The sequence below is a fragment of the Colwellia sp. RE-S-Sl-9 genome (genome assembly GCF_048296855.1).
In the GTDB taxonomy this organism is placed as follows: Bacteria; Pseudomonadota; Gammaproteobacteria; order Enterobacterales; family Alteromonadaceae; genus Pseudocolwellia.
On record NZ_CP182631.1, the window covers coordinates 1,211,100 to 1,268,770 of the forward strand.

Annotated in this window: 53 protein-coding genes and 2 pseudogenes (1 of these 55 only partly in view); 23 read left to right on the forward strand and 32 right to left on the reverse strand. The window is 35.7% G+C overall.

The features are described 5' to 3' along the window. Nucleotides 1-275 precede the first annotated feature (275 nt). On the forward strand, nt 276-857 hold the full coding sequence (gene sodB / locus ACM9HF_RS05220) for a superoxide dismutase [Fe] (protein ID WP_473615145.1): 582 nt from the start codon (nt 276-278) through the stop codon (nt 855-857). 127 nt (nt 858-984) lie between these two features. Here sodB and ACM9HF_RS05225 read toward each other — a convergent pair whose 3' ends face one another. Beyond that, nucleotides 985-1,500 (reverse strand): type II secretion system protein, encoded by a 516-nt coding sequence (locus tag ACM9HF_RS05225; RefSeq protein ID WP_473615148.1) that lies wholly within the window; start codon nt 1,498-1,500, stop codon nt 985-987. Nucleotides 1,501-1,617: 117 nt separating this feature from the next. After that, complete coding sequence (locus ACM9HF_RS05230) at nt 1,618-2,748, reverse strand: HDOD domain-containing protein (protein WP_473615151.1); 1,131 nt, start codon at nt 2,746-2,748, stop codon at nt 1,618-1,620. 442 nt (nt 2,749-3,190) lie between these two features. On the opposite strand from ACM9HF_RS05230, the gene argJ reads away from it, so the two are divergent. After that, nucleotides 3,191-4,450, forward strand: coding sequence for a bifunctional glutamate N-acetyltransferase/amino-acid acetyltransferase ArgJ (gene argJ / locus ACM9HF_RS05235; RefSeq protein WP_473615155.1), 1,260 nt, complete (start codon nt 3,191-3,193; stop codon nt 4,448-4,450). 65 nt (nt 4,451-4,515) lie between these two features. Here argJ and ACM9HF_RS05240 read toward each other — a convergent pair whose 3' ends face one another. Both ACM9HF_RS05240 and ACM9HF_RS05245 read right to left on the reverse strand, forming a co-directional pair. Next, nucleotides 4,516-4,713 (reverse strand): helix-turn-helix transcriptional regulator, encoded by a 198-nt coding sequence (locus ACM9HF_RS05240; RefSeq protein ID WP_473615157.1) that lies wholly within the window; start codon nt 4,711-4,713, stop codon nt 4,516-4,518. Further along, nucleotides 4,710-5,132 carry a hypothetical protein gene (locus ACM9HF_RS05245; RefSeq protein WP_473615161.1) on the reverse strand — a complete coding sequence of 141 codons (423 nt, stop codon included), beginning with the start codon at nt 5,130-5,132 and terminating at the stop codon, nt 4,710-4,712. Before ACM9HF_RS05245 ends, ACM9HF_RS05240 begins: the two co-directional genes overlap by 4 nt. A gap of 262 nt (nt 5,133-5,394) precedes the next feature. Between ACM9HF_RS05245 and ACM9HF_RS05250 the strand changes: the two genes are divergently transcribed. The 5 genes from ACM9HF_RS05250 (at nt 5,395) to ACM9HF_RS05270 (ending at nt 14,204) form a co-directional block, all read left to right on the forward strand. After that, the gene (locus tag ACM9HF_RS05250) at nt 5,395-7,707 is read left to right on the forward strand and encodes a beta-galactosidase (protein WP_473615164.1); all 2,313 of its coding nucleotides are present in this window, start codon (nt 5,395-5,397) and stop codon (nt 7,705-7,707) included. A gap of 217 nt (nt 7,708-7,924) precedes the next feature. Further along, on the forward strand, nt 7,925-9,739 hold the full coding sequence (locus ACM9HF_RS05255) for an aminotransferase class III-fold pyridoxal phosphate-dependent enzyme (protein ID WP_473615168.1): 1,815 nt from the start codon (nt 7,925-7,927) through the stop codon (nt 9,737-9,739). A 1-nt stretch (nt 9,740) separates the two neighbouring features. After that, nucleotides 9,741-12,557, forward strand: coding sequence for a glycosyltransferase (locus ACM9HF_RS05260; protein WP_473615172.1), 2,817 nt, complete (start codon nt 9,741-9,743; stop codon nt 12,555-12,557). Between the two features lie 4 nt (nt 12,558-12,561). Beyond that, nucleotides 12,562-13,512 carry an archaetidylserine decarboxylase gene (asd, locus tag ACM9HF_RS05265; RefSeq protein WP_473615176.1) on the forward strand — a complete coding sequence of 317 codons (951 nt, stop codon included), beginning with the start codon at nt 12,562-12,564 and terminating at the stop codon, nt 13,510-13,512. A gap of 71 nt (nt 13,513-13,583) precedes the next feature. Then, nucleotides 13,584-14,204 carry a hypothetical protein gene (locus tag ACM9HF_RS05270; RefSeq protein ID WP_473615179.1) on the forward strand — a complete coding sequence of 207 codons (621 nt, stop codon included), beginning with the start codon at nt 13,584-13,586 and terminating at the stop codon, nt 14,202-14,204. 69 nt (nt 14,205-14,273) lie between these two features. On the opposite strand, the gene ACM9HF_RS05275 is transcribed toward ACM9HF_RS05270, so the two are convergent. Together ACM9HF_RS05275 and ACM9HF_RS05280 are read right to left on the reverse strand one after the other, a co-directional pair. After that, the gene (locus ACM9HF_RS05275) at nt 14,274-14,990 is read right to left on the reverse strand and encodes a helix-turn-helix transcriptional regulator (protein WP_473615183.1); all 717 of its coding nucleotides are present in this window, start codon (nt 14,988-14,990) and stop codon (nt 14,274-14,276) included. Further along, the gene (locus ACM9HF_RS05280) at nt 14,983-15,306 is read right to left on the reverse strand and encodes a hypothetical protein (protein ID WP_473615187.1); all 324 of its coding nucleotides are present in this window, start codon (nt 15,304-15,306) and stop codon (nt 14,983-14,985) included. Before ACM9HF_RS05280 ends, ACM9HF_RS05275 begins: the two co-directional genes overlap by 8 nt. Before the next feature lie 424 nt (nt 15,307-15,730). Here ACM9HF_RS05280 and ACM9HF_RS05285 point away from each other — a divergent pair, with 424 nt between their 5' ends. Beyond that, nucleotides 15,731-15,886 (forward strand): hypothetical protein, encoded by a 156-nt coding sequence (locus ACM9HF_RS05285; RefSeq protein ID WP_473615190.1) that lies wholly within the window; start codon nt 15,731-15,733, stop codon nt 15,884-15,886. Between the two features lie 23 nt (nt 15,887-15,909). Here ACM9HF_RS05285 and ACM9HF_RS05290 read toward each other — a convergent pair whose 3' ends face one another. The 4 genes from ACM9HF_RS05290 to ACM9HF_RS05305 all read right to left on the reverse strand — a co-directional run bounded on the left by ACM9HF_RS05290 (nt 15,910) and on the right by ACM9HF_RS05305 (nt 19,191). Then, on the reverse strand, nt 15,910-16,713 hold the full coding sequence (locus tag ACM9HF_RS05290) for an SDR family NAD(P)-dependent oxidoreductase (protein ID WP_473615194.1): 804 nt from the start codon (nt 16,711-16,713) through the stop codon (nt 15,910-15,912). A gap of 27 nt (nt 16,714-16,740) precedes the next feature. Then, complete coding sequence (locus ACM9HF_RS05295; RefSeq protein ID WP_473615197.1) at nt 16,741-17,709, reverse strand: LLM class oxidoreductase; 969 nt, start codon at nt 17,707-17,709, stop codon at nt 16,741-16,743. 101 nt (nt 17,710-17,810) lie between these two features. Then, nucleotides 17,811-18,110: a DUF1330 domain-containing protein gene (locus tag ACM9HF_RS05300; RefSeq protein WP_473615200.1), complete on the reverse strand. Its 300-nt coding sequence runs from the start codon at nt 18,108-18,110 to the stop codon at nt 17,811-17,813. Nucleotides 18,111-18,204: 94 nt separating this feature from the next. After that, complete coding sequence (locus ACM9HF_RS05305; protein ID WP_473615203.1) at nt 18,205-19,191, reverse strand: zinc-dependent alcohol dehydrogenase family protein; 987 nt, start codon at nt 19,189-19,191, stop codon at nt 18,205-18,207. Nucleotides 19,192-19,317: 126 nt separating this feature from the next. Between ACM9HF_RS05305 and ACM9HF_RS05310 the strand changes: the two genes are divergently transcribed. The 5 genes and pseudogenes from ACM9HF_RS05310 (at nt 19,318) to ACM9HF_RS05330 (ending at nt 26,118) form a co-directional block, all read left to right on the forward strand. Next, nucleotides 19,318-20,208, forward strand: a complete 891-nt coding sequence (locus ACM9HF_RS05310) for a LysR family transcriptional regulator (RefSeq protein ID WP_473615205.1) — start codon at nt 19,318-19,320, stop codon at nt 20,206-20,208. 209 nt (nt 20,209-20,417) lie between these two features. Continuing rightward, nucleotides 20,418-20,603, forward strand: a pseudogene (locus ACM9HF_RS05315) (transposase); the annotation flags it as partial. A 705-nt stretch (nt 20,604-21,308) separates the two neighbouring features. After that, nucleotides 21,309-21,614: a Fis family transcriptional regulator gene (locus ACM9HF_RS05320; protein WP_473615209.1), complete on the forward strand. Its 306-nt coding sequence runs from the start codon at nt 21,309-21,311 to the stop codon at nt 21,612-21,614. A gap of 326 nt (nt 21,615-21,940) precedes the next feature. Then, nucleotides 21,941-24,250, forward strand: a complete 2,310-nt coding sequence (locus ACM9HF_RS05325) for a CRTAC1 family protein (RefSeq protein WP_473615212.1) — start codon at nt 21,941-21,943, stop codon at nt 24,248-24,250. Nucleotides 24,251-24,600: 350 nt separating this feature from the next. After that, entirely contained in the window at nt 24,601-26,118 is a 1,518-nt protein-coding gene (locus tag ACM9HF_RS05330) for a sulfatase family protein (RefSeq protein ID WP_473615216.1), read from the forward strand. Between the two features lie 145 nt (nt 26,119-26,263). On the opposite strand, the gene ACM9HF_RS05335 is transcribed toward ACM9HF_RS05330, so the two are convergent. Next, nucleotides 26,264-27,157, reverse strand: coding sequence for a LysR family transcriptional regulator (locus ACM9HF_RS05335; RefSeq protein ID WP_473615220.1), 894 nt, complete (start codon nt 27,155-27,157; stop codon nt 26,264-26,266). A gap of 209 nt (nt 27,158-27,366) precedes the next feature. On the opposite strand from ACM9HF_RS05335, the gene ACM9HF_RS05340 reads away from it, so the two are divergent. Together ACM9HF_RS05340 and ACM9HF_RS05345 are read left to right on the forward strand one after the other, a co-directional pair. Beyond that, complete coding sequence (locus ACM9HF_RS05340) at nt 27,367-27,888, forward strand: NADPH-dependent FMN reductase (protein ID WP_473615224.1); 522 nt, start codon at nt 27,367-27,369, stop codon at nt 27,886-27,888. Between the two features lie 202 nt (nt 27,889-28,090). Next, nucleotides 28,091-29,521: a sensor domain-containing diguanylate cyclase gene (locus ACM9HF_RS05345; RefSeq protein ID WP_473615228.1), complete on the forward strand. Its 1,431-nt coding sequence runs from the start codon at nt 28,091-28,093 to the stop codon at nt 29,519-29,521. 284 nt (nt 29,522-29,805) lie between these two features. Here ACM9HF_RS05345 and ACM9HF_RS05350 read toward each other — a convergent pair whose 3' ends face one another. Together ACM9HF_RS05350 and metE are read right to left on the reverse strand one after the other, a co-directional pair. After that, entirely contained in the window at nt 29,806-30,111 is a 306-nt protein-coding gene (locus ACM9HF_RS05350; RefSeq protein WP_473615232.1) for a hypothetical protein, read from the reverse strand. 238 nt (nt 30,112-30,349) lie between these two features. Continuing rightward, nucleotides 30,350-32,629: a 5-methyltetrahydropteroyltriglutamate--homocysteine S-methyltransferase gene (metE, locus tag ACM9HF_RS05355; RefSeq protein ID WP_473615236.1), complete on the reverse strand. Its 2,280-nt coding sequence runs from the start codon at nt 32,627-32,629 to the stop codon at nt 30,350-30,352. A 129-nt stretch (nt 32,630-32,758) separates the two neighbouring features. Between metE and ACM9HF_RS05360 the strand changes: the two genes are divergently transcribed. Together ACM9HF_RS05360 and ACM9HF_RS05365 are read left to right on the forward strand one after the other, a co-directional pair. Continuing rightward, a complete protein-coding gene (locus tag ACM9HF_RS05360; protein WP_473615240.1) occupies nt 32,759-33,652 on the forward strand; it encodes a LysR family transcriptional regulator in 894 nt (297 codons plus the stop codon). A gap of 96 nt (nt 33,653-33,748) precedes the next feature. After that, on the forward strand, nt 33,749-34,264 hold the full coding sequence (locus tag ACM9HF_RS05365; protein WP_473615242.1) for an NUDIX hydrolase: 516 nt from the start codon (nt 33,749-33,751) through the stop codon (nt 34,262-34,264). A gap of 127 nt (nt 34,265-34,391) precedes the next feature. On the opposite strand, the gene ACM9HF_RS05370 is transcribed toward ACM9HF_RS05365, so the two are convergent. Further along, on the reverse strand, nt 34,392-34,790 hold the full coding sequence (locus tag ACM9HF_RS05370) for a hypothetical protein (RefSeq protein ID WP_473615245.1): 399 nt from the start codon (nt 34,788-34,790) through the stop codon (nt 34,392-34,394). A gap of 319 nt (nt 34,791-35,109) precedes the next feature. Here ACM9HF_RS05370 and ACM9HF_RS05375 point away from each other — a divergent pair, with 319 nt between their 5' ends. Next, nucleotides 35,110-35,442, forward strand: a complete 333-nt coding sequence (locus ACM9HF_RS05375) for a hypothetical protein (protein WP_473615248.1) — start codon at nt 35,110-35,112, stop codon at nt 35,440-35,442. 94 nt (nt 35,443-35,536) lie between these two features. Here the strand turns inward: ACM9HF_RS05375 and efpL are convergent, their stop codons facing one another. Further along, nucleotides 35,537-36,109, reverse strand: a complete 573-nt coding sequence (gene efpL / locus ACM9HF_RS05380; RefSeq protein WP_473615251.1) for an elongation factor P-like protein EfpL — start codon at nt 36,107-36,109, stop codon at nt 35,537-35,539. Nucleotides 36,110-36,291: 182 nt separating this feature from the next. Then, entirely contained in the window at nt 36,292-37,566 is a 1,275-nt protein-coding gene (locus ACM9HF_RS05385) for a hypothetical protein (protein WP_473615255.1), read from the reverse strand. A gap of 611 nt (nt 37,567-38,177) precedes the next feature. Between ACM9HF_RS05385 and ACM9HF_RS05390 the strand changes: the two genes are divergently transcribed. The 5 genes from ACM9HF_RS05390 to ACM9HF_RS05410 all read left to right on the forward strand — a co-directional run bounded on the left by ACM9HF_RS05390 (nt 38,178) and on the right by ACM9HF_RS05410 (nt 44,395). Further along, nucleotides 38,178-38,855 carry an HAD family hydrolase gene (locus tag ACM9HF_RS05390; protein WP_473615258.1) on the forward strand — a complete coding sequence of 226 codons (678 nt, stop codon included), beginning with the start codon at nt 38,178-38,180 and terminating at the stop codon, nt 38,853-38,855. A gap of 74 nt (nt 38,856-38,929) precedes the next feature. Then, the gene (locus ACM9HF_RS05395; RefSeq protein ID WP_473615261.1) at nt 38,930-39,886 is read left to right on the forward strand and encodes a sugar-binding transcriptional regulator; all 957 of its coding nucleotides are present in this window, start codon (nt 38,930-38,932) and stop codon (nt 39,884-39,886) included. A gap of 171 nt (nt 39,887-40,057) precedes the next feature. Then, the gene (locus ACM9HF_RS05400; protein WP_473615264.1) at nt 40,058-41,773 is read left to right on the forward strand and encodes a purine-cytosine permease family protein; all 1,716 of its coding nucleotides are present in this window, start codon (nt 40,058-40,060) and stop codon (nt 41,771-41,773) included. Between the two features lie 155 nt (nt 41,774-41,928). Further along, nucleotides 41,929-43,470 carry a mannitol dehydrogenase family protein gene (locus ACM9HF_RS05405; RefSeq protein ID WP_473615266.1) on the forward strand — a complete coding sequence of 514 codons (1,542 nt, stop codon included), beginning with the start codon at nt 41,929-41,931 and terminating at the stop codon, nt 43,468-43,470. 1 nt (nt 43,471) lies between these two features. Beyond that, nucleotides 43,472-44,395 (forward strand): carbohydrate kinase family protein, encoded by a 924-nt coding sequence (locus ACM9HF_RS05410; RefSeq protein WP_473615270.1) that lies wholly within the window; start codon nt 43,472-43,474, stop codon nt 44,393-44,395. Nucleotides 44,396-44,623: 228 nt separating this feature from the next. On the opposite strand, the gene ACM9HF_RS05415 is transcribed toward ACM9HF_RS05410, so the two are convergent. The 16 genes and pseudogenes from ACM9HF_RS05415 to ACM9HF_RS05490 all read right to left on the reverse strand — a co-directional run. Continuing rightward, nucleotides 44,624-45,934: a DEAD/DEAH box helicase gene (locus ACM9HF_RS05415; protein ID WP_473618259.1), complete on the reverse strand. Its 1,311-nt coding sequence runs from the start codon at nt 45,932-45,934 to the stop codon at nt 44,624-44,626. A 258-nt stretch (nt 45,935-46,192) separates the two neighbouring features. Continuing rightward, nucleotides 46,193-46,639, reverse strand: a complete 447-nt coding sequence (locus ACM9HF_RS05420) for a thiol-disulfide oxidoreductase DCC family protein (RefSeq protein WP_473615274.1) — start codon at nt 46,637-46,639, stop codon at nt 46,193-46,195. Between the two features lie 57 nt (nt 46,640-46,696). Beyond that, entirely contained in the window at nt 46,697-47,101 is a 405-nt protein-coding gene (locus tag ACM9HF_RS05425) for a DoxX-like family protein (RefSeq protein WP_473615278.1), read from the reverse strand. Between the two features lie 11 nt (nt 47,102-47,112). Further along, nucleotides 47,113-47,601: a DUF2269 family protein gene (locus ACM9HF_RS05430; RefSeq protein ID WP_473615282.1), complete on the reverse strand. Its 489-nt coding sequence runs from the start codon at nt 47,599-47,601 to the stop codon at nt 47,113-47,115. Beyond that, on the reverse strand, nt 47,601-48,752 hold the full coding sequence (locus ACM9HF_RS05435; protein WP_473615286.1) for a saccharopine dehydrogenase family protein: 1,152 nt from the start codon (nt 48,750-48,752) through the stop codon (nt 47,601-47,603). The genes ACM9HF_RS05430 and ACM9HF_RS05435 overlap by 1 nt, the downstream gene beginning before the upstream one ends. A 129-nt stretch (nt 48,753-48,881) precedes the next feature. Continuing rightward, complete coding sequence (locus ACM9HF_RS05440; RefSeq protein ID WP_473615290.1) at nt 48,882-50,606, reverse strand: B12-binding domain-containing radical SAM protein; 1,725 nt, start codon at nt 50,604-50,606, stop codon at nt 48,882-48,884. Between the two features lie 235 nt (nt 50,607-50,841). Beyond that, nucleotides 50,842-51,009: a hypothetical protein gene (locus tag ACM9HF_RS05445; RefSeq protein ID WP_473615291.1), complete on the reverse strand. Its 168-nt coding sequence runs from the start codon at nt 51,007-51,009 to the stop codon at nt 50,842-50,844. Beyond that, entirely contained in the window at nt 50,999-51,190 is a 192-nt protein-coding gene (locus tag ACM9HF_RS05450) for a hypothetical protein (RefSeq protein WP_473615294.1), read from the reverse strand. Before ACM9HF_RS05450 ends, ACM9HF_RS05445 begins: the two co-directional genes overlap by 11 nt. Continuing rightward, nucleotides 51,190-51,375: pseudogene (locus ACM9HF_RS05455) on the reverse strand (BrnT family toxin); the annotation flags it as partial. The gene ACM9HF_RS05450 and the pseudogene ACM9HF_RS05455, both read right to left, overlap by 1 nt. A 646-nt stretch (nt 51,376-52,021) precedes the next feature. After that, the gene (locus ACM9HF_RS05460) at nt 52,022-52,321 is read right to left on the reverse strand and encodes a hypothetical protein (RefSeq protein ID WP_473615297.1); all 300 of its coding nucleotides are present in this window, start codon (nt 52,319-52,321) and stop codon (nt 52,022-52,024) included. Between the two features lie 24 nt (nt 52,322-52,345). Then, entirely contained in the window at nt 52,346-52,885 is a 540-nt protein-coding gene (locus ACM9HF_RS05465) for a hypothetical protein (RefSeq protein WP_473615300.1), read from the reverse strand. A 53-nt stretch (nt 52,886-52,938) separates the two neighbouring features. Further along, nucleotides 52,939-53,292, reverse strand: coding sequence for a low molecular weight protein tyrosine phosphatase family protein (locus tag ACM9HF_RS05470; protein ID WP_473615303.1), 354 nt, complete (start codon nt 53,290-53,292; stop codon nt 52,939-52,941). A 297-nt stretch (nt 53,293-53,589) separates the two neighbouring features. Further along, complete coding sequence (locus tag ACM9HF_RS05475) at nt 53,590-53,889, reverse strand: hypothetical protein (RefSeq protein ID WP_473615307.1); 300 nt, start codon at nt 53,887-53,889, stop codon at nt 53,590-53,592. A 64-nt stretch (nt 53,890-53,953) separates the two neighbouring features. After that, a complete protein-coding gene (locus ACM9HF_RS05480; RefSeq protein ID WP_473615310.1) occupies nt 53,954-54,799 on the reverse strand; it encodes a TIGR04219 family outer membrane beta-barrel protein in 846 nt (281 codons plus the stop codon). 149 nt (nt 54,800-54,948) lie between these two features. Beyond that, nucleotides 54,949-57,648: a DEAD/DEAH box helicase gene (locus ACM9HF_RS05485; RefSeq protein ID WP_473615313.1), complete on the reverse strand. Its 2,700-nt coding sequence runs from the start codon at nt 57,646-57,648 to the stop codon at nt 54,949-54,951. Between the two features lie 2 nt (nt 57,649-57,650). Next, on the reverse strand, nt 57,651-57,671 hold the 3' portion of the coding sequence (locus ACM9HF_RS05490) for an alpha/beta fold hydrolase domain-containing protein (RefSeq protein ID WP_473615317.1). 636 nt of this gene lie beyond the right edge of the window; 21 of the gene's 657 nt are visible here — the last part of the coding sequence; its start codon lies off the right edge, out of view — the gene reads right to left on this strand; its stop codon occupies nt 57,651-57,653.

Sequence of the window (57,671 nt, forward strand, 5' to 3'; positions counted from 1 at the left end):
CTATGTAGTACTGAGTCATGAATATTAAAAGTGACTTGGGTATAACATGGAGGCAAAGTACAGATATACAATGCCATTCCTTCTTACAAACAAAATAGTTATATATTAAAACTTACTAACCTTGATAAAATCAATGTTAATCCCTATATATTGGGTTAAACTAAGTAAGCTTTATAAATACCCGAGTAGTTTACTAGGTTTATAATAAAAACAAACTAATTCTTTAATATATTCTATAAGAATATATATTTTTAATTACTTTTCAGGAGATAAAAATGGCTATTGAATTACCAGCATTACCCTATGCTATGGATGCGTTAGCACCACACATTTCACAAGAAACTTTAGAATTTCATTACGGTAAGCATCACAACACTTACGTTGTTAAGCTTAACGGATTAATTGAAGGTACTGACTTTGAAGGTAAATCTCTTGAAGATATCATTAAAACATCTTCAGCAGGCGTATTTAACAACGCAGCACAAATTTGGAACCACACGTTTTACTGGAACAGCTTAAGCCCTAACGGCGGCGGCGAACCTACTGGTGCTCTAGCTGACGCTATTACAGCTAGCTTTGGTTCTTTTGCTGAATTTAAAGCAAAATTCACAGACAGTGCAATTAACAACTTTGGTTCAAGCTGGACTTGGTTAGTTAAAAACGCTGATGGTTCTTTAGCAATCGTTAATACATCTAACGCTGCTACACCATTAACTGACGAAGGTGTTACACCTGTTATCACTGTAGATTTATGGGAACATGCATACTACATTGATTACCGTAACTTACGTCCTAGCTACATGGATGCTTTTTGGGCATTAGCTAACTGGGAATTTGCTTCAGCTAACTTTGCTTAATTTTTATAAATTAAAGTAAGTTGCTGGATCTGAATTTAAAAAGCCTTTGATTTTATCAAAGGCTTTTTTGTTTTTGTCACGCTTATATTGAGTTCCAGTTACGTTACTTAACCTGAGTTCGGGTTAATTAACAACCTGAATCAATAAACGCTACGACTGGCGCTACACCAGCACTTGTTGAACCTGTATAAGTAATATAGCAGTTACTCGCTAATATATTGACTGTGTTTACATATTGTCCTTTTGTTTTACCTAGTGTCGCTGTAGTGATAAAAAATATATTGTTACTACCATTTCCCGACCAAGTCCAATCATCACCAGATATATCTAATGCTTTTACAATACCCTCAGATCTATGCGCATTAGGGTACCCATATTTAATCGCTATATCGTCAGTTCCATCTCCATCTAAATCAATATTATCGGCAGCCTCATTCTGCTTACCTTGTACTATTGATTTTGTATAAACAAGTTTAGCTGCAGAAGCCATAGAACCTGATAATGATTTAAGTACTGATTCATTAGCATCGCCAGTTAAATCAATAAACTTAGGTGCCGCAGTCGCCGCTAAAATACCTAAAATAACAATAACAACAACTAACTCAATTAGCGTAAAACCATTTTTATTCATTTCGTGTTTCATTCGTTGTACTTCTCTATATATCCACTTGATAACAGTATAGAAGCTTTATTATAAAGAATACAGTATGTGATTTATCGTCTAATCACTCATCTAAAATCAAATTAAAAAATATGCTATTTAAAGCGCATTTACTTTTCTGATAAACATGGCATCTTTGAAGAGGACATTAATGTGTTGAAGCCCCGATAAATTAATTTTATTTTGGAGATAATAAAATTCAATAGGGTCATCATCACGTGAACCTAAACCACTGATATATGAAATATCTTTAATATCATTAAAAGCAACAAAATCCCCAAAACGACAAGCTATATAACAAAGTAAATTATTTTGTATCTCTTCGGTACTCACATCATCACCTAAACTCCCATTACATAACATTAATAAACTATTACCAATACCATTGATGAGAGAATCAGGGAGTGTCCACTCTTGAGCCATAATTTTACCAACAATAGCAGAGTTAAAGCCGTAAGACACCTGTGCTTTTTTCACTCTTTCATACAATGAATTTGACAATAAATAATCATCCGACAATTGCGGTTCATTAGATAACATAGCCATATCACCCAAATAACATAATAAACACCGTGTAGATAATTCAGCAGCGTTTTCTTTACCCAGCTCTTTAGCTAACAGTAAACAAAATGCACTTGCCATATAACTCGCTGTCGATAATTTTTGATATGCTTTTTCTTGTTGAGGAGTGTTAAATTTTATTACATCTTGTAATGTGATCTGCGCAATAATATTTTTAATTCCATTGACCCCCATAAAATTAATCGCATGCTGTATGCTTGTTATAGGTGTTCTTAATGCAAAAAGAGGAGAGTTAACAACATTTAATATTTTAGCCGTCATTTTAGGATCTGTTTTTATCAAATCAAATAGTTCGTTAGGTTCAAAGCCTCCTTTAATCAAGGTTAATAATATAGGATTAGGCTTCTTAAAGGTTTTTGCAATACGAGTGACTTCAAGCGTTTTTTCTTGGTTCAGATCACTAGCAAGGTTTACATTAAAATCAAAAAAACCATCAGGCATTTCACGAGTATTTTGAAGAACGCTCGAACTATCATTTGTAAATTGAGTTTTATTTACACTTTCAGGGAAGCTCTTTATATGCTGGTTTTTAAAGTTTCGACTATTACTTTTTGACACTTTATAAACAGGTTTCTTATTGTTCCCCCTAAAAAAAACAAAATACAAAACGATTAAAACTATCAATAACATAATGATTTTAAAAGACATAAAGCACCTAAAAAATTAATCCATAATATAATTAAATATATATTAACGATTAACTCACCAGATAACCACGTAAATATATAGCTAACCTCACTCGGGGTAATGAATGTTAGTGAATTAATTAAAAGCTTTATTTATCAAGTGATTGATGTGTATTGTTGTTTTCCTAAGCGATATTAGTCTCTCAACATTAATATTTTTGTGTATAACAAGGCGAATTTTTCTATCTATTAGTAATAAATTCAACGAAGTTAGGCGCAAAAATAGCTGCTAGAACAGCATTTATTAAGCCGAGTTAAGGTTGTTTAATACACAATATAAAAGTTCTGAAGTTATCTGATGATTTTTCGCAGGTATTTGTAAATAGTGAATCTATTTGTTTTGCATAAAAAATCATAAAAGCGTAATATTTATTTACTTTTATTTTTGTATTGTTATAGATGTTATGCCTGTTAATTTACCTGAACTTATTCCCGCGTCACTTACTCCCATTGAAGGCATCCGCCTAGGTTGGGCTGAATCAAATATTAAAAAACTAAATCGTAAAGACTTACTGATTATTGAAATTGCCGATAACAGTTCTGTATCCGGTGTTTTTACACAAAACCGCTTTTGTGCAGCGCCCGTTACCTTATGTAAAAAACATTTAACGGCTGTAAAAAACAAACAAGTCGCCAGTATTAAAGCCTTGGTAATAAATACCGGAAATGCTAATGCAGGCACAGGTGAGCAAGGCATGTTAGATGCAATGACTACTTGTCAGCATTTAGCTGAAACGATGAATATTCCTGTAGAATCTATATTACCTTTTTCAACAGGCGTTATTTTAGAACACCTACCGATGAATAAATTATTAGCCGGTTTACCGCTTGCTATAGCAAATTTAAAGAGCGATAACTGGGCCGATGCTGCTACAACCATTATGACCACAGATGTTGCTCCCAAAGCCTATTCTACTCAAGTACAAATAGGTAGCGAACAAGTAACGATTACAGGAATATCTAAGGGTGCTGGCATGATCCACCCTAATATGGCCACCATGTTAGGTTACGTAGCAACCGATGCCAATATAACTCAATCGTTATTAGACGAAATTACAAAAGAAGTCGCCGACTTATCGTTTAACTGTATTTCTGTTGACGGTGACACATCAACCAACGACTCATTTATCGTTATCGCTACAGGAAAAAGTAGTGCTCCTGCTATTACTAGTCGTGAAGATGCTGGCTTTAAGGAAGTATTTAATGCTCTACTTGAAACCTCGCAGTATTTAGCTAAAGCCATCATACGAGATGGTGAAGGTGCCACTAAATTTATAACTGTAACCGTTAACGGTGCCTTAAGTATTGAAGAAGCCAAAACAATCGGGTTTTCTATTGGTAAAAGCCCGCTGGTTAAAACAGCCATGTTTGCGTCAGATCCAAACTTAGGGCGTGTACTCGCTGCTATAGGTTACGCTTCACGCGAATGTAAATCGCTAGAAGACTTAGACACAGCACAACTAGAATTATATTTTGGTGACACATTAGTCGCTGAAAAAGGTGGTCGCGCCGCTAGTTACAAAGAAGAAGTAGGCCAAGCTATTATGAACGAAGCTGAAATAGATATTACGGTAGAACTTCATCGTGGCAATGAAAGCGCAACTATTTGGACATGTGATTTTAGCTACGATTACGTAAAAATTAATGCTGAATATAGAACGTAAATAGTTAGCGTTAATTACTCCGCTCTTCGTGTTACACAACCTACTTGTAAACAGGTTGTGTAATACTATTTCGTTTCGTCTTGAAATATTTCCTCAATTACCATTCCAAATAATCGAGATATTTTAAAAGCGAGCGGTAAACTAGGATCAAACTTTCCTTTTTCGATCGCATTAATCGTTTGCCTAGAGACCTCTAATTTTTCAGCTAAATTTGCTTGTGTCCAATTCAATTCAGCACGAAGAGCCTTTAACCTATTCTTCATTTGTATTTCACTCGTCCTACAACAATACCAATCATATAGCTAAGGCTTAGTATCATAATTAAGTGAAATGTCTTAGCCTCACCAATAATACCTCCCCTAGCAAGAATAGATAAACTAGCAAAGCTAACGATTGTAACCCCAACCGATAAAGCTAATGCGTCAAGTTGGATTTTTCTTTCCATTTCATCGAGGTAAATTAGGAAATACTTGTACGATAAAACAAGTTTAATTCCAACAGCAAGATTCACTATAAAGCACATGATAGCCGTTGCAGTATTAAACCATTCTACGGTTGTTAAATACGTGAACATACCTAAACTCAGCGTCCATAATATAGCCCAAACATTAGCTCTCATAGAGTTTTTAAGATCACGTTTTGGTAGCCCCTTACCCATAATACAATTAATCATGTCTTTCATATTGCGCCCCTTAATGTAAAGCAAACTTGACTTTAAGATAAAACAAACCAAACAAAAAGTAAAGTGAACTTTACTTTTTTTAAAACTGCTAGATATCAATAATTGTATTTGAGATTTCCTCTAGATGTTGATATTTGCATTTAAATTTATTGCCAAATAATCAAGCTACGTGGTAGATTGTCAACTTTCACCAATAAACAAATAAATTTACTAGTGATACACCGCTATAGATTTACCCAATAAGCTGATTAGGTTAATAAGCATGAAAAACACAACAATGTATTCCGTATTTTTACCCATGTCTCTATTATTAGGGGCTTGTGGTAACGATAAAACAACAGAGGTTACCAACACAGTATCTCCGACTAGTGATGTATTAATTGCAGACTTCGAACAAAATATTCCATCATGGGTAAGCAGTGAAAATGCTGTAATAAAGCAAATATCAAATAGTGGCGTAACAAAAGGTAAGCAAGCTCTTAACATTGATTTTGATTCCACAGAGCAAAAAGCATCAGTAACTTTACAGCCAGAAAAGCCTTGGGACTGGAGTCAACTTAATGCTTTTAATTTAGCAACTGATATCACTAACCCTAGCGATGTATCCGTACACCTTTATTTAACCGTTAAAGATAACAGCGGCTGGTTTCATAGACGTAGCGTTAGTATTCCTGCTCACTCTAGCGGAACATACTATGCAGAATTGAAGGGTGAACAATTAGAGTTTGATAGCGGTTTACGTGAAGATCCACCAGCATGGACGTCAACTGATCAAAAAATGTTTTGGCAAAATGGCCGAAAAAAACTACAACTTGAAAATATTGTTAGCATTACTTACAACGTAGACACGATGAATGAAGATAAAAGCTTGATCATCGACAATGTAAGATTAAGAGAAAACCCTGAAATTGACCCTAGCTATTTAGTTGGTATAACTGACAAGTTCGGTCAAAACGCTAAAATAGATTTTCCTAACAAAGTAAAATCTGAGGAACAGTTAAAAGCACTAGCTGATGCTGAATTAGCGACATTAGAAAAAGAAGGCCCTATGGCCGATCGCTCTAAATTTGGTGGTTGGAAAAGCGGACCTAAGCTAGAAGGTACAGGCTACTTTAGAACTGAAAAAGTTGATGGTAAATGGGCCATGGTAGATCCTGAAGGTTACTTATTTTTCTCTTCAGCCTTAGCCAATATCCGTATTGCTAATACCACTACAACTACAGGTGTTGATTTTAAAGACGATTCGGTTAGATATATCGATCCAAACGATGTAACGCCTGAAGACTCTTTAGGTATTCGCCCAGTATCAAAAGAAGCACAAAAAACACGTTATATTTCATCAGACGTTCGTCATAACTTATTTACTTGGTTACCTAGCTACGACGATGAATTGGCTAACCATTACAGTTACCGACGTTCTGTACATCGTGGCCCTATTCACCATGGTGAAACCTTCAGCTTTTACCAAGCTAATTTAGAAAGACGCTATGGTGAAACTTATCCCGATTCGTACAATGAAAAATGGCGAGATGTTACCATTAAACGTTTTAAAAACTGGGGATTTACTTCTACTGGTAACTGGACTGGTGCCGAATTTTATCAAATGGATCGCATCCCTTATTTTGCTAATGGCTGGATAATTGGTGACTTTAAAACCGTTTCTTCAGGCCATGATGTTTGGTCACCCATGCCAGATCCATTCGATCCTGAATTTAAACACAGAGCAGAGCTAACTACTCAAGTTATTGCTGAAGAAGTAAAAAACAACCCTTGGTGTATAGGTGTTTTTGTTGATAACGAAAAAAGCTGGGGTAATATAAGCACTAAACGTGGTCACTACGGCATAGTTATTCATACCTTATCAATTGAAGATAAAGACAGCCCAACTAAAAATGAATTTAATCGTTTATTAAAAGAAAAATACACCTCTATTGAATCTCTTAATACCGCTTGGAATACAAAGCTTGATTCATGGGAAACACTCAGCAATGGTTATAAAGTAGGTGATTTAACCGATGAGATGATTGCTGATTTTTCAACGTTATTAGAAGCTTACGCAACTCAATACTTTAAAATTGTACACAACGCATTAGAAAAAGTATTACCTAATCATATGTACATGGGCGTTCGTATGGCGCATTGGGGGATGACACCTGAAGCTGTAAAAGCGGCTAAAAAGTACGTTAACGTAATGAGCTACAACTATTACAAAGAAGGCCTACACGAAAAAGCATGGGAATTTTTAGCTGAAACCGATATGCCCAGTATTATTGGTGAATACCATATTGGCGCAACAAGCGATACCGGCTTATATCACCCTGGTTTAATACTCGCTTCAGATCAACAAGACAGAGCGCGTATGTACAAAGAATATATGAGAACCGTAGTAGACAATCCGTACTTTGTTGGCGCACATTGGTTTCAATACATTGATTCACCGCTTACAGGTAGAGCTTACGATGGCGAAAACTACAACGTAGGGTTTGTTACTATTGCCGATGTTCCATACAAAGCTATGGTAGATGCCACTAAAGAAATAAACAGCGAACTTTACCAACGACGATTTGGTAAGTAATACTCGCTGCATATAAGTAATAAAAACAATCATCAAGGTAATGTTACCCCAAAGTTACTTTGATGATTTATTTCATTCCATTTAATCTTAACGCTTCGCCTTTATCACCTTTGTCATGTATCTAAAACAAAGCTGTTACACAAACGACATATATCTGAAATAAATCCTTCAAATATCATTGGTAATCTCAAAGCTAAAGGAATAGTTGAGACTAACAATGAAAGAGAATTTTTTACTATACAGTCTATTTGCGGTAATTATAGTTTACCTATTAAACCGTATTAGAATACGTTTACAGCTATCTAGAGCTAAACACCCATCATTACGTGGTCATAGTAAATGGTCGCGCAGAATCACCAGTAAAATACCTTATTTTTCATATAATGAATCTCACTATTTTAGTTGCGATGGCGCGCCAGAGCACATTGCTTTGCAGCGTAAAGAGGCTTTATACAATTTAGCAACAAACGTTAATCAAAATTGTTCTAAAACCATTGATTACTGTAATAAACTTGAAAAAAGTATTTCTGATATTCAATTTACCAGCAATTACCGCATCCCCTTTCCTTTTCAAAAATTATTACCTAAAGCCTTTAAGTTAGGCTCTATTACCGACGAAACCCAAGGGACAAAAATAAAAGATTTAGATGGTAACTGGCGTTTTGATTTATCGGGTTCTTACGGCGTCAATGTATTTGGTTACGACTTCTACAAAGACTGTATGGACAAAGGCTTTGAACAAGTAAAAAACCTCGGCCCTGTTTTAGGTTCGTATCACCCTATTATTGGTGAAAACGTCGAGTTAATTAAACGTATTTCAGGATTAGACGAAGTGTCTTTTCACATGTCGGGCACTGAAGCCGTTATGCAAGCCGTTAGATTAGCGCGCTACCACACTAAAAAAACACATTTAGTACGCTTTTGTGGTGCTTATCATGGCTGGTGGGACGGCGTACAACCCGGTGTAGGTAATCGTCGCAAAGTAAACGATGTTTATACCCTAGCTGATTTAAGTGAAAACGCGTTACAAGTGTTATCAACCAGAAACGATATTGCTTGCGTATTAATAAACCCATTGCAAGCCTTTCATCCAAACTCTGATTCAGGCTCAGACTCAACACTTATCGCCAGCGACAGAGCCACTAATTTCAATAAAAAACAGTACACAGCTTGGCTTAAAAATATTCAAGAAATATGTAACCGTCGCAACATCGTACTTATTTTTGATGAAGTATTTACAGGGTTCAGACTTGGTTACAGAGGCGCACAAGGCTATTTTGATGTACAAGCTGACTTAGTGACCTACGGTAAAACTTTAGGAGGAGGCTTGCCTGTAGGCGTATTAGCTGGGCAATCACATTTAATGAAACGATTTAGAAAAGACGCGCCCGCTGATGTGTCTTTCGCACGAGGTACGTTCAACTCTCATCCTTATGTAATGGGTGCTATGAACGAGTTTTTAAATCGTATTCAATCGCCTGAAATTCAAAACATTTACCAAAGCATTGAAAGTGTTTGGAACAAACGCGTTGAAAAATTTAACCACAAGTTACAAGCCAATAACTTACCGCTCAAAATTACTAATATGCATAGCATTTTATCGGTTTTATACACTAAACCCAGTCGATACAACTGGATGCTGCAATTCTATTTAAAAAATGCAGGTTTAGAAATGAGTTGGTTAGGATCTGGCAGAATGATCATGAGCTTTAACTTTACTGATGAAGAGTTTGAAGAAGTTATGGCTCGCTTTGTTCAAGCTGCGCTTAGCATGAAAAACGACGGTTGGTGGTGGCAGTCAGCAGAGCTTACTAACAAAAAAATTAAGCGTCAGTTCTTATTCGACATGTTAACAAATATGTTTCCTGTTCTCGCTAACATTATGTCTTCCCCTATTAAAAGTATTTCTTTAAAGGCAGATTCAAGGTTACCTAATACGTCAGTAATAAACACAACTAACATCCAACCCATTAAAGAACCATTAACCTACAAACCTGAAACGAAAAACACAACAATAAAGAAGGTATCTTAATATGCTTCAAATCACTGACGCCATAAATAAAGAGCAACCATTAAAGAAGCACGTTACCAAAAGTAATTTCAGGGAGTCGTTACAAAACGAATACAACGACTACTTAGATTCTCAAATCAATCGATTCGACAGTGAAAACTGTTTAAAAATAGATTTACATTGCCATGACCATAACAGCGACGTGCCCGATGAATTGTGGGGCCGTATATTACGTTTACCTGAAACATGGCTAAAAACAAAAGAGCTCGTGAGCTTACTTAAAAAGAACAACATGGATGTGATCACAGTAAGTAACCATAATAATGCGCGTTCATGTTGGAAGCTACTAGACCAAGGTATTGATGTTTTAGTTGCCGCCGAATTTACCTGTTACTTTCCTGAATACGAGTTATACATTCATGTATTAACTTATGGCTTTACTAAAGAACAAGAAGTTGAGTTAAACGAAAAACGTCAAAATATTTATGACTTTCTTCGTTACACCGCACAAGCCGACATTCCGGTAATAATGCCTCACCCACTCTATTTTTATACTAAAAATGAAAAAATAGATCTCTCATTATTTGAAAAGCTCGCGGTAATGTTTCAACGCTTTGAAGTGTTAAATGGTCAGCGCGATTTATGGCAAAGTGTACTGACCTTAAATTGGGCGCAAAGTTTAACGGCAGAAAAAATACTCTCGTACGCTAAAAAACACAACTTAAACCCTTTTGATTTTGCGGTTGATCCCAACAAACCTAAAATTTTAACGGGGGGTTCCGACGACCATACAGGTATTTTTGCAGGGCAATGTGGCTCAAATCTTTATATTCCTAATTTAGCTAAAAGGTTAGAAACCGAAAAACCTTCTGCTCTCGCTCTTGAAGCTCTACGAGAAGGCAACGTATCGCCTTTTGGTCAAATAGGTGAAAACCAAAAGCTCAATATCGCCCTGCTCGATTATTTTTCGCAAGTGGCAACCAAAATAACCGACCCCGGCTTATTACGCATAATGCTGCACAGAGGTTCAGCATGGGACAAAATAGGTTGTTTTGTAGTAAGTAACTTTTTGTTAGAAATGCAAAAAAACAAAAAAGCGATGAAGTTCTTCCAGTTTATTCATGACGCACTTCAAGGTAAAAAACCCAACAAACTCATTAAATGGCAAACCTCTAAAAACTATCGTTTTTGTTTTAATTATTTAGAACAAATAGCCGACAGTAAACATAAATCTCCAGAAGAATTTGTAAGTACCGTTAACGATGTTATTGGCAAGTTATTCGCGTATTTAAACAAATTAATGGCCACTAAAATCGAAGAAACTATTAACCATAACAAAGGCCCTAAACTAACTAATATTTCTACCGAAGCAATAACCCGTAAATTTGAAGTACCTAGCCAACTTACAGCACTATTTTTTGGTAACAACGTAAAAAAAGACAACATGAGTAATGTGAAGGTTGAAAAGCTGCTCGACCACCTTTCATTTCCACTACTTATTAGTACTTTTTTAGCCGGAGCAACTTTAGCGTCTACACGTGTTTTATACCAAAACCGTAATTTATTAAATGGTTTTGCTGACCACTTAGGTAAAAATCGCCATCAAAATAAAGCCTTGTATTTAACCGATACATTACGCGATAAAAATGGTGTATCCAACTCGTTATCAGGCAAGTTAAAAGAAATTCAAAAAGCCGATTTACCTATCGACTTTTTAATTTGTCATACCGATATTGCACCAGAACCACACCTTTATGTAGTGCGTCCTATTTCAACGTTTTCGGTTCCTCATTATGGCGATCAAGAAATACGTATTCCTGACTTAATGGAAATAGCGCGTATATTTTACGAAGGCGGTTACGACCGTATTATTTGCTCTACCGAAGGGCCTATGGCAGTTGTGTCGTTGTTTATTCAACAAATGTTTAATGTGCCTTGTTACTTTTTTATGCACACCGATTGGATCGACTTTATCAAGCACGGCACTGACTTAACACAATACGAACGCGACCGAGTACGCCGTTTATTACGTGCTTTATATAATAGATACGACGGTATTTTTGTATTAAACAGCGAGCATAAAGAATGGCTAACGGATCATGAAATGCAGCTAGAACCCAGCAAGGTATTTTTAACTGCACACCATACACAGCCAAGAAATGCTAATGCCAAGCCCATGAAAAAATCTGACCTGTTTGCCGATGCTACAGACGACACACCTATTTTATTTATTGCGTGTAGAGTCAGCAAAGAAAAAGGCTTATTCGACTTACCCAAAATACTCGAAAAAGCTAAACAAGCCATACCTGATTTACGCCTTGTTATAGCGGGCTCGGGCCCTGCAACTGAAGAGCTACAAGACAAACTGCCTGAAGCGCTATTTTTAGGATGGCAAAGTAAAGAGCAACTTTCAACCCTGTACTTAACACTCGACTTATTCATATTTCCGTCAAAGTTTGACACCTTTGGCAACGTAATTTTAGAGTCTTTTGTGCACGGTATGCCAACACTCGCTTATAACTGCAAAGGGCCAAAAGATATTATTCAACATAACAAAAATGGTTATTTAGTTGAAAATATTAATGAAATGGCGAACAAAGTAGTGGAGTTTTACAGCAACAACACACAACGTAATGTAATGAAAAACAATGCTTTAATAAGAGCTTCAGAATATCAAGCAGAACCTATTATGCATCAGTTTATGTGTGACTTAGGTTTAGATATTCCATCGGGATATCCAACAAATAAACATAACACGCACACCACCACCAAAGCTGACGCTGAACCTCAGTACAGTTCATCTGAAAACGCATACGCCCAAGAGAAAACGGTTGCCTAACTCCATGACAAAAGTAACAACAAAGTTCACTCACACGTTAACCACAAAAGAACAATTAAATTTTTTAATTACCAACCGTATTCCAAGACGTTGGTTAACACAATTTATGGGGTGGTACAGTAAAATAGAAAACCCCATATTAACTAAAGTATCTATCGCGCTTTGGGCTGCTTTTTCCGACGACTTACAATTAAATGACGCAAAAAAGCAACGATTTAAAAGCCTACAAGACTGCTTTACGCGCGAGTTGAAAGACGGCTTACGCCCAATAGATTCTGACGAAAACATAGTCACCAGTCCTTGCGATGCCATTGTTGGCGCATGTGGAAATATTGAAGGCACTAAGGTGTTTCAAGCAAAAGGCTTTCCGTACGAATTAAATGACCTAATACCTGACTTTCATTTAATTAATAAATACCGTGACGGAAAATTTATCACTCTTAGGCTTAAATCAAGCATGTATCACCGTTTTCATGCCCCCGTAGATTGCTCAGTTAAAAAGGTGAATTACATTTCAGGCGATACATGGAATGTGAACCCTATTGCATTAAAGCGTGTTGAAAACCTATTTTGTAAAAACGAACGCGCCGTTATAGAACTTAAAACAGACGATCCAGATAACAGCATAACTTTAGTACCTGTTGCTGCAATTTTAGTGGCCTGCATGAAATTTAACTTCTTACCTAAACCCTTAGACATTAAATACAAAGGGCCTAATTACATTCATTGTAATGCTCGTTTTAGTAAAGGCGACGAAATGGGATATTTTCAACACGGCTCAACCATTATTTTATTCGCCACAAAAAACTATACGTTTTGTGAAGGCATAGAAAATGGGCAACGTGTAAATATGGGACAAGCCTTGTTAAGTGGCCACAAAATGTCTGACACAAAAAATAAAGGAAATAACTCAACAGAAAACACTAAAACAACGGCAAGTGCAGTAACACAGTAAAGCTTTAAAACAACACATTGCATTAAAAACATAAACTAACTTTATTCACTTACTTTATAAATGGGAAACTTATGAAATTTTACGACGAACTACAAAAACAACGCTGGGATGATCACCGTTTTTATCACCACAACCGCATCAACCAGTTTTTACATTTGCTAAGCGCTTGTTGTTTTTTAGCAAGTTACGTATTGGTATTTTACTACCCTGCCGCCGCCGCTTTAGTAGGTTGGTTACTGGCAATGACACTTCGTCAAACAGGCCATTTCTTTTTTGAACCTAAAACCTACGACCAAGTAAACCAAGCCACGCACGAACATAAAGAAAGTGTAAAAGTCGGCTACAACTTACAACGTAAAGTCGTGCTACTTTCTATCTGGGCCTTAATTCCTGTTATTTTATTTTTCGAACCGTCATTTTTCGGCATGATGCAAGAACACACCGAAGTAATGGGCTTCATCAACAACATGGCAATGATTTGGTTAGTAGTAGGTTTTGGTGCCGTAATATTTAGAACCGTACACCTATTTAAATTAATGGGCGTTCAATCAGGTTTGGTATGGTTTACTAAAATTTTAACAGACCCATTTCATGATATAAAAATTTACCACAAATCGGTTTATCATCTAATGAAAGGTGAAATGTACGACGACATGACTGACTGGTATGAAGAAACGCCAAAGGCAAGTTAAGCGTTAATTAATTCAATAGTTAAAACATATGAAAAAGTAGAGTGTACTTTTAACAGGCCCTGTAACGCTTTACTTTTTCTCATTAAACACCTCACAATCAGCATACTGTTTTTTTAATCGTAATAAATAATTATCTAAACTTACCTTAGGGTTAGGCGTTATCACCACGTCATCTACGTTTAATTTTTGTATGCGATCTAATCTAAATTCACGATAGTTTTCCCGTAATAAACACCATGATATTAAGGTCCATTTTTGCCCCCAAAACACTAAACCTAAAGGTTGAATACTGCGAGTAGAATGTTCGCCATCGGCTCTTATGTAATCAATGGTTAAACCAAAATTTTGCTTTATAGCTTTACGAATAGTAAGCGAATAATCAGATGCTGATGAATCAAGAAAATAAGACGGAACTAATAAGCTATTTTCAACGTTCGTTTGTTTTAGGCGTTCAGGTAACACCGCTTCAATTTTCAGCCTTGCTTGTTCAGCTGCAATGGCAAGGTCTTTATCGGTCCACCCTTTCACCATTTTTAAACCTAGCTGTACAGCTAATAGTTGTTCTGCGGTAAACATAATAGGTGGAATTTCAAAACCAGGTTGAAGCCGATAACCAACGCCAGCTTCACCTTCAATAGGAAAGCCCGTATCAAGCAACACCTGAATATCGCGATAAATAGTTCGCTCAGAGGTTTCAACAACTTCAGCAAGTTGACGCGCTGTAATAACAGTGCGTCGTCCTTTTAGTAGCGTTATTATTTTTAATAATCGATCGGCTTTAGCCACAGTTTTCAGCTTCAGTACACGTTGAATACAGAATATCGCCTAGCTGCATGCTCGTCGACTCTTTTTCAATAATATCCATCAGCTTTTTACAGGTAGGAGATTGCATAAAAATTTCACCTGCCTTTTTTTGTACTTCTCTATTTTGCCAATAAATAACATCAGTCCATGTATTAGTCGTTTCATCAACAGATAACGAACGATATTCAAAGCCCTCAATTTTTTCTATTTCTTTTAAAGCTAATTTATTTACTGCAACCACTTCATCATGGCTTACACCCGCTTTTGGTTTAAATGTAATAATTTCGACAACTTGCATAATACTTCCTTTATTTTAATTTAAATTTGATTAAGTTCGTAAATAAATATCAATCCGACTAATCGTTTGATATTTACGAGTTGTATTATGAGATAGGGCTCCTGACAAAACCTGTCAGCAGTGTTTTTATTTTTTACTAAAGCATTAACTTCAAAATATGTAAGCGCTGATTAATAATTAAAAAATAAAGATAAAAACATAGTAATAACCAGAAAAATAAAAAATAACATACTTTACTTTTAGTAATAGACAGAGGTTATATTCTAGTTTATATTTTATTTACACTCGTTTTGGGTTTAAATAAACACTAAATCGAACGTGTCGATAAATCACGGAAAATAACACAAATAATTGGCAAGTTAACCATCGTTCGTACCGCGATAATTTTAGCCAACATATTTTAGCTTTCTAACTAGGTGAATATATGAGTAAGCAATCGAGTATAAATATTCAAGTCCTTGATGGTAGTGATAGTGTTGCTAGTGAGCTTGAAGTTGAGTTATTAAAATCATTAGGTGAGGTATTACTTCAATCAAATAATTCGAGCTTTGTTTTAGCTATTAAAGATTCGATGACGTAATGAGCATAAAGTAAAATAGAACGTTAGCCTTTATTCATAATAATTTCTATTGCTTCTACAACCTCTTCTGATTTTTTTAGGTTTAATCCATCTGGGTGTGGCTGAGAAAACTGCCCACTATCGTTATCAAAATATTGACCTGAATGTTGGGAAACACTTTCTTCTAGTGCCATACGTTTCAATATTTCCGCGCCAATACTTAAATCTTGTCCTTCAACACCAAATCCCTCTTTTACCATTTTTGAGGCGAGTAAAGATCCAGGGTTAACGGCAATAATTGTAGGTCCTTTTTCGCCAAATTTTTCGGCAAGTACTTTACTCCACATGGTAATAGCCAATTTGCTTTGAGCATAAGCTTCCATATCACTCAGTTTTACTTTTCCAAGTAATGCCAGGATATTTACAGGCGATTGAGCGGCCGAAGAAAGGTTGATAATTCGCCCTGAATTCCCAAGTAAATGTAAAAGTTCTTGCGCCAAGATATATGGCGAAACAGTATTAACTACAAATCGTACATCTAATCCTTCAGGTGTCATTGAGTTATTTGACTTAAATACCCCCGCATTATTGATAAGTACATCAAGATTTTTATGTTCATTCTTAATATTATTGACAAGTTTTGTGACATCTGAAAAGACAGAAAAATCCGCTAAATAACCCTTGATGCTTCCTGCATTTGGTATTGCAGCCAATAGGTTCTTAACTGAGTTTAACTTTTCAACATTACGTCCATGTATTAATAAATCATGCCCATTAGACGCTAAAAGTTTCGCAGCCTCTAAGCCAATGCCGTCAGTTGCACCCGTGATTAGGATTGTTTTTTTCATGTTGTTTTCCCTTAAAATAGTAACAAGTTACGCAGTGAAATTAGGTAGTACTTCATCCGCAATACGTTTTAACGTTGCGGAAATATTCAATTGATTAAATCGTAAGTTAAGTGCAACGTGATTAACACCTATGTTTTCTAACGAGGTTAAATAGGTGATAAGGTGACGAGTTCCAATCCTAAAACCTAAATGAATAGGTGTTGGGGGAAAGTCTGGATCATCAGCCAAATCAAGATAAAGTGGCTGCATTACGGGTTGAGCCGTTCTTCCTGCCTCTTTCACTTTTTGTTGCCAACTATTAATAACATGAGACTGATCTTCAAGCTTTCTTGGGTAAGTCATCCAACCATAACTATTTTCAGCAATCCAACTCATATTTTGTTGGCTACTTCCCGTAACAATTAAAGGAAGCTTTTTTGACAGTGGTTTAGGTAACATATTCATGCTGCCATTAAGCTGTCCATAATGATTATCAAACTGTGGTTTGTCTTGCCACATTTGGTTTATGTAAGTAAAACTTTCTCGAAAACGATAACCACGATCGTCAAACGATTCATTCAATGCGGGATATTCTTCTGGCCTATCACCAGAGGCAACACCTAAAACTAATCGTCCTTTTGAAAATACATCGGCACTTGCTGCGGCCTTAGCCACATGAACTGGATGCCTGATAGGTAATACAATGCTTGATACACCAAGGGTAATGTTAGTCGTTATACCTGATAACAGACCCAAATAAACAAAAGGGTCGAATATTTGTCCTGCGTCACCAAATGTAGGTACGTCGAAAGGAACATCTCGTAACCATATTGAAGCAAACCCTAAGCTTTCAGCGAGCTGTATACGTTCAATATGATCTTCCATTGTAGGCACATTGCTATCAGCGTAATTTTCTATCGGAATGACTAAACCAATACTTAATCGGTTAGGTTTGAAAATACGATTATAACCTCGATTTACCGAGTCAAAATCCATTTGTTCTATTGAGGACTGCATTTAAAACTCCACTTTTATTCATTTTTTCGCCTGTTTACCGAAATAAAATACGCCAGAATTAAATGGTTAATTTATTCAATTCTGACGAATAATAACTTAGGCTAAGCATCAACGCTTTCAATAAGAAAATGATGACTAATCGAGCCTGCAGTACGTGCTTTCAGGTGAGGAGCATATTCAGGATCTTCCATAAAGGCTATTGCTGACTCTTTCGACGGCCACTCAATAATAACGCGAAGCGCTGCATTGTCGCCTTCACCCTCTAAGCGTTCATGGTTTGCTGTTCGCGCAATATACTTGCCACCGTGTTTAGTGACTATGGCATTAGTTGGAGCAACATAAACAGGTATCCAATCTTCATCGGTTGGTGTTACTTCTATCATTGAATAATAAGTCATCATTTTTCCTAATGTTTTTTATATTAAGGCTCTCTGGCAACCCCACCAAAGGGCTTTAACCAATATGTTCAAATGTTGAATTTAAGATAATAGCTCCTTAAATTTCTACAACCACTTTACCCATGCCTTGGCCACTTGAAAGGCGATCGTGTGCTTTACCAGCCTCTTCTAAACTAAAGCTTTGCTCATCTAACACTGGACGCAAAGCCCCAGCTTCAGCTATTTCAGTTAATGTATTAAGAATGTGAGCATGGGCTTCACGTTTATAGTTATGCAACATAGGAATCAACATAAAAACAACATGCAATGAAAGTCCTTTGAAATGTGCCACACTTAAATCTAATTCCACCATAGCAACCGTTGAGGCAACTTGCCCATTTAACGATGCTGCGTTAAATGAATTTGTCATGTTTTCGCCACCAACAGAGTCAAATACCACATCAAAACCATTACCTGCGGTATATTTAGCAACGTACTCTTCAACTGTTTCACTTTTGTAATTAATGCCTTTTGCGCCAAGATCTTCAATTAATGCTAGTTGTTTGTCACCACCACCGGTAGCAAAAACATTAGCACCCATATAGTTAGCCAGTTGTATAGCAATATGCCCAACACCTCCTGAGCCACCATGTACTAATACATTTTGGCCTTTGCTTGTATTTGAACGCGTTAATCCTTCGTAAGCGGTAATGCCTACTAATGGAATTGCAGCTGCTTCTCGCATGGTTAAATTTTTTGCTTTTCTAGCGATTAAATTAGCATCAGCCACTATGTATTCTGTTAAGGTCCCAGGTAAATCGGCTAACCCACCAGCACAACCATAGACTTCATCCCCAACTGAAAACTGAGTAATACCTTCGCCTACAGCTTCAACGATTCCCGCAAAGTCCATTCCTAAGACTGCGGGTAATGGTGGTGCAAGTGGTAAATCATTACCCATTAGACGTATCATGGTATCTACAGTGTTTACACTGCTCGCTTTAATATTAACTAAAACATGGCCCGCTTTAATTTCAGGCTTTGCTATCTCTGCTACTTCAAATACTTCTGAACTGCCAAAACTTTTTATAATCATTGCTTTCATGAGATTTTCCTTGTTGGATACGTCATTTATTTATAGGTGTTATTTAATGAGGTAAGTATATTTACTATTGGTTGCTTTGATAATAGACTTGAATAAAGAATCACTTTATAGTTTTTATTGATAATAATGAATATTGAACATCTTAAACTTTTTATTAGAATTGCAGCGACACATAACATTAGCTTAGCGGGAAGCGAGTTAAGGTTATCTCCCGCAGTAGCTAGTTCTCATATCAATAAATTAGAAGCAGGGTTAGGTGTTAGATTAATTCATCGAACGACTCGAAAAGTATCACTGACGGAAGAAGGGGAAGCCTTTCTTCCACACGCAGAAGATGTGATCTCTAGCATTGAAGCAGCACGAGCTTCAGTCGGTGCGGGTAACGCATTCCCCAGAGGAACATTACGCGTTGCTGCGCCTGCTTCTTTTGGACGAATGCATATATTGCCTGCACTAACAAAATTTCTAACGTTATACCCTGACTTAAATGTTGATTTAAAACTCTCAGATACCATTGTTGACCTAGTTGAAGGTGGGTTTGATATTGCTATTCGTAATTCTGAATTGAAGGATTCGAGTTTAATTGCGCGAAAATTAGCGCCCGACAACCGAATTTTGTGTGTATCGCCCACTTATTTAGCAAAAAATGACGAGCCAAAATTTCCAGAAGAATTGAATCTTCATCAATGTATTACATTAATGGGATTGGATGACTGGGCCTTTCATACCCCAAATGGACAAGTGAATATTAAAGTTAAAGGTAATTTAAGAACCGACAATGGGGAAGCTGTAAGAGATGCTTGTATTAATGGTTTAGGTATTACCATAAGCTCTAAATGGAGTGTTTATAAACACCTACAGAATGGAGAACTCATCCAAATACTTAACGAATATCCTCTTGCTAGCGATACGGCTATTTGGGCTGTTTATCCTAGTTCTAGGCTACTTGCCCCAAAAGTTAGAGCCTTTATCGATTACTTTACTGAATATTTTGGGAATACCCCTTACTGGGAATAAGTTATTTATAAGTATTTCCCTTCAATTTAGAGAGAACTAATCGAAGGGAGGTAAAGCACCGACCAAGATCGTATGCATTAAAGATGTATTAATCTTCTTAACTGACTAGCATTAGTGCTAGGGCGTGTTGAACTTTACTGTATAAAAAGTAGACGGAATGAAGATGAGGTATAATTGAATTCGCCAAGAAAACTTTATGCCAAACCTACATGCCTAGATTAATGTTAACAGATGAGACGTGGAATGTCCTATCCAGAGCTATGCACCTCAGTGGTCGGATTTATACTAAACCAGAATATAGAAAAACGCTTTAAGCCATACTTTATAAGATGCGAACAGGTATTCTATGGAGAGACCTTCCACCTTATTTTGGCGCATGGAGTGCCATTTATAGGCCAACACCATTCAGCGAAAACATGCTTAACTGAATGGTGTTGCCACAAAGGCGGCTTTGTTGACTATCAAGATGAAGGTAGCTCAACGTCTAATGAACACTAAAAACAGCTCGAAAACCCATTGATGTTAATGTCCGCTTTCGCATCAGGCTGTGTGAAAACTCCCAGCGTAAATTTTTTATGTCACGCTACGTAAATTAATAAGTAATTTGGCACCAAACTTACAACATGATTTAATCTACAGAGTCTTTTCTCTCTGATATTATTGAATTATGCCAATTAAAAATAGTTTTCACACAGTCTGATATCTAAGCAGACTATTTATTTTGATAAATTTACACCTAAATTAAGACCGTTTTGTAGCATAAGTGATCTTACAAAGACAACATTTAACTATCATCTATGAACTTGAAGTAGGCATTAGGATTAGCGAGTCAACGCATAAAGTGACCATAGCAATTGGGTGGTACAACTTATGTAATTTTCCACTAAAGACGCTGGTTGTTTAGTTGATTAAGTTCGTAAATGAATATCAATCCGACTAATCGTTTGATGTTCACGTGTTGTACTATTCAACAAGCCTACTAACAAAACCTGCCAGTAGGCTTTATTAACTACAAAACAACATTAATCTCATTGATGTTTTTAGCTGAAGAAATTACTATGCACCCGCCCCTCTTTATAAACAATGCTCCTCTGGTAACTATGAATAAACAAGATAAAAAATTTGAGAAAGAATTAATTAAAGCCCTTACGATATGCTGTGAAGAATTTAAAACTATGGTTAGCGGTTTTGAATGGCTGACTCACACCGTTAATTTTTCAAACATTGCTCAAAGTATAAAAATTATTTGCGTGTTTAAAGATAGTGCCACGTTAGAAGATGCAAAAGAAAAAGACGAATTAACGCATATGACTCATTCACTAATAGCCTGTTTAAACAACTTAGGTATTAGTATTAAAAAGCCAGCCCAACATATTCGTTTTGATAGCGAAGAAAATATGAAGTAATAACCGTTTAATAATAAATAACCGTAGCAATTAACCACAAGTTCGCGACTTTAATTGCTAAAACACATAATGCCATCATCAAGCTTGATATTTAAAATAACAAGTGTATATATAAAACAAAAGAAAAGCTGATATAATAACGCCTTTACAAAAGGCCGTACTACTTTCCCTATTTAATAGCAATTTGATCATGGGTTGTATGACTATAGTGTACTTATTACAGAATAATTACATATCAATCACTTTGCCTTTTCTAAAAAATTAATCGTTATCAAACTCCCTAAAAAACGAATTTAATAAAGTATTCTATGTATCAAGGACTAAAAATGAATATAAAAATAAAATCGCCTACTCTTATCTGCCTAGCAGTAAGCGCTTCAATATTAGGTATTTCCGCTTGTAATAATGTATTACCGCCAGCACATCAATCTACAACAAGCATAAACAAAGAAACTAATAATTTAGTTACTCAACCAATTCTTATTAATAATCAAAAAGACTTTTCAACCCTTTACCAAGTAAATGGTTCATTAATTAAAAAAATAATTATTAATGTTAGTGTAGATAAAAATTATGGAAGTTTAAGTTTATATGCAAATAACAAACTACTTGTTGATAACCTTGATATACCTTCACAAGGTTCACATACTTTAAATGCTTTAGTTATTTTTGATCAAAAAGGTGAGCAAAATTTACGTTTTTCAGGTCGTAGTAATAATATAACAATCAACAGTATCCACTTTGAAGATATAGATAATTTATCTTTACCTCAATTCACTGATATTTCAAAAGAATTAAGCTTTGAAACAGAAAAAACTTACAAGTATGGTGGCCCATCAATTGGTGATTACGATAATGATGGTGATTACGATTTCGCACTAAATAATCATAATCATATCCCTACTCAATTAGTAACAAATAATGGCGATTCGGTTGATATAAAAAGATTATTCCCTGGACCATTAGATTTTCATGGTTCAGCTTTTGGTGATTATGACAACGATGGTGATTTAGATTTAATGGTAGCCTTAGGTGGCGCTAATGGAACTAGCCCAACATCATACTCCTTATTCAAAAACGACAACGGTGAATTTAAAAATGTTTCTGTTGATGTAGGCATTACAACACCAGCTAGGGGGCGTTCACCACGTTGGATAGATTTAGATCTTGATGGTGATTTAGATGTAGCTCTATTTAACGCAAAAACACCCAATTATGACGGTCCAGAACAATTATTTTTCACTAATAATGGTGATGGCACTTTTAAAAAAATCAATATTGCAGGCTTAGAAGATGCTTACTCGGAACGCGCATTAATTACTGATGTTAACCATGATGGTAAAGACGATGTTTTATTGTTCTCGCCTGCTTCACTATGGATAAATAATGGTGATTTAACCTTTACTGATGCTTCTAAACAGTGGTTACCTGACTCTATCAGAGGAAAAGATGGCATTATTGCCTCTGCTAACCTTGATGTAAATAATGACGGCTTATTAGATCTTTATTTTGCTCGTGGTAAAACACATTATCAAATATCAAGAAAATCAATTGATTTTGATCCGAAAAAAGAAAAATTAGATATACGAGATGATGGTGAAACGGGTACAACAGTTATCAATTTTGATGCCAAAGGAAACGTTAAATTATCAGACTTAGAGCTGACCTATCGTCAGTATAATGGTGGTTACGCCATATTCTTAGGCGAAAATAAACAACGTAAAATAGTGAAAGCAAAAGGCTTTCAAGTTAGCCAACTACCAAAAGAAATGAAAACAGCAGATGATTTTTTAGACATATCAGCTGCTAGCGCACAAGGATGGCCAACAGAACGTAAAGAAAATGGTTTGTATATTGGGCACATTGGTAATGGAAAATGGAAAGCCGAATGGGTTAGAACACAAAACGTTTACTGGACTGTTACCTTCTCATTAACCGGTTTGACTGATATTGACTACGACTGGAAGCCGAATAACCGTAACGAGAAAGACGTATTATTAATAAACCAAGGCGATACTTTTACTGATGCACCAGCCAGCTGGAACCTACCACAAGGTGGTGACCATTGGGGAGTTACCCATGGTGATTTAAATAATGATGGCTTTGAAGACATTTTCTTATATCGCTATGGTTTTTTAAAAGAAAGAATAGCCGATTTAGCCTTAATTAATACCGGTAATAACTCTTTTGAAACTCTCACCTACCACGGAGCTAAAGATCCAAATGATCCGGGTCATGGCGACATGGGACAAGCATTTGACTTTGACTTAGACGGTAAGCTTGATTTATTAAATGGCAGTGAAGAAGAAGGTCACTGGTATTTATATAAAAACAATACACCTGATATAGGGAACTATGTATTAATTGATGTGGGTTATAGCCCTAAGCAAAATGTAGATCCATACTCTGCGGTTGTAAAAATAACAACAGCCTCAGGTAAACAACTGACCAAACGAATTGGTTCAGCCGGAGAATCATTCTCTCAAAGCTTACTAAGTAAAGTACATTTTGGTTTAGCTGATGAAAAACAAATTAAAAACATCAGCATACAATGGCGTAATGGTGAAATAGTTACTCTAAACGACGTAAAAGCCAATGCTTTATATTCAAGTAAGAATGGTAAAACAATAAAATAAAATATGCTCATTATCCCTGAAGATGCATAGGTAAGAATACTTGAGCGATATCAATTCAAAGTAATTTTTTATACTAAGTTGAATGCTAAATTAATCAACTTAGCTTTATAAAAATTCAATAAAGAATTGATTTTGCTCGAGTAATTTTTATATCGTCTTTATCCCCTCATATAAAATACCCATTACATAAAGCTTCAAGCTAAAAGATCAGTACCCTCTAAATTATTTATGATATTATTTACCTGATAATTTATATATAAATCACATATTTTATATAGATTACTTTGTATCATGCATCTTGCTACTATCAATAATCCTTTAATAAAAATAATTTAATAAGTTAGGTAAAAATGAAGATTACTCATCAAATAAAATTAACACTTATCACCCTATGTTGTACTTTTTCAACAATATCAGCAGCACAAAATAAACAGCCTAATATTGTTATTATTATGGCTGACGATCTGGGTTTAGGTGATGTTAGTGCTTTTCATCGACAATACAGTGATAAACCTGTTGTAGCTGAAACCCCTACTATTGATAGCTTAGCAGCACAAGGTATGTCATTTACTGATGCTCATTCGCCTACGGCTTTATGTGCTCCAACGCGCTACTCAGTAATGAGTGGTAATTCAACCTACCGTGGATACCAACCATGGGGAGTATGGAGCACATTCGATAAAACCGCTATTACCGATGATGATGCAACTATTGGCCGTGTAGGGAAACAAGCAGGTTACACCACTGGCTTTATCGGCAAGTGGCATATGGGAGGAACCTTTAATAGAAAAGACGGTACTCAACATAGCGGTGCAAAAGGTGGCCCTAAAACTAAAGTGGTTGACGTAAGCCGTTGGATTGCAGGAAATCCTAAAGAAATAGGCTTTGATTACGACTTTACGGTTCCTTCTGGTGTTCAAGGCCCTATGTATTTGGCTTATGAAAATTCAGTATGGTATCCACTTAACAAAGATTCAAAAATTGCTTATGTAGATGAAAATAGCGCATTAGACAAAAAGTTTGTTTCAGATAAAGGCCCTGGAATGGGAGAAAGCCACTGGGATGCTCGTAAACTTAATATGTTATTAGCAGAAAAAGCCACTGACTTTATAAAGCGTAATGCAGGAAAAAAACCTTTTCTATTAAACTACTGGAGCCCTGCTGTACATATACCGCATACACCCCCTCAAGAAATTAACGGTATTAAAATAGCAGGCACAACCCCAACAAATCACTTAGACATGAACCGTGTTCTTGATATTGAAGTGGCACAAATCATTCAAACGTTAAAAGATACAAATCAGTATGATAATACATTGATTATATTTACTTCTGATAATGGTGGTATAGGTAATCCATTTGAACAAAAAGCAGGTCATTTTTCATCAGGCCCTTACAGCGGAAGAAAAAACTCCGCTCTAGAAGGTGGACACCGAGTACCATTTATTGCTGTATGGCCTAACAAAATAAAAGCAGGTTCAGTAAATAACACTTTAGTTAACGGCACCGATATTGTTGCAACGATTGCTGCATTAACCCAAGTAAAATTAAACGAGAAGCAAGCGAAAGATTCATGGAATTTATTACCAACACTTTTAGGGCAACCTTTCCAAGAACGTAAACTATTAATGCAACAAGCAGGTAGTAATAAAGAGCTTATGATGAGAGAAGGCGATTGGAAAATTATCATTCAAACAAACAGAAACGTAACCGAACGTAAAATACATGCTTTGTATAATTTAAAAGATGACCCTCAAGAAAAAAATAACTTAGTAAATAAATCGGCTTATAAAGAACGTGTAACAGCCATGTTTAATAAATATTGGCAAATTAGAGACTCAGGTAAACGTACTGCACCTGTACTTTAAACAACCACTATAAACGTCCACTAAAAAGGCTTTTGTATAATCAAAAGCCTTTATCTAATAGCAATAAAAATGCATATTGCGAGTACTTATATTTCATAAAATTCATACGGCATTATTTATCAACAAGTCTAAAATACGATTGAAATTATCCCTCAACCAACAAATCTAAAAATTTTCTAACTTTAGGCGATAGGTGTTTTCTGCTAGGATATAGCGCGTAAATATCAATATTAACCTGCTTAAAATCTTCAAACAAAACAACCACTTTGTTTTCTTTCAGCTCTTTTTCCATATAAAACTCAGGTAAACGACTTATACCTTTATTTTGTAATACCATAGCCAATTCCATTTCAGCGTTATTACACAATATAGTGGCAGGCACATCAACTTGAACAACCTCCCCGCTTAGGGTTTCAAATTTCCATTTAGTCGGGTTTTTAAGGTTGCTGTAGCTAAGACACTTATGTGTTGATAAATCTTCTGGTTTTCGTGGTGTTCCGTGTAGCTTTAAATATTGAGGAGAGGCAACCGTATACGCTTTATAAGTTGCTATTTTTTTACAGACTAAACTTGAGTCTTCTAAATATTGCGTTGCCCTTATGGCAAGGTCATAACCTTCTTGAATAACATCAACTTTACGGTCGTTAAAATCAAGATTTAATTTAACATCAGGATACAACCTTGAATATTCCATAAGAGAAGACTGTAAATGAGTCATCCCGTATCCTATAGGACAACTTATTTTAAGCACACCTTTCGGTTCAATATTCGCTTGATTAATAATACCTAAAGCTTGCTCAGCATCTATGATCATTTGCTCACATTGTTGATAAAACGCCTGCCCTTCTGGTGTTAAACTTATTTTTCGTGTGGTTCTACTTAATAGTCTTACGCCTAAACGCGATTCTAATTTATTAACTTCTTTACTAATAAATGAGGTTGAATGGCCATTAATAAGTGACGCAGCGGTAAATCCCCCACTGTTTACTACCTGTGTAAATAACACCACGCCATCAAATAAATTAAGATTGTTATTCATGCTTAAACCTATTATTTTCTCATGAGAAAATAATAGCGCTACCACCAATCAATTAAAAGTCATTTGGAAATAATGTTTACACATTAAACCCATTAATCTTTATATAGAAACTATATAGAATAACTTTATAGCAACAAAACTTGTATTTTAAATAATAATTAATCACCTTTTTAACCATATAAATAACCATATTGAAAAGAGAAAATATAATGAAACTATTAGCCTTTGCAGCCAGTAACAGTAAAAATTCTATTAATAAAAAATTAGCAACGTATGCCGCTAATTTAGTTGAAAATGCAGAAATTGAAATTATTGATATAAACGATTATGAAATGCCTATTTTTAGTGAAGACAGAGAAAAAGATCTCGGGCAGCCACAGCAAGCAAAAGACTTCTATCAAAAAATAGGAGAAGCAGACGCTATTATTATTTCTTATGCAGAACACAATGGAACTTATACTGCGGCATTTAAAAACTTATTTGATTGGACTTCAAGAATAAACCAAAAACTTTATCAAAACAAAGCCGTAATTGCTTTAGCGACATCACCAGGTCCAGGAGGCGCAAAAAACGTTTTAAATAGCGCATTAACATCAGCACCACATTTTGAAGCTAATATTGTAGGATCGTTATCGGTACCGAGTTTCTACGATAATTTTGATAGTGAAACAGGAAAATTAACCAACACAGTATTAAATGAAGAATTAATTAGCATAATCAACAAGCTTTAAATCACTTACTTAAGCTTATTGTTTACCTATACCCGTTACTAATCAAGAGGCAAGATTCACTCAGACGTCCTGAAACTACATATTAGGTATGGGTACAAATGAATAGAAAATTAATACTCAATAATTAATTTTTTATTTTTCTCTCTTGTATTTGAGCATTATTCCTGCAGAATAGCGTTTTTTTAACTGCTTTGGATACTTAATGCTCAAAAGACAAAAAGACTTTAGCTCCCTTCTCGCTATTTTAATACTGTCTGGCTTTCTTGTAACAAGTTGGTTAAGTTATCAAGTAGCGAGCAGCTCAATAGAAAAACATATTTCAACTGATTCACTCCCCCTAACTAGCGACAATATTTACTCTGAAATTCAACACGATTTATTTAGACCTATTTTTATTTCGTCACTCATGGCACAAGACACCTTTGTTCGTGATTGGAAATTAAATGGAGAAAATAATCCCGAAAAAGTCGTAAAATATTTAAAAGAAATTCAAACCAAATATCATATTGTAACCAGCTATTTTGTCAGTAATGCAAGTGGCAACTATTACCACCCTAAAGGCATACTTAAAAAAGTATCAAAAAACGATCCGCAAGATAATTGGTATTTCTCCTTTAAAAACACACCTAGCACGCAAGACTATGAAATAAATATCGATCACGACACCGCTGATCCAAATAACATGACGGTTTTTGTCAATTACAAAGTATACGATTATAACAATAATTTTATTGGTGTTACCGGAGTTGGGCTGGCTTTAAATACCGTAAAACAACTCATCGAAAGTTACCAACAACGCTACCAACGTACCGTTTATTTTATTAATAAAATAGGCGATATAACGCTTCATGGTGATAATTTTAAAAACGAGTTACAACTTTCAAAACGACTAAATAACAGTAAACTCGCAGAATTTATTCTCAATACTCCATCCAACTCAATACATTATCAAAATGAAGGTAATAAAATTTATCTTAATAGCCGTTTTATTGAAGAATTTAATTGGTATTTAATTGTAGAACAGGGAGTGCTAGACAGTGAGAAAGAGCTCACCAAAGCTTTTATTATAAATATATTACTCAGTTTACTGGTTACTGCAGGTGTATTAATTATTGCCCATATTGCTTTTAATCGTTATCAAAGTAAATTAGTGATAATGGCGACTATCGACAAGCTATCAGGACTCCTTAACCGACAAGCCTTCGAACCTATTTTATTAAATAATATTGAACAGTGTAAAAGGAAAAAGCAGCCACTCACTTTAGTTTTACTCGATATAGACCACTTTAAAAATATTAATGACACTTACGGACATTTAACGGGTGACAAAGTTATTCAGTATGTTGCTCAAGCGTGTAAGCTTTATATAAGAGAAAGTGATGCTGTGTGTCGATGGGGCGGCGAAGAGTTTATTATTATGCTGGCAGACACATCTATCGAAGGTGCAAAACATACGGCTGAACGCATTCAAGAAAACCTGCTTAACAGTAGTATAGAACCTAAAGTAACTATCAGTTTTGGTATTACTGCCTATAAACCTAAAGAACAATTAGATAGCTTTTTAAACAGAGCAGATAACGCTTTATACCAAGCTAAAAGAAATGGTCGTAACCGTATAGAAATTAACGAGTAACTAACCTCAACTCGGGTTAATGAATGTTAGATAATGAATTAAAATTCTTATTTATCAAAAACCTTAATCTGTATCGTTGTTTTCCTAAGTTATATTAGTCTCTCAACAATGATATTTTTGTGTATAACAAGGCGAATTTTTCTATCTAATAGCTAGCTATTAGTAATAAATTCAACGAAGTTAGGCATAAAAATAGCTTGTTGAGTAACTTTGCTTATCCCTAGTTGAGGTTAACTATTTTTTTATATTTCATTTTGTTAAACATCTTTTAAACTGAGTTCAGGTTAAATAGATTTAGATTTACCCAAAAATAGTAGTTGAATGATTTCTTTCAAACTGGCACTTAGTAACCAGTAACTTAAACGACTTTGTTTCTTTTTAAGTATTCTCATTTCATTTCTTTTATGAATAGCTTTAAGCTGCATGGCTTTTTGCCTTTCTTCTAATTTAATTTGATCCCGTCGTTCTTGCGCTAAATTAGCTCGCTCTGTAAATCGAATTCGGCTCTGAGTAGATATACTCGACAAAATACTGCCACCTACAGTCTTTGTGCCTTTAACTTGAGTTTTAGGTTTTGGTGAACTACACATAAGCTCCTCCGGCTAATATTTTATCTCACCTTAGTAGACCTGATACTTCATAAAAAAAATTCATAATAAGGAAAATAGCAAAACATTCGCTAAAATATTTTGCTAATCGTATTTATCTAATACCATTAAATAAAGCTTAACTTACCTCAACTCGGGTTAATGAATGTTAGCGATTAGTAATAAATTCAACGGAGTTAGGCGTAAAAAAGCTGGTTGAGTAACTTTGCTTATCCCGAGCTTAGCTTGCTTTAGCTCTTAAAATTTGAGCTGCTTTCACCATGTTATGTAATGCCGGTTTGACTTCTTCCCACTGTCTTGTTTTTAAGCCACAATCAGGGTTTACCCATAAACGTTCTGCAGGTATACGCTTTTGTGCTTTTTCAATCAACTCAACCATGTAGTTTTCTGACTGAATATTAGGGGTATGAATATCATATACACCAGGCCCTAGCTCATTTGGATATTTGTATTCGTCAAACACATCTAACAATTCCATGTTAGAACGCGATGTTTCAATAGTAATAACATCAGCATCCATATCAGCAATAGCACCAATAATATCGTTAAATTCCGAATAACACATGTGAGTATGAATTTGCGTTTTATCGCTTACACCATTAGCAGTAATTTTAAATGACTGTATCGCCCAATCTAAATACTGCGACCATTGCGATTGCCTTAAAGGTAGTCCTTCCCTTAATGCTGCTTCATCTATTTGAATAATGTTGATGCCTGCACTTTCTAAATCTAACACTTCGTCTCTTATGGCTAACGCTAATTGTAAGCAAGTAGTTGAACGTGGTTGGTCGTCTCTTACAAAAGACCAATTTAGAATAGTCACGGGCCCTGTCAGCATGCCTTTCATTGGTTTTGTTGATAACGATTGTGCGTATTTAGTCCATTCTACCGTCATGGCTTTAGGTCGTGAAACGTCACCAAAAATAATAGGTGGTTTCACACAACGTGAACCGTAAGACTGAACCCAACCTGCTTCACTAAAGGCATAGCCATCAAGCTGCTCGCCAAAATATTCAACCATATCGTTTCGTTCAGGTTCACCATGCACCAATACATCAAGCCCCAATTCATGTTGAATATCAATACATTGCGATATTTCATTTTTCATAAATTCCGTGTATTGAGCTAGGTTAATTTCACCCTTCTTAAATTGTTGTCTGGTTTTTCTAATATCAGCGGTTTGAGGAAAAGAACCAATGGTTGTGGTTGGGTACAAAGGTAAATTAAAAATAGTGCGTTGTAGTTGGCTACGTTCAGCATAAGCTGACTTTCTTAAAGCAAGCGCTGGTGTAATAGCCGCAACTTTAGCTTTAATAGCTGAATTATTTACTCTGCTTGAAAGCTCTCGACTTTGTATTGCCTGTGCATTTAATGCTAACTCGGTTTGATAAGCATCGCGGCCATTATTTAATACCTGATGTATTAACGATAATTCTTCTAATTTTTGAATCGCAAAAGACAACCAGCTCTTTATCTCAGCATCAAGTTTTACTTCATTTGTTAAATCAACAGGCACATGTAATAAAGAACAAGACGGCGCTACCCATAATCTATTTTGAAGCTTTTTAGCTAATGGTTCTAACCAAGTTAACAGTGCATTAATATCTGTTTTCCAAATATTTCGACCATTAACCACACCTAGAGAAACAACTTTTTCTTCACTGATATTATCAATTAAGCTTTGTACTTCACTTTTTGCGTTAATCGTATCTAAATGCACACCGTCAACAGGTAACTCACAAACTAACGGTAAGTTTTCTTTTAGCTCACCAAAATAGGTAGCGAGTAAAATTTTACTACCGCACTGGCTTAACACTTTGTAAGTGGTATTTATTGCTTGTTGCCAGTTATTGTCTAACTCGGTAACTAATATAGGCTCATCAATTTGCACCCACTCTACGCCTAGTGCAGCAATGTTATTTAATAGCTGTTGATAAACCGGTAAAATTTGTTCAAGTAAGTTTATTTTTTCAGAGTTATCGGTTTCTTTACCTAACCATAAATATGAAACAGGACCTAAAATAACCGGCTTAACCTTATAACCTAACGCTTGTGCTTCTTTAATTTGACTAACTAAGCGTTCGCTATTCAATTCAAAAGTTGTACTACTTGAAAACTCTGGAACTATGTAATGGTAATTTGTATCAAACCATTTGGTCATTTCGCCTGCACTTACACAGCTACAAGCACTATCGTTCGCCGAACGTCCTCGTGCAATTCTAAAATAATTGTCTAACGAATTACCTGCTAAACCTTGTACTCGATCAGGAATATTACCTAATAAAAAGCTGGTATCTAATACTTGATCGTAAAAAGAAAAGTCGCCAACGGGCACATAATCTAAAGCTTCTTGGTTATTCCAATGGGTTTGTCTAAGGGTTAATGCTGTGGTTTCTAAATCAGCTTCTGTTATCTCTTTTTTCCAAAATTTCTCTAATTCAAATTTAAGTTCGCGCTTAGCGCCAATGCGTGAAAAACCAAGATTGTGTAAAATTGCCATGTGTATTATTTCCTTTCATAAATGATATAAGCAAATTGTACGCAAGCTCATTCATGAAAAATAATGATATAAATACATAGTTCTATGAATTAAACTCATGGGTAGGTTTTATAAAAAACAAAACATCATATGATTGAAAGAACACATTTATCAATAATAAGAGAAGTAGACCGATTAGGCACACTAACCGAAGCAGCCAATGCGCTATTCCTAACTCAGTCAGCCTTAAGTCACGCAATTAAAAAATTAGAAGGTCAATTAGGTATTAAAATTTGGTCGAAAGAAGGCCGAAATTTACGACTAACTCAAGCAGGCGAACATATATTATCGTTAGCTAACCGCACCCTTCCACAGCTTGAACATACTGAGCACTTAATCGCACAAATAGCGAAAGGTAAACGCGGTTCATTAAGAATAGGAATGGAGTGTCATCCTTGTTACCAGTGGTTATTAACCGTAGTTTCACCCTATTTAGAACAATGGCCCGATGTCGATTTAGACGTAAAACAACGCTTTCAGTTTGGAGGTTTAGGCGCATTATTCAGCCACGACATAGATGCTTTAGTAACGCCAGATCCGCTCTTCAAAAAAGGCTTAACTTACCTACCCGTTTTTGATTACGAGCTTGTTTTAGTCACTCATAAAGATCATCCATTGGCAAATAAAAGCTTTATAAAACCCCAAGACTTAAATAATGAAACATTAATCACTTATCCCGTAGAAACTGAACGCCTTGATATTTTTAGTAAATTTTTAACCCTTGAGCAATGTAGCCCACATAAACATAAAGTAATTGAAACAACCGACATTATGCTGCAAATGGTAGCCAGTAAACGTGGTGTTTCAGCTCTTCCTGCGTGGCTAGTAAAAGAGTATTCAAAAACATTACCCATCAAAGGTATAAAGCTAGGTAAACACGGAATTGATAAACAAATATTTATAGGCTTACGTGAGAAAGATATTGAAATTGAATATATTCAAAGCTTTATTGATATTGCCAGTCAGCTTAGTGTAGCTAAGTAATACTGACTCCCATCATAGTTTTTGTTTATTCAATAAGGTAAAATCAGTACTGATTTTACCTTTGTACCCATTTGATTAACCGAGTTAAAACATATAATGAAATTATTAAAATCTACCGTGCATCCTGACGTTTCAGACCTTTCAAACTCATGTTTTACACGTAAAGCGGCTCGCGCTATTGTACTTAATGGTGATCAAATACTGCTTTTATATACTCAAAGATATCACGACTATACCTTACCCGGTGGTGGCATTGACGAAGGTGAAAGTAATATAGAAGGTTTGATCAGAGAACTACGTGAAGAAACCGGTGCTCATAATGTTACTGACATTCAGCCCTTTGGTTTATATGAAGAATATCGACCTTGGCATAAAAGCGACTTTGATATAGTGCATATGGAGTCGTATTGCTACGTATGTAACATTGATGATGAATTACGTGCAACAGAGCTAGAAAGCTACGAAATACAAAATGGTATGACTCCCGTTTGGATGAACATTCATCAAGCCATAAAACATAACGAAAAAACGCTCGCTAAAAGCGCTAAAAAAGGTTTATCAATAGTACGTGAAACTTTTTTATTGAAAAAGATAGTAGAAGAGTTGCTTTAAATTCTCAGCTTTCATTACTGAGTAAAATAGCTTAACCAGAGTTCAGGTTAAATACATAATAAGTAGAACAAAATAGCGACAATATTCACCTATCTACTATTCTGCCCTCACTATTTAACCTCAAAATTTACTTGTATGACACTTTAGCTTTGTTTTTCAATCTATCTTTATAAATAGGATATAAATTATAGGTAGGATAAAACTCAGTCGTAAATGCCTTCCAAGCACTTCTCTCAATAGCAAGATTAACTTCATTAAGTTTGTGTGCGGGTACTTCTAACGTAACCACTTGTCCAATGCCCATCATCACATACCAACTTACAACAGAAACGCCTTTTGGCGGAAACTTATCAAAGAAGCCTTGCTCTTTTAAAATCTCTTGAATTTCATCTAAGTTCTTACTGTGATCATGTTTTAAGAAAACCGTTAAAAGAATTGAATCTTTCGGCGGCTTATCAACCTCAGGCTCAGCTAAAGAAGTAAAACTTGTTACAACAAGTATAAAAAACATAAATAATTTAGTCATAAACTTTCCTTTTTAAAATGAACTTTTAAACCTCATTAAGAAGCTAAATAGAATAAGCTAAAGTAAAGATATACATACTAATAGTCAATAAGAATATAACAATAATTAAAGACGTTAATGTAAATAGCCCCAACTCGGGTTAATGAATGTTAGATAATGAATTAAAATTATTATTTATCAAAACTTTAATCTGTATCGTTGTTTTCCTAAGTTATATTAGTCTCTCAACATTGATATTTTTGTGTATAACAAGGCGAATTTTTCTATCTAATAGCTAGTTATTAGTAATAAATTCAACGAAGTTAGGCATAAAAATAGCTTGTTGAGTAACTTTGCTTATCCCGAGCTGAGGTTAAATAGTACTTACGGTGAAGCAGTTATTCGATTGGGTGTTGGCAGAGCGCACAATAAATCGCTGACCCCTGTTGTTAAAATTAATGGAGCTGAAGTCGCTGTTATTGAAGATATTCGAGGTCACGATTTAAAAACACGACCTGAATTTTTTGGTGTACTTGAAATACCCGTAAGCTACGATTTATTAAAAGAAAACAATACTATAACGGTTAACTTTCCTGATACAGGCGGTAACGTGAGTAGTGTAACCATGCAAGTATTTAACATGACTGACGAAGCGGCAAGAACACCACGCTAGTTTATTACCCCCCAACTAAAAACAAAAAAACCTCAATAACATGACATTATTGAGGTTTTTTATTGCGCTAAGTAAAAACAATCAGCGCATCTATTTACTTATCAGCACGGCCCATAAATTTACATTCAGCCGTGTTTACTTTAATTTTATCGCCAGTAGAAATATGCTCAGGTACTTGTACAGTTAAACCGGTTGAAAGCACAGCAGGTTTAGTACGAGCCGTAGCAGAACCACCTTTAATTGATGGGTCAGTTTCAGTGATCACTAATTCAACACTTGCTGGTAAATCGATACCTACAGGCGCATCATCAATTGATATAAGTAACAAACCTTCCGTATCTTCACTAATGAAACGTATTTCGTCAGCAATTGCGTCTGCATTTAGGTTATATGGCGTGTAATCTTCATTGTCCATAAATACATATTGGTCGCCATCAATGTATGAAAACATAACCGGACGACGTGTTAATTCAGCCAATTTAAGCATATCGCTATCTTTAAATGTTTCATCAACTTTATGGCCTGTTACCACATCGTACATACGCATACGGTATAAACTACCACCTGCACGACCTTGCGGAACTGAACGCTCAATATCTTTAATAATGTAAACACCGCCGTTATATTCTATCGCAGTATTCTTTTTAACTTCACTTGCCTTTGGCATGAAAAACTTCCTTAAAATAATGAATGTGAGAAAAATAACATGAACTGGATTTTATGCAAGAATTTATCAGTTAAATGTTTACTTATCTTAAGTTTACTAAGCTAAACTGTAACTAAAAAAATACCGCTAAGCGGATTGTTCATTCCATTTAGCGGTACTTTTACCAATAAGGTTACAAATCGTTAATCAAAAAACACAGATATTTCAGCCGTGATACCATCCCAATCAGATCCTATTTGCCCAGCAGAGGCATTACCTTCAGACTGTTTAACATATTCAGCTTTAACTAACGTGCCACTTGCTACCCACCAACCTAAACCGACTTGAAAACGTGTTAAGTCTTTATCGCCTGAAACACCATCGCTTGCGTTAGTAATAGAACTATAACGCGTCGCTAAATATAAGCTTTCTGGTTTTATGTATTGTGTCGCTTCAATCGCATAGTAATGAATTTTACTTTCTATTTCTTGATAGCCTATCGCTTTACTCGCTACAGTTTGTTTACCGTTACTGTCTACAAAGCTGTAATCGTCTTTCGCAATTCCTGCCCAAGCTCTTAATAAAGTACTAGCACTTGCTTGGTACTGAGCATTTATTTGTAAAATATTGGCATTTAAACCGGGTAGTAATCCAGCATGAGTATCACGTGAATTGGTGCCTGATGATACAAAATTATAATTGTCGCCATCGCCTTGAATAAGCCCAGCGGTTTGAATATTAGCAAATTCTCGGCTAGCAACTTGGTCACCTAAATCACTCACAAACCAACCTAATCCTACATCTAAACCTAAATTGGTATTAATAGACGCTCTACCAAATACGTTATATCCTTTGTCGCTACCATAGTCTTCAAAAAAGGTCGGTACTGAAAGTCCAACATCAGCATTCACTTTAGTAATAGTAGAACCCATGATTTTTTTCGACCATAACGTTTGAATACCTGATTCAGCCGTTACAAAATCGATAGGTGAATTACCAATAAGAGGATTTTTTTGTACGGCAGCCCCATCAGAATAGCCACGATAATCAAATACAGTAGAAACAATGTTCCCAGCTCTAAATAACCATTGCGTATTTTCATCGGCTTTGTCGGCTAGGCCTAAAATGTCTAAATCGATATAAGCTAAATCTTGCGATATTTCAAACTGGTCGTCTGAACCAAAGTCGTTGGGTTCTTCGCCAAGATCTGCATAAGCAGTCACATAATCATTAATTTTAACGGCTAACTCTATGTTAAAACGTAAACGCTGAAAACCTGACGACATATTTGTGTTTATATTTTCAAATGCGCCAGCATTAGCTTCTATTGATTGATAGCCTTGCATAAGTAAAACTTTAGCATCAACTCTCCCATCAAAAAATTCTGCGGCATTTGCTGAATGTGTTAGCCCAACCGCCAAAACACTGGTTGAAATTAAAGTACGGGTCGATTTCATTAGTTTTGTTTTAATCATCATTATTATCCTAATTTTTTAGTTTGGCAGTATGAATTCTTCAGTTGTTTATCTTCACAAACACCACTGAGCATAAGCTCTTTTTGCGGGCATATTCCCAAAGCAAATTTATATCGTCAACCACTAATAATTAAAAAATAGATTCCCTATAAATTTTAAAAATATATTTCACTTTAAATTCAATAAATTAAGAATTTAATTTTTAGAGTAATAATTTTTTGTACGTTAAATATCCTCTTAAATTTAAAAATTTGAGCTAAACCTCAGGTTAAAAATGTCAAAAAAGGTGCAAAAAAGTAAAATAAACGGATCTTTTTTCATGAATAAACGTGTAATGATCAAATATGAATATATTTTTAATAAACACTAAATATATGAAATTAAATAACTTTACTTACATTCACGGTTTTTTAACTTTTCTTTTGATTAAAAATCACACGATAAAAGATTGACATTGCACTTTCTTGGTGGGATTATGCCCAACATTGGAGCTTACGCCCAACCTGATGGCAAATGCTCATCATAGGTATTTAATTACGTTAAAGTGGTTCGGTGTAAATGCACTGAAGTTTTATGCTAAGTTGCTTATACAAAAACTAGGTAAAAGGTAAAACATGAACGCGAACATTGAATTGATTATTTTTGACTGTGACGGTGTATTAATTGATAGCGAAATTATCAGCGCTACGGTACTTATTGAGCAATTATCTACCATAGGTATAGAGATTAATATCAACTACATCCAACAGCATTTTTTAGGATGTAGTTTTAGCTCAGTAAAAGAAAAAATACATAAAGCGTTTAATGTAAAGCTGCACAATAATTTTGAAAACGAATACCGTATTGCACTATTAACAGCGTTTGAGAGTAATTTACAAACCACCAAAGGTATTAAAACAGTTTTGTCTCAGCTTAGCGTACCGTTTTGTTTAGCAACAAGCAGTAGCCCGCAACGTACTGAAAAAGCATTAAGTCTTGTTGGCTTAACACCTTTTTTTAAAGAAACTGTTTTTACCGCTAGCGAAGTTAAAAATGGTAAGCCGGCACCTGATTTATTTTTGCATGCCGCTAAAACAATGAAAGTAGCACCAGAAAATTGTTTGGTTATTGAAGACAGCATGGCGGGAGTAACCGCCGCATTATCTGCAGGTATGCAAGTTATTCACTATAAAGGTGGGTTACATATGTCTGATGCAACTCATGCGGTTTCAATACAGTTTCCAAACGTTACGGTAATGCAACATTGGGATACGTTTATAACATTGCAGCCAGCACTTATGGCAAATAAATAGTTAGATAGGCATTACTAAGTGCCACACAAAAAAAATAAAATAATAAATAAAAATAACTAAACAAAGGCATCCTTATGGATAACAAATCAAATTCAGAACTAAAACGCTTAGAAGATGCTGCGCGTGCTGCTTGGCTTTATTACGTAGCTAAAAACACACAAGACGAAATAGCTCAAAAGTTAGAAGTTTCTCGTCAGTCAGCACAACGTTTAGTTGCCCTTGCAGTAAATGAAGGGTTAATTAAAGTACGTTTAGAGCATCCTATTACCGAATGTATGGAATTAGCCCAACAGCTAAAAGATACATTTAACTTACTTGAATGCGAAATAGTGCCGAGCGATCCTAACGCCCCAAATTCTAGTTACGGTTTAGCCCAGTGTGGAGCCACTATATTAGAACGTTATTTAAAATCAGACACACCTAAAACTTTAGCTTTTGGTACAGGTAGAGCATTAAAAGCTTGTATCGACGAGCTACCTTCAATGCAATGTCAGCAGCACAAAATAGTTTCATTATTAGGTAATATGATGGCAGATGGTTCAGCCTCAGCTTTTGATATTGTGGTAACCATGGCCAATAAAGTTAATGCTAAACACTTCCCGATGCCGCTTCCTGTTATTGCATCAACCGTTGCAGAAAAACAAATATTGCACAGCCTTAAACCCGTAAAAAGTATTTTTAGCTTAATTGAGCAAGCTGACGCTACTTTTGTCGGTATAGGCCAAATTACCGAAAACTCCCCTTTATTATTAGACGGTTTTATTAACGACTTTGAGCTTGAAAGCGTAAAAAACGATGGTGCACAAGGCGAAATTATTAGTTGGTTATATGATGAAAATGGTCAACTCCTTAATAATACCACCAACGAGCGAGTGGTAAGTTCTCCGTTAACCATTAATGCCAGTAAACCTGTTTATGGTATTGCTGCAGGTAGCGATAAAGTCAAAGCAATTCATGCAGCCCTTAAAGGTAAATTAATAAATTCATTAATTACAAATGAGTATACCGCCAAAGCCATACTTAGCATGTAATTAAAGTAAGTCCCAAAAAGTAGCTCCACAGTTAAAGCCTTGGTTTATAACTGCGGACAACGCTACTTAAAATAAGATGAAACGGTTAAATATTATTCATAAAACGTTTCAATTTCAAAACACATATCATGCACTGTTTATTTAACAGCCATGATAGAAGGAAAGCAAAAAATGGCCAATATTCATAGAGATAACTCATTTAGTAATATAAATGAAGAACAAATGCCAGTTGCAAAAAACAAATTGCATGGGTGGAAACATTTTGCAGGTTTATATGCTGGGGAGCATGTAGCCGCAACTGAATTTGTAATAGGTGCAACCTTCGTCGCATTAGGCGCTGCAACTACTGATATTTTACTGGGTTTATTAATCGGTAATTTATTAGCCATGTGTTCTTGGTGGTTATTAACAGCACCTATCGCTGTTGAAACACGCTTAAGCTTATACAATTACCTCAATAAAATTGCGGGTAATTCTATGACCAAGCTCTATAACTGGGCAAATGTTGTGATATTCTCCGTAATATCAGCCGCCATGATCACCGTATCTTCCACCGCGGTTAGGTTTTTGTTCGACATTCCAGCTCAGCTCAATTGGTACCCCAACAGTTTTTGGTTTGTCGCTATTGTGCTCGCCGTAGGATCTATCGTGGTGTTTGTTGCTATGTATGGCTTTTCAACGGTAGCTGACTTTTCTAAAATTTGTGCCCCTTGGTTATTTGTTATTTTTATTGCCGGTTCGTTTACCCTATTCCCTGCTTTATCTAACCATGTATTAGGCACAACAACTCTTAGTGGTTGGAGCGACTTTATTACCATTGGCGACAGTTCCATTTGGACAGGCTTCACCAGTGATGGTGAAAAAGGTATCGGCTTATTTGAAGTTATCGGCTTTGCATGGGCAGCTAACTCTATTACTCACTTTGGTTTAATCGACATGGCAATATTTCGTTTTGCTAAACGTAAAAGTTACGGTTTATTCTCAGGTGTTGGTATGTTCTTTGGCCATTACTTAGCATGGATATCTGCAGGTATTATGGGCGCTGGTGCAGCCGTATTACTTAAAACAACCATCACTTCGTTAGATCCAGGTGATGTGGCTTACCACGCATTAGGTTTAACCGGTTTTGTGATAATTATTATTGCTGGCTGGACAACGGCTAACGCTAATTTATACCGCGCAGGTTTAGCTGCACAGTCTATTTTTGTTAATCAATCACGCGAAAAAACAACCGCTATTGTAGGTGTTGTTACTGTTATTATTGCCTGTTTCCCTTTTGTATTTTCGCAAATGTTACCGCTATTAACTTACGCAGGTTTATTAGTTGTTCCTGTAGGCGGCATCGTATTTGCTGAGCATGTGTTATTTCCAAAAATTGGTTTAACGCGTTACTGGGCTAAGTATCAAAATATATCTCGCAGCGTACCAGCCATAGCAACTTGGGCCTTAGCTTTAGTATTCGGTTTTGGCTTAAATATTTTAGATGTTATGTCGTTCTACTACTTATTCATTCCTACATGGATTTTCAGTATTGTTGTTTACACCGTATTAGCAAAAAAATACGGTGCTGATAAAGACTACACAAAAGAGGTTGCTGCTGAAAACCTTGAACAAAAACAGATTGTTGCTTACCAAACAGAAGAAGCGCGAAACGACACACCCTTTGTTGAAGACACCAGCACAATAAGCAAAATATTAAATGCGGTATCAACAGTTTCGTTACTTATTATTACCGCGTTTGCTACCCAAGTTATGTTTTTCAGCTCAACGATGGACATATACGACACAAACAAAGTGCAATTTGAATATTACTGTTTCATTTTTACTATCGTTTATTTTGCTAGTGCTTATGCATCTCTTAAGCGCCAAAAAGCACTCAACAACTAACAACAGTAATACAAACTAATAAACACGCGCACATTAACGTTTAGGTTAACTAACAACACGCTAATGTGCTGCGTTTAACATAAAAAATTGAGTAACTACAAAACAGTTACCCTAATTTATTTTTAGGTTTAATCCTATTAAGTAAGGCCAAACACATGACAAACACCACACTAAATGAAACACAAAACGGTTCATTAAACCAACTTACATTAGCTAACTTACCTAGCCATATTGATATTCCTACTTATGATCGTAGCCAGTTAACCGCAGGTATTGTTCATATTGGTGTCGGTGGTTTTCATCGTGCGCATCAAGCTATGTACATTAATGAATTATTGAAAACACCGGGGTCAGAACAGTGGGCAATTTGTGGTGTAGGTTTATTAGAAAACAACCGTGGTTTGCGTGATATTTTAGTTAAACAAGACTACTTATATTCGTTAGTGGTACGCCACCCTAATGGCCAAATAGACAACAAAGTTATTGGTTCGATGATTGATTTCATCTTCGCGCCTGACAACAAACAAACCGTTATAGACAAATTAGCTCATAGCGAAACTAAAATAGTTTCGTTAACCATTACCGAAGGGGGTTACAACTTACACCCTACTACAGGCGAACTTGATTTATTAAACGAAGGCATCGCACACGATATTGCTAACCCTAACGACCCAAAAACAGCATTTGGTTATATTGCTGCAGCATTACAAATACGTAAAAACAAAGGTATGAACCCCTTTACGGTACAGTCTTGCGACAACATTCAACATAACGGCGCCGTAACACGAAAAATGTTACTTACGTTTACCCAGCAGCAAGATCCTGAGTTAAGCCAATGGATTAAAACACATGTTGAATTTCCAAATGCTATGGTTGACCGTATAACGCCAGTAACAACAAAAACAGATATTGACTACGTTACTAAAACTTATGGTTTAACCGACGAGTGGCCAATTACCTGTGAATCGTTTTCGCAATGGGTAATTGAAGACAATTTTAGCGACGGCCGACCTAACTGGAATTTAGCCGGTGCACAGTTTGTAACAGACGTAACCCCTTTTGAAAAAATGAAAATACGTTTATTAAACGCAGGCCATTCAGTACTTGGTTTATTAGGTTCTATTCATGGTTATGCCACGATAGACGAAACTGTATCCGACAAAGATTTTGCACAATACCTACGTGCATTTATGGACTTAGAAGTTACGCCGTTATTAGATAAATTAGACGGTATTGATTTAGAAGAATACAAAGACACATTAATAGAGCGTTTTTCAAATCCAAATATTAAAGACAGCCTCGCGCGTATTTGTTCTGAAAGTTCAGCCAAATTGCCTAAATTTTTAATTGCCTCTATTAACGAAAACTTAGCCGCAGGTCGCGATTGCTCTTTAGCCACTTTAGTGATTGCCACTTGGTGTTTATACAGCGACAAACAGGTAAACCAAGCGAATAATCCGTTAGATATTCAAGACGCAATGCGTGACGAACTAGCAGAGTATGCTCAACAAACTCGTACCGACCAACTCGCTTTTTTAAAGTTAACGAGCTTATTCGACAATTTAATTAATCAAGCTGATTTTAGTGAAAATTATACAACAGCAATTAACGCGTTATATTCGCCAACAAGTAACATTAAAACCATAATGAAAAACACGCTTGAGCAAAAATACCATACCCTTGCTAAAGGAAAATAACATGAACAGTTTATTTATTAATCATAAAGCCCCTAGCGATATCACTATTAATTGTTTTGGTGAAGTACTATGGGATTGTTTTAGTAGCGGTAAGCGTTTAGGTGGCGCACCTTTAAATGTATGTTTGCGCTTAAACTCTCTTGGCATTAAAGCCAATATGATCAGCGCCGTTGGCAAAGACACCTTAGGCAACGAACTACTTAACGTGATTACAGAACGCGAAATGAACACCCACTTTATCGCTGTCAATCCCGATAAAAAAACCAGTACAGTACAAGTTACGTTAGACAAAAGTGGCTCAGCATCGTACGAAATTGTTGCAGATACCGCTTGGGATAATATTGACTTAACCCCTGCCCTTATCGAACAAGTACAATCGTCAGATATTTTTGTATACGGCAGTTTAGTTGCTCGTCAAGAAACCTCGTTAAACACTTTAAAGCAGCTAATAAATGTCGCTCAATTTAAAGTGTTTGACGTAAACTTACGCAAACCCCATTACAACATTGAAACCTTAATAGAGTTAATGCAAGCCGCTAATTTTATTAAACTAAACGATGATGAGTTATACGAAATAGCTTACGCGATGGGTTCTAAATTTAACTCGCTAGAACAAAATTTAGAGTTTATTGCAGAAAAAACCAATACACCTTACATGTGCGTAACCAAAGGTAATCACGGTGCATTACTTAAAATTAATGATAAAAATTACTACAACTCAGGCTTTTTAATTAAAGTCGTAGATACGGTAGGAGCTGGCGATTCATTTTTAGGTTCATTAATTTATCAACTATGTAACACCACCAATGCACAATACGCAGTTAACTTTGCCTGTGCTGTTGGCGCTATGGTGGCACAAAGCCAAGGTGCCACACCTGAACTGTCAATGGAGGAAATTGAACAGTTTATGAATCCAACCTCTTAAATAGGTAGTAAACAATTAAAGCAATTATTTATCAACAGCTTAATGTGTATTATTGTTTTCCTAAGCTATATTAGTCTCTCAACATTGATATTTTTGCGTATAACAAGGCGAATTTTTCTACCTAATAGCTGGCTATTAGTAATAAATTCAACGAAGTTAGGCGTAAAAATAACTTGTTGAGTAACTTTGCTTATCCTGAGTTGAGGTTATTTAACTCAATACAAAAGTTTACTCATCATCACCGCTATTTAGCCAAATATCAGCATTAATGGTGGGTTTCTTTTTACGCTTTTTCTTACCGCTTCCAGCCGGTGCAGCCATAGGTTTTGTTTGTTCGGCAAACTCAGCCAGCAAAGCATCAATGGTATTTTCGTCAACTTCAAAGCCTTCAACTTGCTCGCGTTCAAGCCAAATTTTGTTCTTTTTCTCAATCACTTTAAAGTGATGATAATCTTCATGATCAATCAGCGATAAAGCCAAACCTACTTCGCCAGCACGACCACTTCGACCAATACGGTGCATGTAATCAGACGGGCTTCGAGGTAAATCAAAGTTAATAACAACAGGTAGTTTTTCAATATCTAAACCACGTGCAGCAATGTCGGTAGCAATTAATACTTCTATTTCACCACTCTTAAAGCCTTCAAGTACTCTACTACGAGCGCCCTGACCTTTGTCGCCATGAAACACTTCAGCCGTAATGCCGCGTTTAGAAAGCTTTGCCGCTAAATGTTCACAACTGTTTTTAGCATTTACAAAAATAAGCGCTTGTCGCCACGAATGCTGAATAATTAAATGGGCTAACACCGCTGTTTTCTCGCCTTTGTTCACCTCAAATACACGTTGTACCAAGGTACTTGCGTCAGCACTTTGTACTTGTATTTCAATCGGGTTATTCAGTAATTTTTGCGTTAAAGCTTTTACCTGATCAGGAAAAGTTGCTGAAAACAATAAAGTTTGTTTTTTAGTGGGCAATAAAGCTAAGAGCGCTGTTAGCTCTTCGGTAAAACCTAAACTTAACATGCGGTCGGCTTCATCAAGCACTAAGGTTTTAACCTTATCGAGTTTAATCGCATTACTTGAAATTAAATCGAGTAATCGACCCGGCGTTGCCACCAAAACATCTGTACCACCACGTAACGCCAGCATTTGTGTATTAGCTGACACACCACCAAACACAGCCACTGTTTTTATTTCGCCATTAAAATGTACCGCGTACGACTTAATGCTATCAGCCACTTGCTTAGCTAATTCGCGCGTAGGTACTAAAATTAATTGAGTAACAAAGTTACCTTTATTACTTACACTTTTACCTGAAGCTTTTTCAGCGTCTTTACTTTTAGAAAGCTGCTGCAAAATAGGCAATGCAAAAGTCGCCGTTTTACCCGACCCTGTATTTGCCCCTGCAATTAAATCGCGCCCAGCTAACACACTAGGAATAGCTCGCGCTTGAATAGGCGTTGGCTGCTGGTATTCCAGCTCAATTAATCGAGCTAATAATTGGGGAATAAGGCCAAGTTCTGTAAAGCTGGCAGGCATTGTAGGTATGGTTGTAGCTGTGGTAGCAACATGAGTTGAATCAGTGTTTTTGGCAGAGGTCATTAATATAAAGGGCTTAAAGCTAAAATAATTGCGGCTATTTTAACTTATTTAAAGCGGGTAAGTTAGTGAAATTAGATATTCATAAATAAACCCATTGAATACTTACTGAAGTCACTTTGCAACAGGAATAATTCATTGTTCAACGTTTTGGTTTAATTCAAAATAAAGGAGTATTACGCATAATAGGGTTAAAGCTTACTTTTTATTTTCTGCTTTAAGGTATCTGCTTTCATTCTCTTGCGTGGGTAACATGCAGGTATCGTACTTACCAAATAAAGCGTAACGATTAAGAGCAATACGATCATACAGCCAGCTTCTTATCGGCTTTGGCAATATTTTGAATACGTACAACACACGCCACGGGTACCCTAACTTATTTATAATATGTAAGAATGCGTCGCTCTTATCAAAACACTGATTACCTTCTACATATAACATAGTGTCGAAATGTTCTGTTGGCATATTAAAGTGTTTTAATATGCTCTGCCCTTCTGGCGATTGGACACTGCATAATTTGAAAAGCTGCTGCGTGTCGTACTTAATAATAAACTGACTCCACGCGTTACAAAGCTTACAGACCCCATCGAATAAAATAACGCAGTCGTTTTCAGTAATATGAGGTGGGTATTTTACAACGGGCATGAGCTTTCCTTGTTAATTTAATCCTTTAACTTACCAGCATTTCTTTAGTTATTAATTTTAATGTTCAGGCTTTGATTGAACAGAATTAACATGACTTGCGTATAAATAACCAATCAAAACAATGATCGGAATATTCTTAGTAATAGGTCCGAACGGATGCAACCAAAAACTCGCATCAATAAAAGTTAACAGTATCGTATAAAGTACAATAACACTCACTTGCACAATACAGCATACCTTGATTTTAAATGAAGTAATTAACCAAACACCAAGCATTATGTCTAATATACCGCCCGCATTAATCGCTATATCGGCAAGCATTCCTGTGATATTGGCGCTAGCTAATATTTGATAACCTATGTTGGGAGAGAAATACACTGAGGTTAATCCCGTAAAAATCCATAAAAAGGCTAATGAAAATCGCGCTGCTTTATTTAATGTTTTTTGGTTAACCTTATTCACTCAGAATTCCTTTAAACTAATGGGAACGGTTTAAAAACCATTAACCAGAAAATACCTAATATAGCTAAAAAGGCAGGTATACCCAGCAATACCCATGTTCTCATTAACGACTTAAACTCAGGTGTTACTACATTAGCATTAACCGACATTTCGGCTAGTTCACGTAATTTGTATTGAATTCTCAAAACAGGTAACCAACAAAGTCCAATAAAAACAAACAATCCTAATACCCAATAAAACCAAGGTGACGAGAATGAATAACCTTGCATGTTCATTAGAAATATTCCGCTAACTATTTGAGTAATAACCGCAGGTGTTGTAAATATCCAGTCGCCTAAAATTACATGTTTAGTAGTAATATAAATAGCTTGTGGATTATTAGAACGATTAGCCATAAACATAAAAAAAGCAATGCCCGCACCAGTGCCCGTTACGATAACAGCCGCTAAAATATGAATTAATTTGAGGGTTAAGTAATTTTCCATTAAAAAAGTCCCCATTATGTTTCCTGAACTTGTGCTTCACGAGACAAATTATCTTCAAATACAATATCTAAAGCATCAAAAGATGAACTAAAGTCGCTTAACTGTAATAAGCCTACACAAGACTTAGCACCGCTTTCTATCTTATGAGTACCTTCAGAACTAAGCAGTTTTTTTGCTAAAATAATGGTTGAAAGTGTTGGAATATAAGGACCGTTACCTTTAGGTGCGTACAAGGTCCACTTTACTTGTTTTGAATTTCCACTAATGCCTTTACCACTAATAAGTACCTCCATCGCTCCTTGGTCGCTACCAAAGGGTAAAAATATATTACTCGCGCTAACAATAGTTTTTGATAACGGTGCCCAGTTTTTTACAAGCTTTATTTTTGACAGATAAGCCATACCAACCATAGTTAAGTGCAGTATTGGCAGCTCTAATCCTGCTTGAAAACTTACTTGTTGTGAAACGCTATAGCGCTTAGGGAATAACTCTAAATCAGGTACGTCCACATTGGCTAAATAACGTTTACCAACAAAGCCACCAAAGTCGTTTACCTTAGAATCCATCCAACCATATACATTTTGCCAACGACCTTCTTTAAACACATTTAAAGGGTGACCTGTGTAAGACAATATAGCCTCAACGGTTGCTAAACCACGTTCAGCTTTATTACCCGGTGCAATGGCTAAATTTATCGATTCAATAGCGCTAAACTGATTTTGATAAAAGTCGACAACGGCTGAAGATAATCCAGGTACAGAGCTCGCTCCACTAACAATCAACACACCTTTTTCTTTCGCTTGCTTGTCTAGCTCGGCAATGTCACAAACAAATCTACGATCGTCAGCTAAATCAATATAATGAGCACCACAATCTATACATGCTTTAGGCACTCGGTAATCTTGCCCTTGAAATGGACCGCTTGTATGAATAACAAGAAATGGGGAAATAGTCGCTAGCTGTTGAGCAAAATCATCAGCAAATATATCAATAACCAACGGAGCTAAACTAGCGGATGCAGAATCCTTTAAACTTTCAACCAATGCTGATGCTTTACTTAAATTTCTGCCAGCGATTAGTATGTTTATCCCCTCAACTTCTGACAGGTTTTCAACAATCCTTTTACCGAAATTTCCGTAACCACCAAGAACAACTATATTTTTCACTTGTTACTTCCCTTTAATTATTCATCAATTTCATAATAAATTGTGGTACTAATCAACCACGGTATAAGCACACTTTATGTAACATAAACACAGAAGCTAAGCCTAAAATAGAACCACCCGTAATAATTACTAACTCATGTGACGTTGTTGTCGTTGTAACGACTTATTCTTAACTACTTGCGCTACTTGCGGAACAGCGTAAAGATTAAGACTACTGAACAAGCTTTTCAATTTAGCGGCTTCATAATCTTGTTCTATTTTTTCAATCACTAACGCATGCTTTTCAGGGTATAAAGCTTCAACCGATTGCGAAATCAACTCAAACAACTTCTTCAAATTAATTTTATGTATTTGTCCTGTTTTGTTAAAAATCCATTCGGTAATCGCCATAAAATCATCAAACGGTTCGTCCGATAATATATGTGGTAACGAATATTTAAAACGACCTGAATTACCAATCATATCCCAATAGCGAGCAAAGCGATTAATACGTTGCATCGTAGGAAAGCTAACTCTGTCGGTACTTAAAATATTAAACGGTGGTAACGGATTAAAACGTAAATCGAACGCTTCGGTATGCCTGATAATGGGGCTACCTTTTAAACGTTTTAAAATACCCATTTGAATTTCGTGTGGTCGACAATGGTAAAGCTGATTAAAGCTATCTTTAAAGGTATCAAAGGTTTCGCCAGGTAAACCAAAAATCAAATCGGCATGAATATGCGCTGAAGTATGATCTCTTAACCAAAGTAAGTTCTCTTTCGACTTAGCATTGTTTTGCTTACGGCTAATGTTTTTTTGCACTTCAACGTTGAAGGTTTGAATACCAATTTCGAACTGCAAACTACCCTCAGGAAACTGCGCTAACAATTCTTTGAGTTTTCTAGGAAGATGATCAGGCACCACTTCAAAATGAAGATAAAGATCGTCAGTCATTCTGTCTAAAAAGAACTGCATAATTTGCATTGTGGTTTTAATGTTTAAGTTGAAGGTTCTATCAATAAACTTAAAGTTACGCGCGCCACGTTCATACAAAATTTCCATTTGCTCAAGGAAGGTTGTTAACTCGAACGGCGTAGAGGCTTTGTCTAAAGACGACAAACAAAACTCACATTTAAACGGACAACCACGCGACGCTTCAACATAAAGCAAGCGATGTGTTAAATCTTCATCGGTGTAATATTCATACGGCAAAGCAATATCTTCTAACCCTACAGGTTGCGACTTAAGCACTTTTTTGTCGGGTAACTTGTTATTGAGTATGTTTTTACACAGCTCATAAAAACTAATATCTGCAGGACCCGTTAAAACATAGTCAGAATACTTAACAATAAGCTGTTCTTCAGTTTCGTAACTGACTTCTGGCCCACCTAACACCACCTTGATTTCAGGCGCTATTACTTTTAATAAGCTCACAACATCAGTGGTTTCAACAATATTCCAAATATAAACACCAAAGCCAACAATAGTAGGTTTAGACGCTAAAATTTGCTCAACAATATCGATAGCGCGCGTTTGAATAATAAATTCTTGAATCTCGCAAAGCGGCTGTAGCTCTTTTAAATTAGCGTACAAATAACGTAAACCAAAACTGGTATGAAAATATCGAGCGTTAAGCGTAGCAAGTACAATTTTAGGCGCACCATCATTTTCAGCCCTATTGTTTTCAACATAAGTAACTACATCAGCATTATTGTTGATATCTTCACCTGTAGAAGAAAGCTGTGGAGCAACTTCAATAAAGTTTGGCGTGTTTAAATCTGGCGAAGTTGTGCTAGATAAATCTGTAGTATTCTCTTCAGTTGAATGAATCTGTGTAACCGCTATGTCGGGATGTTTATTTTGCTCAGTCATACTGAATTGAATACCTTGATTGGGTCTGTTGATGGTTTTAAAGATGATTCAGGGATTATACGGGGAATGAGGAAGTTATTCAGTAATCTTATTTAAGCAATTAATAATAAAGTAAAAATCTGGTCTACAATACCTATGCTTGATATTCATTAAATTTTAGACGAAAAAAATCGCTAATAATTTAGCGATTTTTAATTACCTAATGAACAGATCAATGTACAAAAGCAGCCTTCTGTCACTTTGTGCTATTGGTTCGACATAGTTGCGATAACTCAACCGGTGTCAGTAATTTCGCTTCACTCGTTTTAGCGGCTCTTTCAATATCAGCATCTGTTTGTTTCTTTACTGATGTCCAGTTTGTTGAACCTACACTTTTTTCAATATTTTCTAGTTTAACTTTCATTTTCACCTCCTTTTGGAACGGGTTTAAACTCTTCCAGCTCTTTATCTGTGATGTTTGGTGAATCAATATCTGACAATATACCACGCTTAATATCGGCTTCAGTCATATTATCAATTACACTCTTATCAGTTGTTCCTTCCGACTTACAAATATCTTCCAGCTTGATTCGTTTAATTGCCATTACAACTCCTTAAAGGGTTTTAAAAAACCTAATTCATATGATTTTCTTTCTCGACTATTAGCTTTTCTAGCACTAATCAAACGGGTTACACCATCATTATCTCGAAAAGTATATACAATCATCAGTATACCAAACTTAGTCATACCTATAGTTTGATAGCGATCTTCGCCGTAATTCTTTCGTGTATCTTTTCGATAAACTCTCTAAGCATCAATAAATACATGAACAGCGTCAGAAAAATCAATATTATGCTTTTGTTTATTTATAACACTTTTCACATCATCCCATTCAAATTCCATTTTATCTCCTTTGGTTTGTAAGTTAGCCAGAGAACTGACTATTTTTAGTAATTACAGACTAATTATAAACCTAATCAGGGATTGTATGCAGATGAAGATCGATTTTATTCAAAGTTCGCTCCTTGAATAATTAAAAAATATACGCTTCTATCCTATAGCCATCAAACTAGATACGTATGCTGACTTTAAAACAATAATCAATATGGCTATTAAGTACCAAACGGCACTGAATATCATATTAAGGTAAGGTGTTAAATCCATCTATTGCTTAGTCCTTGTGAAAACTACTTTTACTCTCTGACGAAAGTTAATTTCATAATAAAATCAGCAACAACTAATCTACTATACAAACATATAAATAAACAACAAATTACAGACGAAAAAAAACCGCTATTTTATTAGCGGTTTTTAAAATATAGCGATATGAATATAAGCGCTGATTTTATTCTATAAAATAAAATTTATAGCAATCATAAAATAGCTACTTGTATCTCTTTTAGGCTATGTATAAATGTATTTTAAAACAAGCATATTATTTGTTTTTATTGTCTGTTTTAACTACTTTTAAATGTGCCCTTCTACGCTCTTCGTCAGCTTTTTCCATAGACTCATTTTCAGCGTCAAGCTCTTCTTCTGATTGATAAAGAAAATCCCAAGAACCACATAAAATATGTGTATCTGGATCTAACTCAGGAAGTTCTCTACTTTCGTCAAAATAAAATTCAGCACGTTTTTTTGCTCGTTCATCTAACCACGCTGCAAGCTCTGGAGAGCCTTCGGGAGGACGCTCTTTTTTCTTGTTGTCGTATGCAAGTTTAATTTTTTTAGTCATAATTTAATCCTTATACTATGGTAATTATAACATTTTCCAAAGGTGTTCAGGATCGCTTCCTTTACTTTTTTGATAAATAAAACCGTGGTTGCGATAATAGTGAATAAGTTTGTCATTTAATGGGCGCATTATTTTAATTTGGCTTGCGCCAATTAAATCGGCATACGCTTCAAAAACAGTGATATTTATTTCAAATATACGTTTATCTAAAATATGTTGTTCACAAGGGTTTTTCTCAATAACATCAAGGCGCATCGATTGCCCTGTTTTGGTTGGGAATCCAATCGCTAAACTACATAATGTTGTATTTAACCAAACAGCCAAATCTAATCTATCAGGATGTCGATAAGCCCACTTTTTATAGCCTTGAGAAAAAGACCAAGGAAGGTTTTTTCGATAAGGTGAAGATTCCCATATTTGAGCCATCAACAAAGCATCTTTATCTATATCTCGGAATATTACATTGTCTTTTAAATCGTACGGCAAGTTTTTTTTAGCGAGAGCTAAAGCTTCATTTCTATATTGTTGATATTTATTTTCAGCGTTTAAATGTTCCGTTTTCATTGTTATTTACTCATTCCTTGTATTAATTTCAGGCTGCTATGATATCTATTTTTTTAATCAGTTGGTAGCCGTGTAGTTCTCGATATTCCTAAATACGCACTAACAGCTTGGTCTAAAATCTCAACCAGTTCTGCATCCATGTATTGATAGTCATCGGGAATATCGAGCACTTGAATATTTTTATATTTGAGTGTGTTGGTGAACTCTGATTTTAGTCGGCTTTTATGATGTTCTTCCATTACAAAAATCGTGTCAGCCCATTCAATGTCTTTCGCGTTTACTGTTTTTCTAGCACTTGAACTTGTTCCTGCAGATCTTACGTTCAGGTTTGGGTGCTTTTTAAAGATGTGTTCGGCTGTAGGGCTACGCCATTGATTTTTACTGCATATAAAAAGGAGGTTTGTCATATCCATATGAAACTTGTGTTAGTGGGGTTAGCGAAATATTAAAACTTATTAGAAAGAATCGTTTATTTACGCAGTAATTACAAGCAGGTAAAAGGCCTTATTAATACTTTACTATAGATATTTGAGGTTTACTTTATTTTAGACGAAAAAAAACCGCGAATAAATAAGCGGTTTTTAAAATATAGCGATATGAATATAAGCGCTGATTTTATTCTATAAAATAAAATTTATCGCAATCATAAAATAGCTACTTGTATATCTTTTAGGCTATGTATAAATGTATTTAAAACAAGCATATTATTTGTTTTTATTGTCTGTTTTAACTACTTTTAAATGTGCCCTTCTACGCTCTTCGTCAGCTTTTTCCATAGACTCATTTTCAGCGTCAAGCTCTTCTTCTGATTGATAAAGAAAATCCCAAGAGCCACATAAAATATGTGTGTCTGGATCTAACTCAGGAACTTCTCTATTTTCATCAAAAAGAAAATCAGCAAACTCTTTAGCACGCTCATCAAGCCATATCGAAAGCTCTGGAGAACCTTCGGGAGGACGCTCTTTTTTCTTGCTGTCGTATGCGAGTTTTAATTTTTTAGTCATTCTTTTTTATTGGCTTTTATCTTTATATGTAACTACTTAGTTAGCGTAAAACGCCATAAGGTCTTTAAAAGTGAGCTATTACGCCGACAAAAGCACCTTTTAACTCAACATCTGCATACAAATTGTTTACGTTTTCAAATTCTATTTTCTCGGCTTGATAGCCTACGGTAAGATTAAAGTCCATTTTTGCTTGATCAAGTAGTCGATAACTTAAGCCAACTTGATAGTTATAAAGTGAATAGTCGTCTTTCAATGACACATTACCTTGTGCAAATACACTTAAATTAGCTAACGGTAAGCTAGCGTTAGTGGCAACATACAACATAGGCACAACTTTGCTTTTCTTTTTATTATCTGTTGTTACTGTATCTGTTATTTCTGTAACAGAATGATCATGCCCTTCGTGCTCTTCTACATCCCAAATAAAATCAGACGTTGTAGTAACTGTATTTGTTGTTGCGGTTACTGTAGCTGTGACATCAAAATCTCTAGCGGCTATGCCTAAATCAAATGAAAACAACGAATTGTCAATTACTTGATAATATAAAGTGTAATCGATATAACTGATGTTAAAGCTTGCATTAAGATCAGAATTTACATGAAGATTAACATGAGAAGTTTCGTTGTCGAATTTAGATTCTTGCACTACATTCGTTTTAGCTGTGGTATCAAACTTGGTATTCGAAATACGTACATTAGGGAGAAAAGGAAATGGATGTTTGGCGGCAACAAAGTAGTTATTTTGTTGTGCTTTTTTTAAATCTGAGTTAATTGGGTTTTGTTTCTCACCAAAAAATCCACTTGCTTCTCTTTGCCAAATTTGACCGCCAAGATATAAACCAACTGAATTTGCTTGCACGTTAGAGGTACAAAATACAGCAAGCGTTGCTGTAAAAAACGTTTTTTTCATGTGGTAACTGTCCTTGATTTACGAATGTAATATTCCATGTTTATACCCGTTATCTGAGCAATAAGGTTATATCAAAAATGTATTATACCGTGACTTTAATACTGCCATTATTAAAATAAATGATTAAATATAGGCTTCATATTAAAAAATTAGCGGTTAGTTAACCTGAGTTTTTTTACTACTTTTGCAATACATGTTTCTTTATCTACTACCCATAACCCGTAGCTAATAGGTAAGACTTCAACACCCGCACGTTTAAATAATTTGTAGGTGTTTAATTCAAAAAAGTCTGCCCATGGGCCAGGAAAACCGATCAGGTCTATGGCTAAGTATTGCTCCTTATATCGACACAGAATATCTACGTCTGTTCCTGCAATTGTGTAACCTGCCCACGTTTCAATATTTAATGTCGCTAATTCAGATATTACACTTTGCTGAAACTCGTCAAGTTGAGATGATACTGAATGGCTAGCTTCAAATTCGCTAATAGAGCCTAAGTATCTACGTAGTAAGTTGTGTTCAGGCAATTGAGTTTCATCTATCGATAGAAATAATATTTGCTTTTGCCTTGCCCGTGTAATGGTAACGTTGAAAACATCTGCTTTGTTTAAATATACCGCTGCGCGTTTTGAATTGTTATCGACAGAAAAAGAGATAAGCATAATGTCTCTTTCTTCTCCTTGAAAACCATAAGGCGTTGCGGCACGAATTTTATGTTTAATAATTTCAGCTTGGCTAAAGTTGACTTCAATTTCTTTGGCTAGGTGTTCTGCTTGATGCCTAAAGGGCGAGATAACGCCGATGCTATGGTCAATCCCAACATGTGTGTCTGCTTCTATTTGGTCTTTAATCGTCTGTATTACATGTTCAGTTTCTAGATGATTAACACCTGCTTTATCTCTAACGCCATTGACTCTTTGTAAATGAAGATGACCACTACTTGTGCAGGGGCGGTGTTGCATAACCTTTAACTTATTTTGATAAAAGTGTTGGTTACTAAAATGAATAAGCTCAGGTTTACTTCTAAAGTGTTCATCTAAAAAAGCTAACTGTTGATGGCTGGAGAGTGCAGTTAAGGCTAAATCTAAAATTGAATTATCACGATAACTTACAACGCCTTCACTATCAGGTTTGAGATCGTTTTTAATCGTTATTTGGGCTTCTTTGCTTTTAGCCAAGAACGAGTAATGCCTTAGCTGTTTGGTATCTCCAACCACCATCGCCCTTTTTGCGCGATAAAGTGCAGGTAAACAACTGCTGATATTGCATTGTGTTGCTTCATCGATAATAACTAAATCGAACATTTCTGCTTTTAAAGGCAACACTCTGTAAAGTGTATTCAAACTAACAAGCCAAACCGGAAAGGCAGAAAGCAATGAGGAATATTCAATATCGTCAAAAAGCTCAAATTGCCTTTTAGATGTTCGACTACGGATTGCTTTATTAAAGGCTTGTAGCGATGATCTTTGTTTTTCGACTAAGGTTTTTAAATTTCTATTTTTTAAGGCACTTAAATAACCGGCTGCAAGCTTTTCTCGCTGAATGTGCTTTGTATTTATTTCATTTAAAGAAACCCACTCTTTGGTGAGTTTTTTAATGCCACTTTGCGCTAAAGCTAAATATAAGCGCGTTAACCATTGTGCATCTCTTTGTTGTAGCCCTTTTAATCTTTGCCCTCTTACAATGGCTTTCTGACAAAATTTAACAAAGCGTTTTTCTAATACATTTAATGCGTTATTGATCGTTTTTAATTCTAATTCGCAAGTATCAGGTGCTTTGCTTAACTCTTCTGAAAAATACCCTGCTAAAAGATTTTCAATGTAAGTTTTTAACTTTTTAATAAACGCTTTTTGTCCTGCTCTAATTGATACGTCACTTAAACCAAAGTTATCGCCTAACTTTTCAGCGATCACATCTAAAGCGGCATCGTTATTAGCAACGATAAGTACAGATTCACCGCGTGCCATATGCTCTGCGGCAATGGCGGCTATTGTATAGCTTTTGCCCGTACCTGGAGGCCCAGAAGCACAACCTAAGTTAGCGTTTGCGGCAATTGATATGATTTTTTTCTGTGGTGTTGACAGCAAACCTGGTAGGTAATCATATTTTAGAGGTTTGATTGCTTGTGAGTTGTTGGTTGCCTTTTGTGAAGGCAACAACAGCTCTGATAACGGTGGAGATAGGTTGTCAGATTCAATGATCTCTTCCAATTCATGAAGAACTCCACGACTACTTGTCGACCTTTCAACAAAAACCAACATGGATGCAGGAAGCAAGGTGGGTGTTTTTCTTTTTAGTGCTTTTTTAATTTCGTTTGAGTTAACAAGGTTAGGAAAATTAAGTAACTCAAGTAAGTTTAATTCTATGGGGCTATCTTTGAGCCACGAAACCCACGTAGATGTAGATTGAATGTTGGTGTTATCTTCTAAGTCAGGCCTGCCATCACTTTCAGGCATTAATAATTGCGTTAACGATTCATTTATTTCAGGCGTTTGATTGTTAACAGAAAAGTAGTAATTGTTCTCATCTTTTTCGATTACAGCTTCATTAAACAAAATGGGTGTAACCACCTCTTTTATTTCGCCTTTAATCTCCAACTTACCAACTAAAATAAAGCTCGCGTAAAGTAATACACGCTCGCGTTGATATACTTCAACATGCTTCATCATTTGTTCTGCAAAGTTTTCAGGAATAGGCATTCGGGGAAGAAAACCAGAGCCTAAATCATCTTGCCCTTCTAAAATAAGACAGTCATCTTTTTTAAGTTTACTTAGGTTCCATAAATTCAGATCTGCACTGTCTTCTTTGTAGCAATCTCGGTAGTAGGAAAGGATATTTTGGATCGACACGGTTAACTTTGCCCTGACTGAAT

Excerpts from the sequence above, each read along its gene's own strand:
- ACM9HF_RS05330 (WP_473615216.1), top strand. The coding sequence starts at position 24,601 with ATGAAGATTACTCATCAAATAAAATTAACACTTATCACCCTATGTTGT.
- ACM9HF_RS05405 (WP_473615266.1), top strand. The coding sequence starts at position 41,929 with ATGACAAACACCACACTAAATGAAACACAAAACGGTTCATTAAACCAA.
- ACM9HF_RS05345 (WP_473615228.1), top strand. The coding sequence starts at position 28,091 with ATGCTCAAAAGACAAAAAGACTTTAGCTCCCTTCTCGCTATTTTAATA.
- ACM9HF_RS05290 (WP_473615194.1), bottom strand. The coding sequence starts at position 16,713 with ATGAAAAAAACAATCCTAATCACGGGTGCAACTGACGGCATTGGCTTA.
- ACM9HF_RS05450 (WP_473615294.1), bottom strand. The coding sequence starts at position 51,190 with ATGGCAATTAAACGAATCAAGCTGGAAGATATTTGTAAGTCGGAAGGA.
- ACM9HF_RS05260 (WP_473615172.1), top strand. The coding sequence starts at position 9,741 with ATGCTTCAAATCACTGACGCCATAAATAAAGAGCAACCATTAAAGAAG.
- ACM9HF_RS05335 (WP_473615220.1), bottom strand. The coding sequence starts at position 27,157 with ATGAATAACAATCTTAATTTATTTGATGGCGTGGTGTTATTTACACAG.
- argJ (WP_473615155.1), top strand. The coding sequence starts at position 3,191 with ATGCCTGTTAATTTACCTGAACTTATTCCCGCGTCACTTACTCCCATT.
- ACM9HF_RS05460 (WP_473615297.1), bottom strand. The coding sequence starts at position 52,321 with ATGACTAAAAAAATTAAACTTGCATACGACAACAAGAAAAAAGAGCGT.
- ACM9HF_RS05410 (WP_473615270.1), top strand. The coding sequence starts at position 43,472 with ATGAACAGTTTATTTATTAATCATAAAGCCCCTAGCGATATCACTATT.
- ACM9HF_RS05245 (WP_473615161.1), bottom strand. The coding sequence starts at position 5,132 with ATGAAAGACATGATTAATTGTATTATGGGTAAGGGGCTACCAAAACGT.
- ACM9HF_RS05465 (WP_473615300.1), bottom strand. The coding sequence starts at position 52,885 with ATGAAAACGGAACATTTAAACGCTGAAAATAAATATCAACAATATAGA.
- ACM9HF_RS05475 (WP_473615307.1), bottom strand. The coding sequence starts at position 53,889 with ATGACTAAAAAATTAAAACTCGCATACGACAGCAAGAAAAAAGAGCGT.
- ACM9HF_RS05270 (WP_473615179.1), top strand. The coding sequence starts at position 13,584 with ATGAAATTTTACGACGAACTACAAAAACAACGCTGGGATGATCACCGT.
- ACM9HF_RS05325 (WP_473615212.1), top strand. The coding sequence starts at position 21,941 with ATGAATATAAAAATAAAATCGCCTACTCTTATCTGCCTAGCAGTAAGC.
- ACM9HF_RS05250 (WP_473615164.1), top strand. The coding sequence starts at position 5,395 with ATGAAAAACACAACAATGTATTCCGTATTTTTACCCATGTCTCTATTA.
- metE (WP_473615236.1), bottom strand. The coding sequence starts at position 32,629 with ATGGCAATTTTACACAATCTTGGTTTTTCACGCATTGGCGCTAAGCGC.
- ACM9HF_RS05470 (WP_473615303.1), bottom strand. The coding sequence starts at position 53,292 with ATGACAAACCTCCTTTTTATATGCAGTAAAAATCAATGGCGTAGCCCT.
- ACM9HF_RS05320 (WP_473615209.1), top strand. The coding sequence starts at position 21,309 with ATGAATAAACAAGATAAAAAATTTGAGAAAGAATTAATTAAAGCCCTT.
- ACM9HF_RS05420 (WP_473615274.1), bottom strand. The coding sequence starts at position 46,639 with ATGCCCGTTGTAAAATACCCACCTCATATTACTGAAAACGACTGCGTT.
- ACM9HF_RS05365 (WP_473615242.1), top strand. The coding sequence starts at position 33,749 with ATGAAATTATTAAAATCTACCGTGCATCCTGACGTTTCAGACCTTTCA.
- ACM9HF_RS05480 (WP_473615310.1), bottom strand. The coding sequence starts at position 54,799 with ATGAAAAAAACGTTTTTTACAGCAACGCTTGCTGTATTTTGTACCTCT.
- ACM9HF_RS05300 (WP_473615200.1), bottom strand. The coding sequence starts at position 18,110 with ATGATGACTTATTATTCAATGATAGAAGTAACACCAACCGATGAAGAT.
- ACM9HF_RS05370 (WP_473615245.1), bottom strand. The coding sequence starts at position 34,790 with ATGACTAAATTATTTATGTTTTTTATACTTGTTGTAACAAGTTTTACT.
- ACM9HF_RS05385 (WP_473615255.1), bottom strand. The coding sequence starts at position 37,566 with ATGATGATTAAAACAAAACTAATGAAATCGACCCGTACTTTAATTTCA.
- ACM9HF_RS05445 (WP_473615291.1), bottom strand. The coding sequence starts at position 51,009 with ATGAAAGTTAAACTAGAAAATATTGAAAAAAGTGTAGGTTCAACAAAC.
- ACM9HF_RS05340 (WP_473615224.1), top strand. The coding sequence starts at position 27,367 with ATGAAACTATTAGCCTTTGCAGCCAGTAACAGTAAAAATTCTATTAAT.
- ACM9HF_RS05395 (WP_473615261.1), top strand. The coding sequence starts at position 38,930 with ATGGATAACAAATCAAATTCAGAACTAAAACGCTTAGAAGATGCTGCG.
- ACM9HF_RS05230 (WP_473615151.1), bottom strand. The coding sequence starts at position 2,748 with ATGTCTTTTAAAATCATTATGTTATTGATAGTTTTAATCGTTTTGTAT.
- ACM9HF_RS05310 (WP_473615205.1), top strand. The coding sequence starts at position 19,318 with ATGAATATTGAACATCTTAAACTTTTTATTAGAATTGCAGCGACACAT.
- asd (WP_473615176.1), top strand. The coding sequence starts at position 12,562 with ATGACAAAAGTAACAACAAAGTTCACTCACACGTTAACCACAAAAGAA.
- ACM9HF_RS05440 (WP_473615290.1), bottom strand. The coding sequence starts at position 50,606 with ATGACTGAGCAAAATAAACATCCCGACATAGCGGTTACACAGATTCAT.
- ACM9HF_RS05415 (WP_473618259.1), bottom strand. The coding sequence starts at position 45,934 with ATGCCTGCCAGCTTTACAGAACTTGGCCTTATTCCCCAATTATTAGCT.
- ACM9HF_RS05295 (WP_473615197.1), bottom strand. The coding sequence starts at position 17,709 with ATGCAGTCCTCAATAGAACAAATGGATTTTGACTCGGTAAATCGAGGT.
- ACM9HF_RS05225 (WP_473615148.1), bottom strand. The coding sequence starts at position 1,500 with ATGAAACACGAAATGAATAAAAATGGTTTTACGCTAATTGAGTTAGTT.
- ACM9HF_RS05390 (WP_473615258.1), top strand. The coding sequence starts at position 38,178 with ATGAACGCGAACATTGAATTGATTATTTTTGACTGTGACGGTGTATTA.
- ACM9HF_RS05430 (WP_473615282.1), bottom strand. The coding sequence starts at position 47,601 with ATGGGGACTTTTTTAATGGAAAATTACTTAACCCTCAAATTAATTCAT.
- ACM9HF_RS05400 (WP_473615264.1), top strand. The coding sequence starts at position 40,058 with ATGGCCAATATTCATAGAGATAACTCATTTAGTAATATAAATGAAGAA.
- ACM9HF_RS05240 (WP_473615157.1), bottom strand. The coding sequence starts at position 4,713 with ATGAAGAATAGGTTAAAGGCTCTTCGTGCTGAATTGAATTGGACACAA.
- efpL (WP_473615251.1), bottom strand. The coding sequence starts at position 36,109 with ATGCCAAAGGCAAGTGAAGTTAAAAAGAATACTGCGATAGAATATAAC.
- ACM9HF_RS05305 (WP_473615203.1), bottom strand. The coding sequence starts at position 19,191 with ATGAAAGCAATGATTATAAAAAGTTTTGGCAGTTCAGAAGTATTTGAA.
- ACM9HF_RS05255 (WP_473615168.1), top strand. The coding sequence starts at position 7,925 with ATGAAAGAGAATTTTTTACTATACAGTCTATTTGCGGTAATTATAGTT.
- ACM9HF_RS05350 (WP_473615232.1), bottom strand. The coding sequence starts at position 30,111 with ATGTGTAGTTCACCAAAACCTAAAACTCAAGTTAAAGGCACAAAGACT.
- sodB (WP_473615145.1), top strand. The coding sequence starts at position 276 with ATGGCTATTGAATTACCAGCATTACCCTATGCTATGGATGCGTTAGCA.
- ACM9HF_RS05280 (WP_473615187.1), bottom strand. The coding sequence starts at position 15,306 with ATGCAAGTTGTCGAAATTATTACATTTAAACCAAAAGCGGGTGTAAGC.
- ACM9HF_RS05285 (WP_473615190.1), top strand. The coding sequence starts at position 15,731 with ATGAGTAAGCAATCGAGTATAAATATTCAAGTCCTTGATGGTAGTGAT.
- ACM9HF_RS05360 (WP_473615240.1), top strand. The coding sequence starts at position 32,759 with ATGATTGAAAGAACACATTTATCAATAATAAGAGAAGTAGACCGATTA.